General features: G+C 60.7%; 48 protein-coding genes and 1 pseudogene (1 of these 49 running past the window's edge). 24 read left to right on the forward strand and 25 right to left on the reverse strand.

Annotated features, from left to right (window positions below; all coding sequences use genetic code 11):
- The 4 genes and pseudogenes from HBN79_RS22000 to HBN79_RS22015 all read left to right on the forward strand — a co-directional run.
- Window positions 1-109: IS3 family transposase (locus HBN79_RS22000; protein ID WP_138762977.1), on the forward strand; the 109-nt coding region annotated here is incomplete at its 5' end.
- Window positions 110-545: 436 nt separating this feature from the next.
- A pseudogene (locus tag HBN79_RS22005) lies at window positions 546-1,922 on the forward strand (arylsulfatase); the annotation flags it as partial.
- A gap of 144 nt (window positions 1,923-2,066) precedes the next feature.
- Entirely contained in the window at window positions 2,067-4,553 is a 2,487-nt protein-coding gene (locus HBN79_RS22010) for a fused MFS/spermidine synthase (RefSeq protein ID WP_169917192.1), read from the forward strand.
- A gap of 24 nt (window positions 4,554-4,577) precedes the next feature.
- Window positions 4,578-6,911 carry a tetratricopeptide repeat protein gene (locus HBN79_RS22015; protein ID WP_169917193.1) on the forward strand — a complete coding sequence of 778 codons (2,334 nt, stop codon included), beginning with the start codon at window positions 4,578-4,580 and terminating at the stop codon, window positions 6,909-6,911.
- Window positions 6,912-6,917: 6 nt separating this feature from the next.
- Here the strand turns inward: HBN79_RS22015 and HBN79_RS22020 are convergent, their stop codons facing one another.
- A complete protein-coding gene (locus tag HBN79_RS22020; protein WP_095031659.1) occupies window positions 6,918-7,628 on the reverse strand; it encodes a FadR/GntR family transcriptional regulator in 711 nt (236 codons plus the stop codon).
- A gap of 321 nt (window positions 7,629-7,949) precedes the next feature.
- Here HBN79_RS22020 and HBN79_RS22025 point away from each other — a divergent pair, with 321 nt between their 5' ends.
- Complete coding sequence (locus HBN79_RS22025) at window positions 7,950-9,290, forward strand: MFS transporter (protein ID WP_169917194.1); 1,341 nt, start codon at window positions 7,950-7,952, stop codon at window positions 9,288-9,290.
- 13 nt (window positions 9,291-9,303) lie between these two features.
- On the forward strand, window positions 9,304-10,653 hold the full coding sequence (gene gudD / locus HBN79_RS22030; RefSeq protein WP_169917195.1) for a glucarate dehydratase: 1,350 nt from the start codon (window positions 9,304-9,306) through the stop codon (window positions 10,651-10,653).
- 557 nt (window positions 10,654-11,210) lie between these two features.
- Here the strand turns inward: gudD and HBN79_RS22035 are convergent.
- From HBN79_RS22035 to HBN79_RS22065, 7 genes are all read right to left on the reverse strand, one after another.
- Window positions 11,211-11,621, reverse strand: coding sequence for an SRPBCC family protein (locus HBN79_RS22035; protein ID WP_095000501.1), 411 nt, complete (start codon window positions 11,619-11,621; stop codon window positions 11,211-11,213).
- A 29-nt stretch (window positions 11,622-11,650) separates the two neighbouring features.
- Window positions 11,651-11,956 (reverse strand): NIPSNAP family protein, encoded by a 306-nt coding sequence (locus tag HBN79_RS22040; protein ID WP_095000502.1) that lies wholly within the window; start codon window positions 11,954-11,956, stop codon window positions 11,651-11,653.
- Window positions 11,957-12,021: 65 nt separating this feature from the next.
- Window positions 12,022-12,981, reverse strand: coding sequence for an isoaspartyl peptidase/L-asparaginase (locus HBN79_RS22045; protein WP_095023527.1), 960 nt, complete (start codon window positions 12,979-12,981; stop codon window positions 12,022-12,024).
- Entirely contained in the window at window positions 12,978-13,754 is a 777-nt protein-coding gene (locus HBN79_RS22050) for an amino acid ABC transporter ATP-binding protein (RefSeq protein WP_095023526.1), read from the reverse strand. Before HBN79_RS22050 ends, HBN79_RS22045 begins: the two co-directional genes overlap by 4 nt.
- The gene (locus HBN79_RS22055) at window positions 13,751-14,848 is read right to left on the reverse strand and encodes an amino acid ABC transporter permease (RefSeq protein ID WP_095023525.1); all 1,098 of its coding nucleotides are present in this window, start codon (window positions 14,846-14,848) and stop codon (window positions 13,751-13,753) included. Before HBN79_RS22055 ends, HBN79_RS22050 begins: the two co-directional genes overlap by 4 nt.
- Window positions 14,849-14,850: 2 nt before the next feature.
- The gene (locus tag HBN79_RS22060; RefSeq protein WP_095020982.1) at window positions 14,851-16,005 is read right to left on the reverse strand and encodes an ABC transporter permease subunit; all 1,155 of its coding nucleotides are present in this window, start codon (window positions 16,003-16,005) and stop codon (window positions 14,851-14,853) included.
- A 13-nt stretch (window positions 16,006-16,018) separates the two neighbouring features.
- A complete protein-coding gene (locus tag HBN79_RS22065; protein WP_095000507.1) occupies window positions 16,019-17,056 on the reverse strand; it encodes an amino acid ABC transporter substrate-binding protein in 1,038 nt (345 codons plus the stop codon).
- Window positions 17,057-17,210: 154 nt separating this feature from the next.
- Between HBN79_RS22065 and HBN79_RS22070 the strand changes: the two genes are divergently transcribed.
- The 4 genes from HBN79_RS22070 to HBN79_RS22085 all read left to right on the forward strand — a co-directional run bounded on the left by HBN79_RS22070 (window position 17,211) and on the right by HBN79_RS22085 (window position 23,529).
- Window positions 17,211-18,080 carry a LysR family transcriptional regulator gene (locus HBN79_RS22070; protein WP_095000508.1) on the forward strand — a complete coding sequence of 290 codons (870 nt, stop codon included), beginning with the start codon at window positions 17,211-17,213 and terminating at the stop codon, window positions 18,078-18,080.
- A gap of 215 nt (window positions 18,081-18,295) precedes the next feature.
- Window positions 18,296-19,999 carry an amidase gene (locus HBN79_RS22075; RefSeq protein WP_169917196.1) on the forward strand — a complete coding sequence of 568 codons (1,704 nt, stop codon included), beginning with the start codon at window positions 18,296-18,298 and terminating at the stop codon, window positions 19,997-19,999.
- A 560-nt stretch (window positions 20,000-20,559) separates the two neighbouring features.
- The gene (locus tag HBN79_RS22080) at window positions 20,560-21,918 is read left to right on the forward strand and encodes an 8-oxoguanine deaminase (RefSeq protein ID WP_095023523.1); all 1,359 of its coding nucleotides are present in this window, start codon (window positions 20,560-20,562) and stop codon (window positions 21,916-21,918) included.
- 96 nt (window positions 21,919-22,014) lie between these two features.
- Window positions 22,015-23,529 carry a nucleobase:cation symporter-2 family protein gene (locus tag HBN79_RS22085; protein ID WP_169917197.1) on the forward strand — a complete coding sequence of 505 codons (1,515 nt, stop codon included), beginning with the start codon at window positions 22,015-22,017 and terminating at the stop codon, window positions 23,527-23,529.
- 319 nt (window positions 23,530-23,848) lie between these two features.
- Here HBN79_RS22085 and HBN79_RS24105 read toward each other — a convergent pair whose 3' ends face one another.
- Window positions 23,849-24,073 (reverse strand): hypothetical protein, encoded by a 225-nt coding sequence (locus tag HBN79_RS24105; protein ID WP_169917198.1) that lies wholly within the window; start codon window positions 24,071-24,073, stop codon window positions 23,849-23,851.
- 56 nt (window positions 24,074-24,129) lie between these two features.
- On the reverse strand, window positions 24,130-25,341 hold the full coding sequence (locus HBN79_RS22095) for a YeeE/YedE family protein (protein WP_095023522.1): 1,212 nt from the start codon (window positions 25,339-25,341) through the stop codon (window positions 24,130-24,132).
- Between the two features lie 112 nt (window positions 25,342-25,453).
- Here HBN79_RS22095 and HBN79_RS22100 point away from each other — a divergent pair, with 112 nt between their 5' ends.
- Complete coding sequence (locus HBN79_RS22100; RefSeq protein WP_095023521.1) at window positions 25,454-25,966, forward strand: MarR family transcriptional regulator; 513 nt, start codon at window positions 25,454-25,456, stop codon at window positions 25,964-25,966.
- 108 nt (window positions 25,967-26,074) lie between these two features.
- Window positions 26,075-26,452, forward strand: a complete 378-nt coding sequence (locus tag HBN79_RS22105; RefSeq protein ID WP_169917199.1) for a redoxin domain-containing protein — start codon at window positions 26,075-26,077, stop codon at window positions 26,450-26,452.
- A gap of 533 nt (window positions 26,453-26,985) precedes the next feature.
- Here HBN79_RS22105 and dctM read toward each other — a convergent pair.
- The 9 genes from dctM to HBN79_RS22150 form a co-directional block, all read right to left on the reverse strand.
- The gene (dctM, locus tag HBN79_RS22110) at window positions 26,986-28,266 is read right to left on the reverse strand and encodes a C4-dicarboxylate TRAP transporter large permease protein DctM (protein WP_095023520.1); all 1,281 of its coding nucleotides are present in this window, start codon (window positions 28,264-28,266) and stop codon (window positions 26,986-26,988) included.
- Window positions 28,263-28,901, reverse strand: coding sequence for a TRAP transporter small permease (locus HBN79_RS22115; RefSeq protein ID WP_095023519.1), 639 nt, complete (start codon window positions 28,899-28,901; stop codon window positions 28,263-28,265). Before HBN79_RS22115 ends, dctM begins: the two co-directional genes overlap by 4 nt.
- Window positions 28,902-29,000: 99 nt before the next feature.
- On the reverse strand, window positions 29,001-29,993 hold the full coding sequence (locus HBN79_RS22120) for a TRAP transporter substrate-binding protein (protein ID WP_095000527.1): 993 nt from the start codon (window positions 29,991-29,993) through the stop codon (window positions 29,001-29,003).
- 76 nt (window positions 29,994-30,069) lie between these two features.
- A complete protein-coding gene (locus tag HBN79_RS22125) occupies window positions 30,070-30,897 on the reverse strand; it encodes a CoA ester lyase (protein WP_095023518.1) in 828 nt (275 codons plus the stop codon).
- 16 nt (window positions 30,898-30,913) lie between these two features.
- Window positions 30,914-32,119 carry a CaiB/BaiF CoA-transferase family protein gene (locus tag HBN79_RS22130; protein ID WP_095023517.1) on the reverse strand — a complete coding sequence of 402 codons (1,206 nt, stop codon included), beginning with the start codon at window positions 32,117-32,119 and terminating at the stop codon, window positions 30,914-30,916.
- The gene (locus HBN79_RS22135) at window positions 32,116-33,486 is read right to left on the reverse strand and encodes an MmgE/PrpD family protein (RefSeq protein ID WP_095023516.1); all 1,371 of its coding nucleotides are present in this window, start codon (window positions 33,484-33,486) and stop codon (window positions 32,116-32,118) included. The genes HBN79_RS22130 and HBN79_RS22135 overlap by 4 nt, the downstream gene beginning before the upstream one ends.
- Window positions 33,483-33,875: a VOC family protein gene (locus HBN79_RS22140; protein ID WP_095018112.1), complete on the reverse strand. Its 393-nt coding sequence runs from the start codon at window positions 33,873-33,875 to the stop codon at window positions 33,483-33,485. The genes HBN79_RS22135 and HBN79_RS22140 overlap by 4 nt, the downstream gene beginning before the upstream one ends.
- A 16-nt stretch (window positions 33,876-33,891) precedes the next feature.
- Window positions 33,892-35,055: an acyl-CoA dehydrogenase family protein gene (locus HBN79_RS22145; protein WP_095000532.1), complete on the reverse strand. Its 1,164-nt coding sequence runs from the start codon at window positions 35,053-35,055 to the stop codon at window positions 33,892-33,894.
- 21 nt (window positions 35,056-35,076) lie between these two features.
- Window positions 35,077-35,904: a transposase gene (locus HBN79_RS22150; protein WP_169917200.1), complete on the reverse strand. Its 828-nt coding sequence runs from the start codon at window positions 35,902-35,904 to the stop codon at window positions 35,077-35,079.
- A gap of 124 nt (window positions 35,905-36,028) precedes the next feature.
- Here HBN79_RS22150 and HBN79_RS22155 point away from each other — a divergent pair, with 124 nt between their 5' ends.
- Window positions 36,029-36,937, forward strand: coding sequence for a LysR family transcriptional regulator (locus HBN79_RS22155; protein ID WP_095000534.1), 909 nt, complete (start codon window positions 36,029-36,031; stop codon window positions 36,935-36,937).
- Between the two features lie 56 nt (window positions 36,938-36,993).
- Here HBN79_RS22155 and HBN79_RS24035 read toward each other — a convergent pair whose 3' ends face one another.
- Window positions 36,994-37,299 (reverse strand): helix-turn-helix domain-containing protein, encoded by a 306-nt coding sequence (locus HBN79_RS24035; protein ID WP_346010150.1) that lies wholly within the window; start codon window positions 37,297-37,299, stop codon window positions 36,994-36,996.
- Window positions 37,300-38,064, reverse strand: coding sequence for an AraC family transcriptional regulator (locus HBN79_RS22160; protein WP_254925298.1), 765 nt, complete (start codon window positions 38,062-38,064; stop codon window positions 37,300-37,302).
- A gap of 82 nt (window positions 38,065-38,146) precedes the next feature.
- Between HBN79_RS22160 and HBN79_RS22165 the strand changes: the two genes are divergently transcribed.
- On the forward strand, window positions 38,147-39,268 hold the full coding sequence (locus tag HBN79_RS22165) for an aryl-sulfate sulfotransferase (RefSeq protein WP_095023514.1): 1,122 nt from the start codon (window positions 38,147-38,149) through the stop codon (window positions 39,266-39,268).
- Between the two features lie 95 nt (window positions 39,269-39,363).
- On the opposite strand, the gene rssC is transcribed toward HBN79_RS22165, so the two are convergent.
- The 3 genes from rssC to HBN79_RS22180 all read right to left on the reverse strand — a co-directional run bounded on the left by rssC (window position 39,364) and on the right by HBN79_RS22180 (window position 42,060).
- Window positions 39,364-39,846 (reverse strand): anti-sigma factor antagonist RssC, encoded by a 483-nt coding sequence (gene rssC, locus HBN79_RS22170; protein WP_095000537.1) that lies wholly within the window; start codon window positions 39,844-39,846, stop codon window positions 39,364-39,366.
- Window positions 39,843-41,027 (reverse strand): two-component system response regulator RssB, encoded by a 1,185-nt coding sequence (rssB, locus tag HBN79_RS22175; protein WP_153328591.1) that lies wholly within the window; start codon window positions 41,025-41,027, stop codon window positions 39,843-39,845. Before rssB ends, rssC begins: the two co-directional genes overlap by 4 nt.
- Window positions 41,028-41,370: 343 nt before the next feature.
- Window positions 41,371-42,060, reverse strand: coding sequence for a VacJ family lipoprotein (locus HBN79_RS22180; protein ID WP_095000539.1), 690 nt, complete (start codon window positions 42,058-42,060; stop codon window positions 41,371-41,373).
- Window positions 42,061-42,357: 297 nt separating this feature from the next.
- Between HBN79_RS22180 and HBN79_RS22185 the strand changes: the two genes are divergently transcribed.
- Complete coding sequence (locus HBN79_RS22185) at window positions 42,358-42,621, forward strand: DUF4404 family protein (RefSeq protein WP_095000540.1); 264 nt, start codon at window positions 42,358-42,360, stop codon at window positions 42,619-42,621.
- Between the two features lie 77 nt (window positions 42,622-42,698).
- Here HBN79_RS22185 and HBN79_RS22190 read toward each other — a convergent pair whose 3' ends face one another.
- Window positions 42,699-47,555 (reverse strand): NAD-glutamate dehydrogenase, encoded by a 4,857-nt coding sequence (locus HBN79_RS22190; protein ID WP_095023512.1) that lies wholly within the window; start codon window positions 47,553-47,555, stop codon window positions 42,699-42,701.
- Between the two features lie 433 nt (window positions 47,556-47,988).
- On the opposite strand from HBN79_RS22190, the gene HBN79_RS22195 reads away from it, so the two are divergent.
- The 9 genes from HBN79_RS22195 to HBN79_RS22235 form a co-directional block, all read left to right on the forward strand.
- Complete coding sequence (locus HBN79_RS22195; protein WP_095000542.1) at window positions 47,989-48,345, forward strand: hypothetical protein; 357 nt, start codon at window positions 47,989-47,991, stop codon at window positions 48,343-48,345.
- 150 nt (window positions 48,346-48,495) lie between these two features.
- Window positions 48,496-49,242 (forward strand): amidohydrolase family protein, encoded by a 747-nt coding sequence (locus tag HBN79_RS22200; RefSeq protein WP_095023511.1) that lies wholly within the window; start codon window positions 48,496-48,498, stop codon window positions 49,240-49,242.
- Between the two features lie 320 nt (window positions 49,243-49,562).
- Window positions 49,563-50,522 (forward strand): MoxR family ATPase, encoded by a 960-nt coding sequence (locus HBN79_RS22205; protein WP_095023510.1) that lies wholly within the window; start codon window positions 49,563-49,565, stop codon window positions 50,520-50,522.
- Between the two features lie 3 nt (window positions 50,523-50,525).
- Window positions 50,526-51,470 carry a DUF58 domain-containing protein gene (locus HBN79_RS22210; protein ID WP_095023509.1) on the forward strand — a complete coding sequence of 315 codons (945 nt, stop codon included), beginning with the start codon at window positions 50,526-50,528 and terminating at the stop codon, window positions 51,468-51,470.
- Window positions 51,467-51,961 (forward strand): DUF4381 domain-containing protein, encoded by a 495-nt coding sequence (locus HBN79_RS22215; RefSeq protein WP_095023508.1) that lies wholly within the window; start codon window positions 51,467-51,469, stop codon window positions 51,959-51,961. Before HBN79_RS22210 ends, HBN79_RS22215 begins: the two co-directional genes overlap by 4 nt.
- Complete coding sequence (locus tag HBN79_RS22220; protein ID WP_095023507.1) at window positions 51,954-53,030, forward strand: VWA domain-containing protein; 1,077 nt, start codon at window positions 51,954-51,956, stop codon at window positions 53,028-53,030. Before HBN79_RS22215 ends, HBN79_RS22220 begins: the two co-directional genes overlap by 8 nt.
- Entirely contained in the window at window positions 53,027-54,760 is a 1,734-nt protein-coding gene (locus tag HBN79_RS22225) for a VWA domain-containing protein (protein ID WP_169917201.1), read from the forward strand. Before HBN79_RS22220 ends, HBN79_RS22225 begins: the two co-directional genes overlap by 4 nt.
- A complete protein-coding gene (locus tag HBN79_RS22230) occupies window positions 54,757-56,391 on the forward strand; it encodes a BatD family protein (protein ID WP_095023505.1) in 1,635 nt (544 codons plus the stop codon). The genes HBN79_RS22225 and HBN79_RS22230 overlap by 4 nt, the downstream gene beginning before the upstream one ends.
- Before the next feature lie 66 nt (window positions 56,392-56,457).
- A protein-coding gene (locus tag HBN79_RS22235) for an exonuclease SbcCD subunit D C-terminal domain-containing protein (RefSeq protein WP_169917202.1) crosses the window boundary here: on the forward strand, window positions 56,458-57,671 show its 5' portion. Its footprint extends 28 nt past the window's final position; only the first 1,214 of its 1,242 coding nucleotides appear in the window; the start codon lies at window positions 56,458-56,460; its stop codon lies beyond the right edge, outside the window.

The following is a 57,671-nucleotide window of genomic DNA, read 5'->3' on the forward strand; positions in this document are numbered from 1 at the left end:
CGATTACATCGAGATGTTTTACAACCCAAAACGACGCCACAGTTTCAACAATCAGCTGTCACCGGTAGAGTTTGAAAAGCGTTACGCAGCGAGCCTGGAGAGTGTCTAGGAAACCCGGGGCGATTCACCTCTCGGAGGTGCTGACAAGCATAACGGCAATGGACAATGACGCAGTACTGGTCTCAATGGCCTTCCCTTAGGGCACTCCTGTGTGAATTCTCGCGGGCAATCACCCTGCTCAGTTCTCAGAATCAACACAGCAGCGCCTTACAGGAACCTCAAAGCGGACAAAAGGCACCCCTTTGGGAATCTGGGAGAAAAATGTGAGTGACCACCTTTAATGCTTTGCGGGCACGTTTACCCCCGTAGACCCTCAGGCGCACACAGGCGCGGTAGGGACCCTCGCGAGCGCACGGAAAGGCTCAGGCACGGGCGCACGATAAGGACCCCAAGAGCGGCACATAGAGTGTGACAAGGCAGTATCAAATGGTGATGCCACATGCTACGGTGCCCACCCCATCTGGTCTCCAAGCCACCTCAGTGAGTTCACTGACTACTACGCAGAGAACAGCTGCACCGCCGGGCGCTCGTCGTTTATCACCGGGCAGACGCCGCTGCGCACAGGCCTGTCCAAAGTCGGCATACCGGGGGCACCGGTAGGCCTGCAAAAGCGCGATATCACCATCGCCCAGGCGCTCAAATCCCAGGGCTACGCCACTGCACAATTCGGTAAAAACCACCTGGGCGACCGCGACGAGTACTTGCCGACCAATCATGGTTTTGACGAGTTTTTCGGCAACCTCTACCACCTCAATGCCGAAGAAGAACCCGAACGCCCGTACTGGCCCAAGGATGACCCGGCTTTCGTCAAGGCCACCTCGCCCCGTGGCGTGATCCACAGTTTTGCCGACGGCAAGATTGAAGACACCGGGGCCCTGACCGCCAAGCGCATGGAAACCATCGACGACGAAACCACCGCGGCCGCGCAGGAGTTCATCGAAAAGCAGGCCAAGGCCGACAAGCCTTTTTTTGTGTGGATGAACACCACGCGCATGCACGTCTTTACCCACGTGCGCGACTCGATGAAGGGCCAGAGTGGTATGCCCGGCAACGAGTACGCCGATGGCATGCTTGAGCATGACGGCGACGTCGGCAAACTGCTGAAAACCCTCGATGACCTGAAAATCGCCGACAACACCATCGTGGTCTACACCACCGACAACGGGCCGAACCAGTTCTCCTGGCCGGACGCGGCCACCACGCCGTTCCGGAACGAGAAGAACTCCAACTGGGAAGGTGCCTTCCGTGTCCCGGCGATCGTGCGCTGGCCGGGGAAAATCAAGGCTGGCGAAGTGAGTAACGAGATGTTCTCGGGGCTGGACTGGTTCCCGACCCTGCTCGCGGTGGCTGGCGATGCCGATGTCAAAGACAAGTTGCTCAAGGGCTGGGCCCCGGTGGCAGGTGGCAACAACTTCAAGGTACACCTGGACGGTTTCAACCAGCTGCCGTACCTGACCGGCGAACAACCCAAGGGCAACCGCAACGAGTTCTACTACTTCAACGATGACGGCATGCTGGTATCGATGCGTTTCGACAACTGGAAAGTGGTGTTCTGCGAGCAACGCGAACCGGGCGGTTTCAAGGTCTGGAGCGAACCTTTCGTATGCCTGCGGGTGCCGAAAATCTTCAACCTGCGCATGGACCCGTTCGAACGGGCTGACGTGGTCTCCGATCAGTATTACGACTGGAGCACGAAAAACGTCTACTTGAACGAACTGGCAATCATGAAGGCGGCCAACTTCCTGGAAACCTTCGTCGATTACCCGCCAAGCCAGAAGCCGCCAAGCTTCAGTATCGATCAGGTACGGGCAGCGGTAGACGCCAAGATTGCGGAAAAAATGAAAAATCAGCCAGCGCAGTAAACCTGCCCTGTGGGAGCGGGCTTGCCCGCGATTGTCTCGACGCACTGCATCTGTCAGATCGCGCCGCCTCCATCGCGAGCAAGCCCGCTCCCACACGGGGTAACGACTCCTTCCCGAATTCCTTCTGCACAAGGCTCCCGCGCAATGCCGTCACCCTTACCGCCCAGCCGTACTGCATTGTCTGCCACTGCCTTGCTGCTATTTATTTCCGGTACTGCCGCCCTGATCTATCAGGTGCTGTGGATCAAACAACTGTCGCTGGTGATCGGTGTCGAGGTGTACGCCATCACCACCGGCATCAGCGCCTTCTTTGCCGGGCTGGCCCTTGGCGGGCTGCTGTTTGGCCGCTGCGCCGACCGCCTAGGCAAACCCTTGCTATTATATGCGGGCCTTGAAGTGGGTGTGGCCGTGCTCGGCATCGGCGCCACGCTGGGGCTGGGTATGGCCGCGGCGCCATTCGCCTGGCTCGAACAACTGATCGGCCTGCCCGCCTGGTTGCTGCCATTGCTGCTCGTGGGTCTGCCCGCTCTCTTGATGGGCGGCACGCTGCCAGTGCTGATACGCGCACTGGCATCCGAGCCGCAACATCTGGGCCAGGCCGGTGGCCGCCTGTATGCCGCCAATACCGGCGGGGCGATTGTCGGCACTCTGCTGACCGCCTTTCTCCTGATTGCCAGCCTCGGTGTTTTCGCCAGTGCCGTTGTAGCCGCCGCACTCAACCTGATTGCCGCCGCGGGCGCCCTGTGGCTGCAACGCGGGCAGCACACCATTGTCGCCGATCCGGTGGCGACCGGCGCGGTACAAAAACCGGCCCGGCTGGCCATGGCCCTGTATGCCATCGCGGGCGGTGTGGCACTGGGCTACGAAGTGGTCTGGTCGCAATCGATCGTTCAGTTCATGAGCACCCGTACCTACGCCTTTGCCGTGGTGCTGGCCACTTACCTGACCGGACTGTTTATCGGCAGCAGCCTGATGGCGCGCCGGGTTGATCGGCTACGCGATCCCTGGGGTGTGTTTGCCTTGCTGATTGCCGGGGCCGGACTGGTTGCCCTGCTGGAAGTTGCCCTGCTCGGACGCTGGCTGATCCTGCTGCAAACCCAGGCAGAGACTGCGGCACTGGCCTTGGGTGGCAGTGTGTTGCTGGGCATGAGCGCCCGCTTCGCAGTGGCTGCACTGAGCATTGTGTTTATCCCTACGTTGCTGTTGGGCGCAGCGTTCCCGATAGCCCTGCGCCTGTGCGTCGGCCCCGGCCGGGTCGGGCGGGATGTCGGTGCAGTCGTGGCGTTCAACACGCTGGGCGGGATCGTCGGCGTTGCCCTCTGCGGTTTTGTCCTGATCCCCTGGCTGGGGCTGGTACATACGCTCGGCATGCTGGCAGTCATCGCCGCTGCAGTAGGTTTGATCGCGGTACAGCAGGGGCACCGGGTCAAGAAAGGCCATCGCCAGGCAGTCGTTGCGTTCAGCCTGGCAGCGCTGCTGGTAGCCGTCTTAACGCCGGTTGAGCGCCTCGCCGAACTGCTGCCCGGAGCCCGTAACGGTGAGCTGGTGTTTTACCAGGAAGGTCGCGGCGGCACCGTCGCCGTCGTGGCCCAGGGCAAGGGTGAACGCCGCTTCCATCGCCTGTATATCCAGGGCGTGTCCAACACCGGTGATGCCATGCCTTCACTGCGCTACATGCGTATCCAGGCCCTGTTGCCGCTGTTGATCCACAACGGCGAACCACGCTCGGCGCTGGTGATCGGCTTTGGCACCGGGATCACTGCCGGGGCCCTGTTGAGTTACCCGGGACTGCAACAACGGGTGGTGGCCGAGTTATTGCCCTCGGTGGTCAAGGCTTCAACCCTGTTCAAAGGCAACTTCGCTGCGGCTTCCAACCCCGGCTTGCAGGTGCGTTTGCGCGACGGTCGCCAGGAACTTCTGCGCAGCGAACAGCGCTATGACCTGATCACCCTCGAACCACCACCGCCCTCCGCCGCCGGCGTAGTCAATCTGTACTCGCGGGACTTCTATCAACTGGCTGCACAGCGCCTGCACCCGCAAGGGATAGTTGCGCAATGGCTGCCGTTGCCGACGCAGAATATCGACGACTCGCGTTCGCTGGTGCGCAGTTTTCTCGACGTATTCCCTTACGCCACGCTATGGACCAGCGAGTTTCACGAAATGCTGCTGGTGGGTTCATTGCAGCCCATTGAACTGGATGCCGCGCGCATCAGCGCCCGTTTCGGGCAACCGGGTGTACGCAACGCCCTGCAGGATGTGGGCGTCGCTTCGCCAGCGGCACTGCTGGCAACCTGGGTGACCGACCGTGAAGGGCTGGTGCGCTTTGCTGCAGATGCGCCGGCCGTCACGGACGACCAACCGCGTATCGAGTACGCTCCGTGGGTGCGCAGCAAAGAAATCAGCCGGGTGCTGCCGGCGCTGCTCGATCTGCGCCAACCGATACCGTTGCTCAACGCCGCCCCGGAGTTTGTCGAGCGCATGCACAGCCAACAGCAACGCCTGATGCAGTTTTACCGTTCCAGCCTGCATGCCTATGATGGCGACCGCGAGGCATGGAGCCGGGATATCCGTGAAGTAATGCGTGGCGATGGCGCCAACCCCTATTACCGCTGGTTTGTCGGTGAACGCTAGAGCCTTTTGGATACGGAAGTCGCAATGCCCAAAACTAAAACTATAAAAGCTGCAAACCCACCTGATTCGCGCCCCACCCTGATGAGCCGTTACCTGTTACCCGTAAGCGCTGCCGTGTTGCTGGTGGTGCTGGGCGGGTTATGGTTTTATCTCAGCCGCCCGGCGCCGGTGTATGAGCCCAAGGTGCTGGCCAAGGCTGCGGTGGCCGAGCCCGTCGCCCCGGCGCAGATGGTCGACGAGCAACAGTGCCAGGGTTGTCACGACGCCCAGGTCAAGGACTGGCAAGGCTCTCATCATCAACTGGCCATGCAGGTGGCCGCGCCGCAGACCGTACTGGCCGACTTCAGCAATGCCACGTTCAAGGGCGAAGGCGAAAACAGCCGGTTTTTTCGCCAGGGCGACGAGTTCTGGGTCAATACGCCGGGGCTGGATGGCAAACCCGCCGACTTCAAGGTCGCTTACACCTTCGGCATTGCGCCGTTGCAGCAGTATTTGATCGAAGTTGGCGACGGCAGGCTGCAAGCCCTGGGGGTGGCCTGGGATACCGAAAAACACCGCTGGTTCCATCTGTACCCAGGCCAGGGGGTGAGCTTCAAGAACCCGCTGCATTGGAGCAAACCGAACCAGAACGCCAACTTTATGTGCGTCGAATGTCACACCACCGGCTACAAACGTAACTTTGATGCCGCCAGCAACAGCTTCAACAGTCAATGGAACAGTCTCGGCGTCGGTTGCCAGGCCTGTCACGGCCCGGCGTCCAGCCATCTGCGCGCTGTCACGGAAAACAACCCGTTGCCCCACAGCGGCTTTGACGTCGACCTTAAAAGCAAGGACGCCACGGTAGAACTCGAAACCTGCGCCCGCTGCCATGCCCGCCGCGCCCCGCTGGGCGATGGCTTTACCGTGGGCAAGCGGCTGATGGACGACTACCTGCCCAGCGTACTGACCCGCGAGCTGTACGCACTGGACGGCAAGATCAAGGACGAGGTGTTCGAACACGGCTCGTTCCTGCAAAGCAAGATGTTCGACAAGGGCGTGCGTTGCAGCAACTGCCACAACCCTCACAGCACCGAACTCAAGGCAGCGGGCAATGCACTGTGCCTGCAATGCCACAACACGGCCGGCAAAGCAGCCATTGCCGGGATTGATGGCAAGGGCCTGCAAGCGAAGAACTATGACGCCATCGACCACCATCGCCATGCCGAAGGCCAACCGGGCTCGCAATGTGTGGATTGCCATATGCCCGGCAAGTTCTACATGGGCAACGACTATCGCCATGACCACAGCTTCAGCATCCCCAACCCGGTGCGGGCCAAAGCCCTGGGCACAACGGATGCCTGCCTGGGCTGCCATCAGGGCAAGGCCGGTGACAGGGTGACGGAGCAGTTCAAGCTCTGGACCGCCCACGATGCACCGCAAGCAGCCCGGTACGATGAAAGCCTGTGGCTGATCCGCGGCGGCCGGCCGGGTGCTGCGCAGGCGCTCTACGAGCAATTGCGGCGCAGCAACCTGCCAGCGATTCAACGCGCCACGTTGTTGGCTGAACTGGCCAACTACCCCAGCGAATCCGCACTGCAACTGGCCAGCAAGGACCTCAACCACCCTGCCCCGCAAGTGCGTGAAAGCGCGGTGCGGGCAGTGAGCGCTTTCTTGCCTCCGGCAGAGCGGGTCGCGTTGCTCAGCCCATTGTTGAGTGACAGCGTGCGTGCAGTGCGCATCATCGCCGCGCGCAACTTGCAGGGCGCTGCGCGCAATGGCCTGGGCACGAATCAAGTGGCGTGGGACAAGGCCATCGGTGAATACGAAAGCGTGCAGCTGAGCCTGGCCGAACGGGCCGAGTCCAACCTCAACCTGGCCATGCTGTATCAGGCCAGCGGGCGCAATGCCGAGGTCGAGGCCAGACTGCGCGCCGCCCTGCTGCGCGACCCGGACTTCTACCCGGCGCTGGTCACTCTGGCCCAATGGCTGGAAGCCAGTGGGCGCAGTGCCGAGGCCTCGACCCTGCTCAACGACGCGATCAAGGCACAACCGCAGGCAGCGTTGTTGCAACACAGCCTGGGGCTGGCATTGATTCGCGGTGGCCAGCCCGAACAAGCGATGAAAGCTTTGCAGCAGGCTGTAAAACTGGAACCGGACAACAGCCAGTACCGCTATGTGCTGGCGGTGGCCCTGCACCAGAGCGGCCAGCTCGAACAGGCCTGCGCGCAAATGGAAAAACTGCTCAAGCGCCAGCCGGCGTTTCGCGATGCCCGATTGGCGTTGATCCAGTTCTACCTCGACAGCGGCCAGGAGCCCAAAGCGCAGGTGGTGCTGCAAGCCTGGAAACAGATCAATCCTGAGGATATGGCGTTGAAGTGACAGCCCTCACCCCCCCGCCATGCGCTCCAGGCTGTTGCTCAAATGCAGCAGCATGGCAGCGCGGGCGGCGTCGGGGTCCTGACGGCGGATCGCGCGCAAGATCGCCTCATGTTCCAGCACAGCCATTTGCCCCAACTGCTTGAGATCGGCATCACCGCGCTCTTCACTATTGATCCGGGTACGCGGAATCACCGAACGCCCCAACTGGGCAATGATATCGGTGAAATAAGCGTTGCCCGTGGCCTGAGCGATCAACTGGTGGAAACGCAGGTCCGGCTCGACGCTGCTGTCGTTGTTGGCCAGTGAGCGTTGATGGTCATCCAGCGCCTGGCGCATCTGCAGCAGTTGCTCCTCCGTGCGCCGCCTCGCGGCCAGCGCCGCAGCCTGGGTCTCTAGGCCCAGGCGCAATTCGACGATACCGCGCACGCTGGCTGCGGTATCACGGCTCAGGTGGATACCCTGGCGCGGATCGCGCTCAAGCACGAAGGTACCAATGCCGTGACGGGTTTCGACCAGCCCGGATGCCTGCAATTTTGAAATCGCTTCACGCACCACCGTGCGGCTAACACCGTGTTCGCGCACGATGGCCGACTCGGAAGGCAGCTTCTCGCCGGGCGCCAGTTGGCCCAGCAAAATTCGCTGGGTCAGCTCGGCCACGATGTCGTGGGCAAGGCCCGGTGAACGCTTGCGCAGCGGCGCACTCTGGGGGTCATGCATGGGGCAAATCCATTCGTACAAGACCGCTTGATACTAGCACCCCAACATGTATGACAAGTTATATAAATCTCAGAAAACCTTGGGTTTTGAACGAACTCAGCCCCCCAGACAGATACGTTTCCGAACCTGACATCAGGCTTTAAAACGCTTTAAACAGCGATAAAACCTCATAAAAGGTATCTAAAGCTGCATCTTTTATAACTTTTTCGTTTTTTTCATGGCATTGCTAGGGAAAAAACCAACTCGTATGATGTCTGGCAACTGCAGGGCCATCTGCAGCACACACAACCCGCATAAAAATAATCAGTGGGGCTTTGAATTGTGAACACTTCCAGCAATCCGTCTGCTGCGTACGCCAACGACCCCGTCCTGGCGCGTGCGATCCAAAAAGTGAAGAGGCATGTACTGCCACTTTTCGTCATCATGTTTATCGTCAACTACATCGACCGGGTAAACATCGGCTTCGTACGCAGCCACATGGAGCACGATCTGGGCATTGGTGCCGCCGCCTATGGTTTCGGTGCCGGGCTGTTTTTCATCGGCTACGCACTGTTTGAAGTGCCGTCCAATATGCTGCTGCAAAAAGTTGGCGCCCGCATCTGGCTCACCCGAATCATGTTCACCTGGGGTATCACCGCCACCCTGATGGCCTTTATCCAGAACGAAACCCACTTCTATATCCTGCGTTTTCTGCTTGGCGTCGCCGAAGCGGGCTTCTTCCCGGGCGTGATCTATTACTTCACCCGCTGGCTGCCGGGCGCCGAACGCGGCAAGGCGATTGCCATCTTCCTCAGCGGCTCGGCACTGGCCTCGCTGATCTCGGGACCACTGAGCGGCCTGCTGCTGCAAATCACCGGCATGGGACTGCACGGCTGGCAGTGGATGTACATCATCGAAGGTATGGCCTCGGTGGTGCTATGCGTGTTTGTGTGGTTCTGGCTGGACTCAAAACCCCATGACGCCAAATGGCTCAGCCTTGCAGAGCAAGATGCGCTGGTTAACGAAATTGACCGCGAACAGCGTGAACGCGATGCCGCCAACACCGTCAAGCCGACCCTGGGCATGCTGCTCAAGGACCGCCAGATCATGCTGTTCTGCGCGATTTACTTCTGTATCCAGCTGACCATTTACGCGGCCACGTTCTGGCTACCGAGCATCATCAAAAAAATGGGTGACCTGAGCGATATCCAGGTGGGCTTCTACAACTCGATCCCGTGGCTGATTTCAATCATTGCCATGTATGCCTTTGCCTCGCTGGCCAGCAAATTCAGGTTCCAGCAGGCCTGGGTGGCGGCCGCCCTGGTGATTGCCGCCATCGGCATGTTTATGTCCACCACCGGCGGGCCGATCTTTGCGTTTATCGCCATCTGCTTTGCCGCCATCGGCTTCAAGTCGGCCTCGGCGCTGTTCTGGCCCATTCCCCAAGGCTACCTGGATGCACGTATCGCGGCGGCAGTCATTGCCTTGATCAATTCCATCGGCAACCTCGGCGGCTTCGTCGCCCCCACCACCTTCGGGTTTCTGGAACAAACCACAGGCTCGATCCAGGGCGGGCTCTATGGCCTGGCCGGCACGTCGATCATTGCGGCACTCATTGTGTTCTTTGCCAAAACCAAACCCACACCCACGGCCGTGAACCCCATCGCCCTGCAAACTGCCTGACAAGGACCAGACCATGAATGCCGACCATCAACACCACGCCAGCCAAGCTCCGATCGTGACCAGCCTGCAGGTGATCCCGGTGGCGGGCCATGACAGCATGCTGCTCAACCTGAGTGGCGCCCACGGCCCCTTCTTTACCCGCAATATCGTTATCCTCAAGGACAGCAGCGGCAATACCGGCGTGGGTGAAGTGCCCGGTGGCGAGCGCATCCGCGAAACCCTGGAAGACGCCCGTAGCCTGGTGATTGGCCAGCCCATCGGCAATTACCAGGCTGTCCTCAACGCCATGCGCAGCACCTTCGCCGCACGGGATTCGGCGGGGCGCGGCCTGCAAACCTTCGACCTGCGCATCACCATCCACGCCGTGACGGCAATGGAAGCCGCCCTGCTCGACTTGCTCGGTCAATTTCTGCACGTGCCGGTAGCCGCCTTGCTCGGTGAAGGCCAGCAACGGGATGCCGTGAAGATGCTCGGCTATCTGTTCTATATTGGCGACCGTCAACACACCGATCTGGCCTACCGCAGTGAAGCGGATGGCGATGACTGGACACGCCTGCGCCATGAACAAGCCCTTACCCCACAGGCCATCGTGCGCCTGGCGGAAGCGGCACAAGCCCGTTACGGCTTCAACGACTTCAAGCTCAAGGGCGGCGTGCTGCGCGGCGGCGAAGAAATCGAAGCGGTCACTGCACTGGCCGAGCGTTTCCCCGATGCCCGCATCACTCTGGACCCTAATGGAGCCTGGTCTCTCAAGGAAGCCATCGCCCTGTGTCGCGACCAGCACCGGGTACTGGCCTATGCCGAAGACCCTTGCGGCGCCGAAAACGGCTATTCGGGGCGTGAAGTCATGGCCGAGTTCCGCCGCGCCACGGGCCTGCGCACCGCCACCAACATGATTGCCACCGACTGGCGCGAAATGGGCCATGCGATTCAATCGCAGGCCGTGGACATCCCATTGGCCGACCCGCACTTCTGGACCCTGCAGGGCTCGGTACGCGTTGCGCAGATGTGCCACGAATGGGGCCTGACCTGGGGCTCGCATTCCAATAACCACTTCGACATTTCCCTGGCCATGTTCACCCAGGTTGCGGCTGCAGCGCCGGGGGATATTACCGCCATTGATACCCACTGGATCTGGCAGGACGGCCAGCGCCTGACCCGTGAACCGCTGAAAGTTGTCGACGGCCATATCAAGGTTCCGACAAAGCCTGGCTTGGGCGTGGACATCGACATGGACGCCGTGGCCAAGGCTCACGAATTGTACAAAGGCATGGGCCTGGGTGCCCGGGATGACAGCGTGGCCATGCAGTACATGATTCCCGGCTGGAAATACGACAACAAAAAACCCTGCCTGGTGCGCTGAGTCGCTTATTAGAGCGTGGCAACTGCCACAAGGCGCCAGCGATTGGCGCCTTTTTATTGCCCGAAAACTGGATCCAATATCAAATTTCAGGCAAAAAAAAGCCCAAGTAGCTGATGGAAACTTGGGGCTTAAAAATGCATAAACCGTGGTAGGTGAACGCAGGGCGATCTTACCCTATCGTAACAATCAGTAACAAGTGATTCTGCACATTTTATTTCAAGGCAATACTGACCTAAGTCATTAAATAGCCACACTTTTTAAGATTTAGTTGATTTGAAATGGCCATCACGGCACGGATAACGGGTATTTTCAACCCACTTTTGCGCTTGCATTTAATGTGGGAACTGGGCTCGAGCGATTCAGGCGACGCGGTTCAGTTGGTAGACCGCCTCGATACCTTCGCGAGCAGGCTCGCTCCCACAATAATGATCAGGCAAACCTCATTTATGTGAGCACAACATGCCCTGTGGGAGCTGGCTTGCCTGCGATTCAGGCGCTGCGGTGTGCCCGTCGAACCGCGTCGATACCATCGCGGGCAAGCCCGCTCCCACAACAAATCAGCCTGCGAAATTGCCGCTCAGCGCCGCCAGCCCACCCTGATAGACCCCGGTAAACAGCTCTTCGGCAGCTTCAGTGCTTACACCTGCCGGGGTGAACTGCCCCGACCAGGTCACACGGGCGCCGTCGCCCAGCGCTTCAACGCGCAAGGTCGCCAGGTAGTCGGTCACCGGAAACGGCGCCTCGACAATGGAGTAGCTGTAGGTCTTGCCGGCATTGTCGAATGTTTGCAGGCGCTCAACGATCACCGTGCCATCCACGGTCTGCAGATGGCGCAAGCGCCCGCCTTCGCCAGCTTCGCTGACGGCAACCAGGGGCAACCAGTCCGGCAGCGAGTTGAAACCACCGATCAATTGCCAGACCTGATCGGGTGAAGCGGGAATATCAATAAATGCGGATGCAGTTGCCATAGGGGCATGCCTCTTTGAAGAAGTGGGGGTTAGTCGAAAACCGGCCTGAAAAAGCTGCGCTCGTAACTCAGGATACAGCGATTATCTTCAGCCAGTTTGAACGCGGCAATGCATTCGGCATCCGTTTTTGAGCGTTCGCGGTAGTCTTCATAGGCTGCGAGGCTGGGGAAGGTAAACATGGCCAGAGCAATGTTATTGGCACCTTCCGAGGGCAGGAAGTAACCGTGATGCTGGCCGCCAAATTTGGCTACCAGCGGGATCCAGACTTTGGCATAGGCCTCGAATTCGGCCAGTTGGTAAGGGTCAATCACGTAACGCAGGTAGCAGGTGATCATCGATGCATTCCACGGGGCGAAAGGAGATCGAGACTAATCTCCAGCCGCCCCGCGGGTCAATTCACTCAAAGTCGATGCAGGCAGTCGTCCTCGGCATAAATGGCGGTGTGCAGGCCGCCGTCAGTATTCAGCCAGGCGCGGTACATGCCCGGCGTATTAAAGCTCAGCACGGTCTCGCCGCCCGGTGTCACGGCGACCACGCCGCCGTTACCACCCAGCTCCTTGAGCTCGCCCTGCACAACTTGCTCGCAGGCGTCTGCCAGGCTCGAGCCCACCAGGCGAATACGCGATGCAATATTGTGGGCCACCACGGTGCGCATAAAGAACTCGCCGTGGCCAGTCGCCGAAATCGCCGCGCTGCGGTCATCCGCCCAGGTGCCGGAGCCAATCAGTGGCGAGTCACCCACCCGGCCGTAGCGTTTGTTGGTGATGCCCCCGGTGGAGGTGGCTGCTGCTACATGGCCGTGACGGTCCAGGGCGACAGCCCCCACAGTGCCGAATTTTTTCTCCACACCTCCCGGCTCCAGCAACACCGTCTCCGGTTGCTGCTGTTGCGCAGCCCACTGGCGACGACGCAAAGGCGTGTCGTACCAGTCATTGCTGACATGTTCGAGACCCGCCTGTTCGGACAGGAACAAGTCCGCCCCGGCACCGGCCAGCAGCACATGCTCGCTATGCTCCAGCACCGCCCGCGCACCGCATATCGGGTTGCGCACATGATGCACGCCGGCTACGGCTCCGGCTTCCAGGTTGGCCCCGTTCATGATCGCGGCGTCCAGTTCGTGGTCACCGCTGTGGGTAAACACCGCGCCTTTGCCGGCGTTGAACCAGGGGCACTCTTCAAGCTCAACCACACTGGCTTGTACCGCATCCAGACTGCTGCCGCCCTTTTCCAGGACATCGACACCCGCCTTGAGCGCCTGCAGCAGTGCTGCGTGGATCGCCTGTTCGTCTTCGCGGGTCAAAACACCGGGCATCAGCACACCGGCACCGCCATGCAAGGCCATCGCAATGGATTGGGTCATTGGGCATGCACTCCGTGATTGATGATCTGGCTCAAAAAACGTTGGGTTCGAGGTGATTCAGGGGCTGAGAAAAACCGCTCCGGGGGGGCCTCTTCAATGATTTCACCCTGATCCATAAAGACAATGCGGTCGGCTACCTTGCGTGCAAAACCCATTTCGTGGGTCACGCAGATCATGGTCATGCCTTCCTGGGCCAGGCCGGTCATGACGTCCAGCACTTCCGCGATCATTTCCGGGTCCAGGGCCGAGGTCGGCTCGTCAAACAGCATGACCTTGGGTTGCATGCACAGCGCCCGGGCTATGGCGACTCGTTGCTGCTGACCACCGGATAACTGCGACGGAAACTTGTTGGCGTGGTCGCGCATCTTGACCTTGTCCAGCAAACCCAGCGCTCGTTCAATGGCCTCAGCCTCGGGCACGCCCAGGTTGGAAGTCTGCGGTAACGTGCAGTTTTTCAGCACCGTGAGGTGCGGGAACAGGTTGAAGTGCTGGAAGCACATGCCCACCTGGCGGCGGATGCGCTCAAGCCCCTTGAGGTTGCCGTCAAGTTCCTCGCCCAGCACGACAACCAGGCCCTGCTGGTGTTGTTCCAGCTGGTTGATGCAGCGGATCAGAGTTGACTTGCCGGAGCCCGAAGGCCCGCAGATCACTACTTTTTCCCCGGCATGGACATTCAGCGAGATGTTTTTCAGCACATGGGCATTGCCGAACCACTTGTTCAATTGTTCGATGCGTACCATTGCGGCGGCATCAGCCTTGGGTTTGCTGATCATGAGCGGCTTTGCTCCATACGTTGTTCAAGGTGTCGGGCATAGCGCGACAGTGCAAAACAGATGACGAAGAAGTAGATCGCCAGGAAGACGTAGATTTCGTGGCCGTACTCAACCCATTCCGGGGCGACGGCGGTGCTCATGGCGATACCGACGATGTCCAGTACGCCGACGATCATCACCAGCGTGGTCTCTTTGAACAGGCCGATAAACTGCGTGAGCAAGGGCGCAATGGATTGCTTGAGCACTTGCGGCAAAATGATCTGGCCCATGGTTTTCCAGTAACCAAAACCCAGCGCCATGGCCGCCTCGTATTGGCCCTTGGGCAGGTTCTGCAAACCCCCGCGCAGGGTTTCAGCCATATAGGCGGCGGTAAACAGGATCAGCACCAGTTGCACCCGCAAGAGGATGTCGAAGGCCGAATCCGGCGGCAGGAACAGCTGAATCATCAGCGAAGCCATAAACAGCAGCGAAATCACCGGCATCGAGCGCACCAGCTCGATATAGAGCACGCAAAGCATGCGCACCACCGGCAGTTTCGAACGTCGGCCCAGCGCCAGCAAAATCCCCAGCGGCAGCGCGAAAATCATCCCGGCGGTGCCCAGAAATACTGTCACCAGCATCCCGGCGAACTTGGTCGAAGACACCTCGGGCAAACCGGCACCGCCCTTGAGCAGCCACCACATCACGATCGGCAGCAACGCCAGATACGCCAGCAGCAGGCGACGGTCCAGGCGCTTGAAAAACAGCAAGACAAACGCCGCCCCTGCCAGCACCAGTGCCAGGCTTACCCGCCACTGTTCGGCTTGCGGATAGAAGCCGTACACAAACAGGTTCCAGCGTTGGGTAATCGGCAACCAGCAGGCGCCGCCGGGGTTGCAGTCTTTGGCACTGCTGCCGATGAAGGTGGCATCGAATACCAGCCAGTTCAGCGCAGCAGGAATGCACCAGCACAGCAGCGCCAGCACGCCCAGGGTCAGCAGGCTGTGGCCCACGCTGGGGAACAACTGGCTGCGGCTCCAGGCTGCGGCGCGCTGTACCCAGGGCAAGCGCGGCGGTGCCAGCGGGACTGCCAGTGCCTGATTCATTGCGGTCATGTTCAGTGCCCCCTCTGGCCGATACGGTGGTTGTAGATGTTCATCCCCAGGGAGATCACCAGGCTGATCAGGCAGTAAGTGCCCATCACCAGCGCGATGCATTCAATGGCCTGGCCGGTCTGGTTCAGGGTTGTTCCGCCGGTGGACGACACCAGTTCCATAAAACCGATGACCACCCCCAGTGAAGAGTTCTTGACGATATTCAGGTACGTGTTGGTGATCTGCGGGATCATCGGGTAGATGGCCTGGGGTACGATCAACTGGCGCATTGTGGAACCGGATTTGAAGCCGAGTGCCCTGGCCGCTTCGTACTGGCCGCGGTGTACCGACTCAATCGCGCCACGCACAATCTCGGCGATATAACTGGCGCTGTAGAACGACAAGGCCAGGCATAACGCAAGCATCTCCGGCACCAGGGTGATTCCGCCCTTGAAACCGAAACCGCGCTGCACCGGTACTTCCCATTGCACATGGGCATCACTCAAGGCATACACCAGCACGGGCAGCAGCACCGCCCCGGCCAGCAGCGCGGGCCAGCGCCTGGAAGCAAAACCGCGCCACGGCCCGCGGGCTTCCTTCAAGCGACAAAACACATAAGCCAGCAACGTGCCCAGCAGCATGAGGAAAAGCCCCCAGCCGACCACACTGCCCTGTTCGAGCCAGGGCAGAGTGAGGCCGTTGTTGTTCAGAAACACCACGCCAAACAGCGAGGCCGAGTGCTTGACCCCGGGCAGCGCCAGTACCAGGCCGTACCACCAGACCAGATGCACCACCAGCGGCACATTGCGCAAAAATTCGATGCAGGTGCCGCTCAGGCGCTTGATCAGCCAGTTGTCCGAGACGCGCGCCATGCCCAGCGCACCTCCCAGCAGGGTCGCCAGCACAATGCTCAGCACCGACACCAGCAGCGTGTTGAGCAAGCCCACCAGATAGGCGCGGGCATAGGTCGCATCCGGGGTGTAATCAATCAGCGAGAAGCTGATGTCATAGCCTGCGCGCTGAGACAGAAAACCGAATCCCGAGGCGATATTGAGGTTCTTCAAGTTCAGCGCGGCGTTGCTGGAGAGCAGATAAAACACCGCGGCAACCAGAGCCAGTACCAGCCCCTGCTGCAGCACGCTCGACAGGCGCAGATTGGGCGAACGATGGGTCGACATCACAGAAATCCCCTCAGCGAATCGGCGGCGCGTACATCAGGCCATGGTCTTTCCAGCTGCGGTTGAGGCCGCGCGGGATGTTCAATGCCGTCTGCTGGCCGAGGTTACGGTCGTAGATTTGCGCGTAGTTGCCGACTTGCTTGAGGGCGCGATAGGCCCAGTCACTGTCCAGGCCAAAGGACTTGCCGATGGTGCCTTCGGTGCCCAGCAAACGGGCGATATCGGTGGATGCGCTCTTGTTGCCACGCAACTCGTCGACGTTATCCGAGGTCACGCCCAGTTCTTCGCCGGTCATCAGGGCATAGGCGGTCCAGGTCACAATATTGCGCCAGACCGTATCACCCTGTGCGACAAAGGCCCCCAACGGCTCCTTGGAAATCACCTCGGGCAGCAGCGCATAGTCCTTGGGGTTGTTCATCAGCGCCAAACGCGCCGCCAGCCCCGAAGAGTCATTGGAAATGGCGTTACAGCGCCCGCGCTGGAAGGCAGCGTAGAGTTCGGGGCTTTTTTCGATGACCACGGTTTTGTAAGTCAGGCCACGGCGGCCAAAATAGTCCTCCAGGTTTTGCTCGGAGGTGGTGCCCGGTGACAGGCAGAAAGTGGCACCGTCCAGGTCGGTGAGTTTCTCGATGCCGTCGGCAGCGTGGGTCATAAAGCCCTGGCCGTCGTAGAACCAGACCGTGGTGAAGTCCACGCCCAGGTTGGCTATGCGTTCAGCGGTCCAGGAAGCGGCACGGGACAGAATGTCGATCTCCCCGGAAGCCAGGGCGGTAAAGCGGTTTTTGGCGGTGGTGGTCAGGTACTCGACCTTGTCTGCATCCCCCAGCACCGCAGCGGCCACAGCGCGGCACAGGTCTACGTCCATACCGGTCCAGCGGCCCTTGTCATCGATCAGCGAAAACCCCGGCTTGTCACCTGCTACCCCGCAGCGCACGCTGCCATGGGCTTTGACCTTGTCCAGCACACCTGCCTGGGCAGCCTGGGCACCGGTCAACAGCAGGGCCAACAGCGGAGCCCCCAGCAAAAGCTTGGCCCTATTCAATTTGTGCATATCATTGCCCTTTTAAAATTCTTCTTGTTATGCATGTCAACCACAATCCAACGGCAGGTGGCGGTTTAGGTGCACAATAAAGACGGCGGCATGGCGCGGATAGCGGCAATTGATCCACTATGCTGGACGGGCTATCGAATATTGGAATAAGTCTATGAACATTGACTGGTACGAAGATTTTCTCGCCCTGGCCGATACCGGCAAGTTCACGGCCGCGGCCAGCATGCGCAACTCATCGCAATCGGCGCTGAGCCGACGCATTCAATTGCTGGAAGCCCACCTGGGCGCGACCCTGATCGACCGCGAGCGCAACCCGGTGCGCCTGACCGCTGCTGGCGAAGCGCTGCTGCCCAATGCCGTTGAGCTGGTACGCATGGCCCGCGACTGCGAGCAAAGCGTCAAGGTGCTCAACCGGCCGCTGACCTTTGCCTCGCTGCATACCCTGGCGTGCAACTTTTTCCCGGGCTGGATCAGCCAGTTGAACAGCCCGCAGGCGCCGCTGTTCACCCGTATCGACACGGGCTATCGCAGCACCGACGACTACTACATGGCGCTGATGTCCGGGCGCTGCGACTTCATCCTGTTCTATCGCGACACCAAGACCGCACCCTACTCGCGCCAGAGCGAGTTCGAGGTCAAGTCCCTGGGTCATGACGAGCTGTACTGGGTGGCCACTCCGCAACTGGCGGCGCATTGCACCCAGACCGACGAACCGATCCCGCTGCTCAGCTATTCGCGCAGTGCGCAATTGCATGAACTGTCGCGTACCCAGATCAACCGTCACCCCCAGCCTCAGCGTTTGCTGCAGGTATTCGAGGCCACGGTGTCCGAGGCACTCAAACCGATGGTCGCCAGTGGCCAGGGGGTGGCGTGCATGCCCCACAGCATGGTGGCGCCGCTGATTGAGCGCGGTGAACTGGTGCGCGTGTACCCGGACATGGAGTCCGACCATCTGGAAGTGATCCTGGTGCGCTGGCGGGACAACCGCAACCCCCAGGCAGAAGCGCTCTGGCAGCGGTTGTAAAATCCACCTGATGCGCAAGCCCCTTGTGGGAGCGGGCTTGCTCGCGAAGCCAGCGCCTCGGTATTGCGGATACACCGCGCCGACCCAATCGCGAGCAAGCCCGCTCCCACAAGGCACGGTACATATTTACGACATCAAATATCACATGGGCTGGCTGTGCAGGCAGGAGTTTCGCTAAGCTCTGCGGTTTCCCATTGTCCTCAAGCGGTAAGCCCATGATTGAAGTCACCGAGGTGTCCATAGCCCAACTGCGCGCCGCGCTCGAATCCGGCCAGACCACGGCGGTAGAACTGGTACAGGCTTATCTGGCGCGGATCGACGCCTACGACACAGCTGACACCCCCACCGCCCTCAATGCCGTGGTGGTGCGCAACCCCCTGGCAATGACCGAGGCGCAGGCCTCCGACGACCGCCGGGCCAAGGGCCAGACCCTCGGCCCGCTGGACGGCATCCCCTATACCGCCAAGGACAGTTACCTGGTCAAGGGCCTGACCGCCGCGTCGGGCAGCCCCGCCTTCAAGGACCTGGTGGCGTACCGCGATGCATTCACCATCGAGCGCCTGCGCGGTGCCGGTGCCATCTGCCTGGGCAAGACCAATATGCCGCCCATGGCCAACGGCGGTATGCAGCGCGGGGTCTATGGCCGCGCTGAAAGCCCGTACAACGCCCACTACCTGACGGCACCTTTTGCCTCCGGCTCGTCCAACGGTGCGGGTACGGCCACGGCGGCCAGCTTCTCGGCCTTCGGCCTGGCGGAAGAAACCTGGTCGAGCGGGCGCGGCCCGGCGTCCAACAACGGTCTGTGCGCCTACACCCCTTCACGGGGCGTGATTTCGGTACGTGGCAACTGGCCGCTGACGCCGACCATGGACGTGGTGGTGCCCTTTGCCCGCACCATGGCCGACTTGCTCGAAGTCCTCGATGTGGTCGTGGCTGAAGATACTGATACCCGTGGAGACCTGTGGCGCCTGCAGCCCTGGGTACCGATTCCGAGTGTGGCTTCGGTGCGTCCGGCCTCCTATGCACAACTCAATGCCAGCAGCGAAGCACTGGCCGGCAAACGCTTTGGCGTACCGCGCATGTATATCAATGCCGACCCCGAGGCCGGCACATCCGAAGCACCGGGCATCGGCGGCCCCACCGGGCAACGCATCATCACCCGTGCCTCGGTGATCGACCTGTGGCAAGCCGCGCGCAAGGCCATCGAGGCCCAGGGCGGAGAAGTGATTGAAGTGGACTTCCCGCTGGTCTCCAACTGCGAAGGCGATCGCCCCGGCGCGCCAACCGTGTTCACCCGCGGGCTGGTGTCCAAAGAGTTTATGCATGACGAGCTTTGGGAGTTGTCCGCGTGGGCGTTCGATGATTTCCTGCGCGCCAACGGTGACCCTAAACTCAACCGGTTGGCCGACGTTGATGGGCCGCTGATTTTCCCTCACGACCCGGGCACCCTGCCCAACCGTGAAGACGAACTGGCGGCAGGCATGGATGAATACGTGCGCATGGCCCAGCGCGGGATTACCCCGTGGGATCAGATCAGTAGCGTGCCAGACGGTCTGCGGGGCCTTGAAAAAACCCGGCGCATCGACCTGGAAGACTGGATGGACCGCCTGGGACTGGATGCCGTGCTGTTCCCGACCGTGGCCGATGTGGCCCCGGCAGATGCGGATGTGAACTCGGCGTCGGCGGATATCGCCTGGAGCAACGGCGTCTGGGTGGCCAACGGCAACCTGGCCATCCGCCATCTGGGCGTACCGACCGTGACCGTGCCCATGGGCGTGATGGCCGATATCGGCATGCCGGTGGGGCTGACGTTTGCCGGTCGCGCCTATGACGATTCGACATTGCTGCGCTTTGCTTCGGCATTTGAGGCAACCGGCAGCAAACGCATGATCCCGCCGCGTACACCGCCGTTGACGTGATGGCATGGGCGGGATCTGTGAGCAGCGCCGCTCATAGGTCCCGCCCTCACACCGGGTGGTAAAAACACCCCGCAATTCCTGTGGGAGCGAGCCCGCTCGCGAAGACATCCCTGCGGTTTACCCGAAAGACCGCGTCGCCTGCATCGCGAGCAGGCTCGCTCCCACATTACCCGCCCCCGCACCCGCTCCTGATCGACTCTCCAGACTCCAGCAAATCTTTTCCCCTGCCAGCCCCCGGTCACAATCGACAACATCACTGAATTTTTAGTTGTATACAATAATAACCAATTCTGGTTACATCATTGCACGCCTACGACTCCGGCAATCGCCGCTGCGTATTGCGATGGTCAAACACCATGCAGCTTGCACAGCCGCTTCAATTCAACGCGCCTTACCGGCGCATGTCATCGCGTATTCACTGCGCCCATGGGTGTGCCAGTGAACCGACCGCCCCTGCCCAGCCATGCTGCATCCGGCTGCCAGGGCTTGGCTCAAGCCGAAAACCGATGCCTGCAACCGCATCACGTTGAAAGCAAACTCCAAACGGAAGAGGAATACCCATGGCAAAGACTTTACTGGTCAAGAACGCAGAACTGCTGGTCACAATGGATGGTGAACGCAGGGAAATCCGGCGCGGCGGCCTATTTATCGAAGACAACCTGATCAAGCAGGTCGGCCCCAGCGAATCCCTGCCGCAACAGGCCGACGTGATTCTGGACATGACCGGCAAGGTGGTTATCCCGGGGCTGGTCAACACCCACCACCATATGTACCAGAGCCTGACCCGCGTTGTACCGGCAGCCCAGGACGGCGAGCTGTTCAATTGGCTCAACAACTTGTATCCAATCTGGGCGCGACTCACGCCGGAAATGATCGCGGTTTCGACCCAGACGGCGATGGCCGAGCTGATTCTCTCTGGCTGCACCACTTCCAGTGACCATCTGTATATCTACCCCAACGGCTGCAAGCTGGACGACAGCATCCATGCCGCTGCAGAGATCGGCATGCGCTTTCACGCCGCACGCGGGAGCATGAGCGTGGGCCGTAGCCAGGGCGGCTTGCCGCCCGACTCGGTGGTTGAGAAAGAAAGCCATATTCTCAAAGAGTCCCAGCGTCTGATCGAGGACTACCACGACCCCCGCCATGGCTCGATGCTGCGCATGGTCGTGGCGCCCTGCTCGCCCTTCTCGGTCAGCCGCGACCTGATGCGCGAGGCCGCAGTACTCGCCCGCCAGTACGGGGTCTCGCTGCACACCCACCTTGCCGAGAACGTCAGTGACATCGCCTACAGCCGCGAGAAGTTCGGCATGACCCCTGCCGAGTACGCCGAAGACCTGGGCTGGGTCGGCCACGACGTCTGGCACGCCCATTGCGTACAACTCGACCAGCACGGCATCGAGCTGTTCGCCCGCACCGGTACTGGGGTCGCCCACTGCCCGTGCTCGAACATGCGCCTGGCTTCGGGGATCGCGCCGATTCGCAAGATGCGCGACCACGGCGTGCCGGTGGGGTTGGGGGTTGACGGTTCTGCGTCCAACGATGGCGCCAGCATGATTGGTGAAGTACGTCAGGCCCTGCTGTTGCAGCGGGTGGGTTTTGGCCCCGATGCGATGTCCGCCCGCGAGGCGCTGGAAATTGCCACATTGGGGGGCGCCAAGGTGCTTAACCGGAATGATATTGGTGCACTGGCACCGGGCATGGTGGCGGATTTTGTCGCTTTCGATCTGGGCCATCTGGCCTACGCCGGAGCCCATCACGACCCGCTGGCAGCGTTGGTGTTCTGTACCCCAACCCAGGTCCATACCAGCGTGATCAATGGTCGCGTGGTGGTCAGGGATGGCCACCTCACCACCGTCGACCTGCCGCGGGTGCTGGAACGCCACAACCAGTTGGCCCACCAGTTGGTCAGCGGTGAATAACCCCTTCAGGCCGTTGAGTTCCTGACAGGGCTCAACGGATGCAACTGAGAACGTGCTGTTAGACGCATCTAAAATAACAAAAGCGAGCTACTCACCATGACTTCTACCGCTTCCCCTCGTCCAGAAGACGAAAACCTCGGTACTGGCGCCAACCTGGCCTACGGCCTGCAGCACGTCCTGACAATGTATGGGGGCATCATTGCGGTGCCCCTGATCATTGGCCAGGCAGCCGGCCTTTCATCGGCCGACGTTGGCCTGCTGATCGCCGCTTCGCTGTTCGCCGGTGGCCTGGCCACACTGTTGCAGACACTGGGTATCCCTTTCTTTGGCTGTCGCCTGCCGCTGGTGCAGGGGGTGTCCTTCGCCGGTGTCTCCACCATGGTCGCCATCATTGGCGGTGACGGCGCAGGAGGCCTGCCGGTGGTGTTCGGGGCGGTGATCGTGGCTTCCGTGATCGGCTTGCTGATCACACCGCTGTTTTCCAGCATCACCAAGTACTTTCCGCCCCTGGTGACGGGCATCGTCATCACCACCATCGGTCTGACCCTGATGCCGGTCACGGCGCGCTGGGCCATGGGCGGCAACAGTCAGTCACCTGACTTCGGCAGCATGGCCAACATCGGCCTGGCGGCAATAACCCTGGTGCTCGTGCTGCTGCTCAGCAAGCTGGGCAGCGCCAGTATTTCACGCCTGTCGATTCTGCTGGCTATCGTTATCGGCACACTGGTTGCCACGGCCGTGGGCATGACCGACTTCTCCCGGGTGCTGGAAGGCCCGCTGGTCGCATTGCCCGAGGTGCTGCACTTCGGCATGCCCGAGTTCCGCCTCGCAGCCATCCTGTCGATGCTGATCGTGATTATCGTGACCATGGTCGAGACCTCCGCCGATATCCTGGCAGTGGGCGAAATCATCGACACCAAGGTCGACGCCAAACGCCTTGGCAACGGCCTGCGCGCAGACATGATTTCCAGTGCCCTGGCGCCGCTGTTCGGCTCCTTTACCCAGAGCGCCTTTGCACAGAACGTTGGCCTGGTCGTCGTGACCGGTATCAAGAGCCGTTATGTGGTGGCCACCGGCGGCCTGATCCTGGTGACACTGGGGCTGCTGCCGGTGATGGGTCGCCTGGTCGCCGCCGTGCCCACTGCCGTGCTTGGCGGTGCTGGTCTGGTCCTGTTTGGTACCGTCGCCGCCAGCGGCATCCGCACCCTGGCGCAGGTGGACTATCGCAACAACATGAACCTGATCATCGTCGCCACATCGATCGGTTTCGGCATGATCCCCATTGCAGCGCCCAACTTCTACCAGCACTTCCCGACCTGGTTCGAGACCATCTTCCACTCCGGTATCAGCTCGGCCGCAATCATGGCCATCCTGCTCAACCTGCTGTTCAACCATCTGCGGGCCGGCAACTCCGACCAGCAGTCGGTATTCGTCGCCGCCAGCGACCGTATCCTGCGCTCCCGGGATATCAGCTGCCTCAACGATGGCGATGTATTTCGCGATGGCAAGCTGTTCGACTGCAATGGCAAGGAAGTACCCGTGGTGGAGTCGGACGAGCACTACGAACAGTCCCCGCCCTTGCGTAAAAAGAGCTTCGAGCAAGAACACTAACCTGCCTTAAACCCGGCACAACGGCGCTCAGGCGCCGTTTTGCATACTGCGCCGATTTACACAAGCAGCCAGCTTGCGAACTTTTCCCTGTTTATCTGTCTATGTGAGTACGCGTATCTGCGCGACAAGCGCGAGCTCCAGGCGTCAGTCAGCAGATGGCGACACATTCGAATGATATTCAGAGGTTATCTTCGCTCATGAAATTCCACGCCCCACGGATGGTGCTTTTGAGCCTGTTCGCGTTTGCGGCAATGGGCTCGGCATCAGCTACACCGACAAAGACCCCGCCCGCGGTTTTTGCTACTGAACCTGGAGCCGTTCAGACGACGGCTGCCAATCCCTGGCAAGGCTGGCCGGTGAACAGACAGCACCCCTGCTTGCCCGTGACGACCACCACCGGTATGACAACCGCTGGCAAGCTCGCAGAGACGATCGCCGCAGAGAAAACTGGCGTCGCGATCAATGGCGTCGGGAGCAAGCCCGCCGCGAAGCCGAGCGCCGCCGTCATGACCGGGCCATGCACCAGCGTTACGACAACCATCACCGCGACTATCGTCGCTGAAAAAAACGGCTGCCGAGAAAGCAGCCCCTGTACCTTTTTTAGCAGCCGCTCAACGCCGCCTGTGGCCGCTCGCCGGTAAAGAACAATGGTCGCAGGCGCACGCCCACCGTGTTGCCGATAAACGCTGCCACCAGCCATACCCAGCCATGCAGGCTGCCCGAGGCGATGCCGCTGAAGTACGCGCCAATATTGCAGCCGTAGGCCAGACGCGAGCCATACCCGAGCAGCAGGCCACCAATCACTGCCGCCAGCAGCGAGCGCGGCGGGATTTTCAGGCTGGGAGCAAAACGACCGGCCAGGCCGGCGGCCAACAACGCACCGAGAACGATGCCAATATCCATTACGCTGGTGATGTCTTCCCACACCGGTGCGGCCAGTGCCTTGGCATTGCCCGGCATCTGCCAGAACCCCCAACTGCCAACATCAACCCCCAGTGCGCTTGCCGCCTTGGCGCCCCACAGCGCGAACGCAGAAGTAATACCCCACGGCCGCCCGGCCAGTGCCAGCGTGGCATAGTTCAGCAGCGCAAGACCTATCGCGCCCCAGACCAGAGGCCACGGCCCACGCAAAAAGCGGCGCAGGCCCTGATGTTCACTGGTCACCCCTGCTTCAAGGCTGGCGTGACGGGATTTCTCCAGGCGTACAGTCACTGCGGCGATGATCGCGAACACGGCCAGGCTCAGCAGCAAGGCGGGAGCCACCCCGAAGCTTTTAACGATAGAGGTCGCCGGAAACGCAGGCAGGGCAAACCACCAGTCAACATGCTGAGTGGCGATTAATGATCCACAAATAAAGAACAACAGGGTCACCAGCATGCGCGCATTGCCGCCGCCGACACTGAACAGGGTGCCGGACGCACACCCGCCGCCCAACTGCATGCCGATGCCGAAAATAAACGCACCGAACACCACCGACACACCGATCGGCGCCACCAGCCCGACGACCGGCTGGCCAAACAGGGTGCCCGCCCCCAGCGCGGGGAAAAACAGCACCACAGCCACGGCCAGCATCACCATTTGCGCGCGCAGGCCTGCACCACGGCGATCATTGATAAAGACTCGCCAGGCCGAGGTAAAACCGAATGCAGCGTGATAAAGGGTCAAGCCCAGCGCCGCGCCGACGATCAGCAACAGCACCTGGCGCGTACCGACATTGTTTTGCAGGAAAACAGCGCCCTGCAGCAACAAGATAAAGGCCAACAGCGGCGCAAGCGGTTTGCGCCCAGGGGTTATGGAAAGAGAACGACTCATGGAAATCCCGATACGTATGATTTGGCTGAATTGCGTGGCGGCAAAGTATACCCCAGGCGGGGCTTCGGCCTAACCGTTTGACTTAGTAAGGCGCCAAGATAAACTGCGCCTTATGAATATTTTAGAGAACAAGCACCACATCATGCTGTGTGAACTAGAGAGCGCAGCGCCTGAGGTCAGGGACAGCGTAAAGCTGTGTTTCGAGTTGCTCTCGGCGGCAGCGGCGATCAATCGCGCCTGCGCAACACGGCTGGCCCGCTACAACCTGTCGGAGGGCCGTTTTGTCATCATGCTGACCCTCAAAAACGCGGGAGGCAAGCTCTCCCCTCTGGAACTGGCGACCCGATTGTCGATTACCACGGGAACGGTCACCGGGCTGCTCGATGGTTTGCAGCGCGCCGCGTTGATCAAGCGCAAAACCGACCCGACGGACCGGCGCAAATTGATTATTACGCTGACCGCGCAAGGCAAGCGCGTGGTCGATGACGTTTTTGTCGAGCACACCGCCTGGATCAGCGGAATGATCCAGGACTTGCCTCCCGGGCAACGCCAGGCCCTGGCCGAGTCGATCTATTGCCTCTCGGCCAGCCAAGCGCTCGACCTCGCTACAAAAGCTGGTCGATAGCCATTTGAGTAGCAAGGCGTTGCAAGCTAACGACAAGGCGCCGCTGGCGATACTCAAGGACGAGAACGGGCAGAACGTCGATCTGCGCGATTTTCTCGACATGGGGCCGTGAGTGCATACCAGCAGATGGTAAGTGATCTAACGGCCGCGGGGGCGACGCTGGTTGCCGTCTCGGCGCAGACGCCGCAGTTCACGGGTAAAACCCGTGAAGCGCTGGGGATCACTTACCTGCTGCTCAGTGATATCGACAACCACCTTGCCCGTCAGTACGGCATTGTTTTCGAGCTTGAGGACGAACTGGACCAAATCTACCGTTCCCTGGGTGCGGACCTCAAGAGCGTCAACGGGTCTGACTCGCTGACACTGCCACTGGCCAGTGCATTTGTAATCGACCAGGATGCGGTAATACGCGAAGCGTTCGTCAACCTGGACTACGCGCAACGGGTGGAGCCTGAGGAATTGATTGCGGCAGTCGGCCGCGTTTGACCCAAGTAGCGTGCATGCAGGCATCAGCTCATGTGTGCGCCACAAAACCTGTGGGAGCGCGGCTTGCCCGCGATGGCATCCATACGGTGAGCCTGCCAGACCGCGCCGCCTGCATCGCGATGCAAGCCCGCTCCCACAACGGATCCTGCAAACCGCAGCTCTTAAGTACGCCACAAAACCTGTGGGAGCGCGGCTTGCCCGCGATGGCATCCATACGGTGAGCCTGCCAGACCGCGCCGCCTGCATCGCGAGCAAGCCCGCTCCCACATGGATCCTGCAAACCGCAGCTCTTAAGTAAGCCACAAAACCTGTGGGAGCGTGGCTTGCCCGCGATGGCATCCATACGATGAGCCTGCCAGACCGCGCCGCCTGCATCGCGAGCAAGCCCGCTCCCACAATGAATCCTGCAAACCGCAGCTCTTAAGTAAGCCACAAAACCTGTGGGAGCGTGGCTTGCCCGCGATGGCATCCATACCCGCGTCGCCTGCATCGCGATGCAAGCCCGCTCCCACACTATTCCCTGCGCCCGCCCGCTACATCCCCAGCCAATTCGGCAACGCCAGCGACACAAACGGCACATAGGTCACCAGCACCAGGAACGCCAGCATCACCAGTAACCACGGCGATACCGCACGTACCACTCGAGTGAGCGGCATGTCCGTGACCGCCGAGGTGACAAACAGGTTTAGCCCGGTGGGTGGGGTGATCAGGCCGATTTCCATATTCACCACCATGATGATGCCTAGGTGGATCGGATCAATGCCCAGTTGCATGGCAATCGGGAACAGGATCGGCGCCAGAATCAGGATGATTGCCGAAGGCTCCATAAAAGTCCCTGCAACCAACAGCACAATATTGACCACCAACAGGAACTCAATCGGGGTAAAGCCCTGCGCCACCACCCAGGCGGTAATCGACTGCGGGATCTGCTCGGTGGTCAGCACATGGGCAAAAAGCATGGCGTTGGCAATGATAAACATCAGCACCACGCTCAGCTTGCCCGCCTCGACAATCACCTTCGGGCATTCGCGGACGGTCATGTCCTTGTAGATAAAGATCGCCACGAACGCTGCATACACCGCTGCCACAGCAGCCGCTTCGGTAGGGGTGAACATGCCCGAGTAAATACCGCCGAGAATGATCACGATCAACATCAGGCCCCAGCCGGCACGGCGCCCGGCGGTGACGATTTCCTTGAACGAGGCCCGGGGCAGCGATGGCATGTCCTTGACCCGCGCCAGGATGTAGATGGTCACCATCAATACCAGCCCCAGCAACAGACCCGGCACAACACCGGCCATAAACAGCTTGCCCACCGAGGTTTCGGTGGCGGTAGCGTAAACCACCATGACGATCGACGGCGGAATCAGGATGCCCAGGGTCCCGGCGTTACAGACGATACCGGCAGCAAAATCCTGCTTGTAGCCAGAACGGACCATGCCGGCGATAACGATCGAGCCCACCGCCGCCACCGTGGCCGGAGAAGAGCCACTCAGCGCCGCAAACAGCATGCAGGCCAGGATTGCGGCAATGGCCAGGCCACCCTTGATATGCCCGACGCAGGCGTTGGCGAAATCGATCAGGCGCCGGGCCACGCCGCCGCTGGTCATGAATGCACCCGATAGCAGGAAAAACGGGATCGCCAGCAATGTGTAGTGCTCGCTGGTTTCAAACAGCTTGATCGCCAGCGAACGCACCGAGTCGTTACTGAAGAACAGAATGGTCATGGCCCCGGACAAGCCCAGGGAAATCGCCACCGGAATACCGACAAACATCAGCACGAACAGGGCGACAAAAAGGAAGGCAATAGTCATTTTGGAGTCCCCTGCTGGTCGTTTTCCGCCAGTTTGACGGCGTCGTCCACTTCACTGTGCAAGCCCAGGCCTTGCTGCTTGCCCTGAATGATGCGGATAAAAACCTGCAGAAAACGTACAAACATCAAGGCAAAACCGATCGGCACGATCATCACGATTTGCCATTGCCTGATACCGAAGCGGTCCAGGTCTTCGGCACTGGTGCCAACGGCATACAACGTTGCCACCCACTGCTCGCTGGAGTACGCCATCAGCACGCAATAGCCCAGGCAAATGGCCACTGCCAGCAAGGCCACCCGCCGCTGATTGGCAGGCTTGAACTGGCGCACCAACAAGTCGACGCCAATATGCGCGCCAATGCGCACGCCCCAGGCCAGGCCGACAAAAATCAGCCAGCCGAACATGGCCTTGGTCAGGGCCACACTCCAGGTCATCTCCTGGGCGATGTAGAGAATACTGTCGCCGATGCCGAGCAGGGTCTCGTTGGCGAACGGCAGCGAGTCCCCCAGGGAATAGAAAACACCATAGAGGTTGTTGAATACGACATACGCGAAGGTGACCAGGGTCATACCTGCAAGCAGGAATGCCACCAGCATTTCTTCCGCGTGATTCCAGACACGAACGGCTGCGTGCATGGGTAATCTCCCTTGAAAGAACGGTCGAGAAACGACCAAGCAAAGGTTGCCGTGGCGATCCCCTGCGGGACCACCGACGGCAATCAGCGCTGGCGACTATTAACTGCTTTGGTTGGCCTGCTCGGCGGCCGCGATCACATCAGGGCCGATGTCGCTCTCGAACTTCTTCCATACCGGGCGCATGGCTTCACGCCACAACTCGCGCTGTTCCGGGGTAAGGATAATGATTTCGCTGTTGCCGGAATCGGCAATGCGCTGGCGGGAAGCCTGGTTAAGCGCCTCGGCCTGCTTGTTCACCTCCACGGTGACCTCGGCCATGACCGCATCCAGGGTGTTGCGCACCTCTTCAGGCAGGCCATTCCAGAACTTGGTATTGGTGATCACCATGTAATCGATGGCGCCATGGTTGGACTCGGTGAAGAACTTCTGCACCTCATAGACGTTCTGGCTTTCGTAGTTGGACCAGGTATTCTCGGTGCCATTCACCACACCGGTCTGCAAGCCCTGATAAACCTCGGCAAAACTCATCTTGCGTGGCGCCGCGCGCAGGGCCTTGAACTGCTCATCCAGCACGGCGGAAGCCTGTACGCGGAACTTCAGGCCGCGGGCGTCCTTGGGCTCATAGAGCGCCTTGTTGGCGGACAGTTGCTTCATCCCGTTATGCCAGTAACCAAGCCCGGTAATGCCCTTGCCTTCCATCGACTTGAGCAGAGCCTGACCTTGCGGGCTTTGCTGGAAACGGTCGAGGGCCTGGATATCAGTGAACAGAAAGGGCAAATCGAAAATCTGGATCGGCTTGGAGTAATGCTCGAACTTGGCCAGCGACGGCGCCAGCAGTTGCACGTCACCCAGCAGCAGCGCTTCCATTTCCTTGCCGTCGCCAAACAGCGAGGAGTTCGGATAGACCTCGACCTTGACCTGCCCGGGCAGGCGTTCCTCGGCCAGTTTCTTGAACAACAGCGCGCCCTGCCCCTTGGGTGTGTGCTCGGCGACAACGTGGGCGAATTTGATGCTGATGGGGTCGGCAGCGCCCGCAAAACCTGCGAATAATGGCAATGCGCAGGCCAGAGCCTTGAGAGTGTGCTTGAACATGGGACATACCTCTTGTTGTTATAGATTTGGTAGTGCCTGGTGTTGCCTGTGGTGCGTTTAACCGCTTCGCCTGGCCTCAGTTACAAGGCAGACCGGCCCGGCGCAATACCCGCCGGGCAAGGCCGATGACCGGGGCATCGACCATTTGCCCGTCGAGCACAAACACCCCGCCTGTGGATGCAACCGCATCCAGAACCCGCCGCGCCCAGTCCAGCTCGTCCTGACGCGGCATAAAAGCGGCGTGAATCACTGCCACCTGACCAGGATGAATGCACAGCAGGCCGCCAAAGCCCATATCCCTGGCATCGGCGGCCATGCGGGCCATGCCGGCGCTGTTGTTGATGTCCGCAAATACACTGTCCAGCGGCGGCGCCAGTTGCGCCAGGACGCTGTGCAGCAAAATGGCGTAGCGGGCCTGATCGAGAATGCGCTGCGCGCCAGCCGTATCGCTGGCCAGGCCCAGGTCCAGGCCCAGGTCCAGCGCACCGAAACTCAGGCGCTCCACCCCGCGAGCCTGGGCAATGGCCGGCAATTCAAGCAAGCCCCTGGCGCTTTCGATAATCGGCCACACCGGCTTGCCACACGCCGCAGCTTGTTCGACCTGTGCAGCGCTTTCGGCCTTGGGCAGCAATACCGCCACCACGCCGGGCTGGCGACGGCACAACTCGATATCGGCTGCCTGCTGCTGATGCTGCGGCGCATTGATCCGCACCAGCACCCTGGCCTGCGGATTGTCATTAAGGAAAGCATCCAGACTGGCGCGGGCCTGGGCCTTGAGGTCCTCGGCCACAGCGTCTTCCAGATCGACGATCACCTGATCGGCGCCGCTTTGCAGCGCCTTGGGTATCCGCTCGGGGCGAGTAGCCGGGACGAACAGCGCTGAACGTATGCTGGTGTTATCCATCACGATGCTCCATGCCTTATACCGCTCCTAGTTGATGCAGACGCTGGATCTCGTCCGCGCCATAACCCAGTTCACCCAGCAGACTGTCGGTGTGCTGGCCCAGACCGGGAACCGCCTCCATACGTGGCTCGAAAGCGGTGTTGCACCCCGGTGGCAGCAGCGCCGGCAACTTGCCCGCCGGGCTGTCCACTTCGCACCAGCGTTTACGGGCGGCCAGTTGCGGATGAGCCCACACACCGGCCATATCGTTGACATGGGCATTGGCAATCGATGCCCCGTCGAGCCGGGCAATCACTTCATCGGTACCCATGCCGGCAAAGGTTTCGACAATGATGGCGCGCAACTCGCTGCGATTCTCTGAGCGCCGCGCATTGGCATTAAAGCGCGGGTTGCTCGCCAGGTCTGGCTGTAGCAACACCCTGTCGCAAAATTGCTGCCATTCGCGTTCATTCTGCAGGCCAAGCATCACTGTGCCACCGTCGCCGGCAGGGAACGGGCCGTAGGGGTAGATGGTGGCATGCGCGGCCCCCGCCCGCGGCGGGGGCGCGGCACCGTCGTAGGCGTAATACAGCGGGTAGTTCATCCACTCCACCAGGCTTTCGAGCATCGACACATCGATGCGGCTGCCCTCCCCGGTCTTGTCCCGCAGCAGCAGCGCCGAAAGCACTCCGGTGTAGGCATACATGCCTGCAGCGATATCGGCAATCGAGCAACCGGCCTTGGCCATGTCATGTTCATCCGGCCCGCCGGTCACCGACAAAAACCCGCCTTCACTCTGGATCAGCAGGTCGTAAGCCTTTTTCTGCTCGTAGGGTCCGCCTTCGCCGTAACCGGAAATATCGCAGACGATCAACCGCGGGAAACGCTCATGCAGGGTTGCAAACGACAACCCCATACGTTCTGCCGCCCCCGGCGCCAGGTTCTGTACCAGCACATCGGCCGTGGCCAGCAGCTTGTCGAGCACGTCGGCAGCTTGCTGCTGCTTGACGTTGAGGGTCAGGCTTTCCTTGGAGCGGTTGGTCCAGACAAAGTGCGAGGCCAGACCGTTGACCCGCCCGTCATAGTCGCGGGCAAAGTCGCCGGAGCCGGGGCGCTCGATCTTGATCACCCGTGCACCGAGGTCAGCCAGCTGGCGGGTGCAAAACGGCGCGGCGATAGCGTGCTCCAGGCTGATCACGGTAATGCCGTCCAGCGGCCGGGGTTTGTGCGCGGTGGCGGTCATGATGGTCTCCCGATGCAGCTCAGTACACTCAAGTCGTCAAGATGGCGCAGGTGCCAGACCTGCTCGAGCAGCCCGCTGGCCTGTTCGTCGCTACGCGCTCCCGAGAAGGCCAGCAGGCGGCGAAACTTGTCTTCCAGTTCGGCGCGGCTCAACGTATTGCCCGGGTCGCCCCTGGGCTCATCGATGCTGCCCTGCAGGCTGCGCCCCTGCACCGTGGTCACCAGCACCCGGCCCAGCCAGCGTTGTGGATACGCATCGTCAACGTCGTTATCGAGGACCATACGCACCTTGTCGCGAAACGCGCCAACGCGCGCATCGCTCAGCGCATGCTGATGAAACTCGGGCAAGCCGGCCTTGCCATAGACGGCAATCAGGCCCAGCACCGTGCCCATGGAAAACTTGGCCTGGTGCACGCTCTGCGGCACCTCTACGCGGCCCAATACATCGATGGCGGCTTGATGGACGCGGGTGGTGACACTGGCGATGTCCTCTGCTCCAAGCCCCTCCCGCTGCATCAACGCCAGCAGCGCATCGGCCGCCGGGTGGGTGTGGCGGCACGAGGCGTGAAACTTGAACGAAGTCTCCGTCAGCGCCCAGCGGCTGCCCAGGCGATCGGACAGGCACGCCGGGTTGGCGTCGCTGGACATGCCGGCAGCCATGCCCTGCTCACCCTCAAGAATATTTTGCGCACCGCTCAGACCCTCGCCCGTCAGGTAAGCAGCCAGCAAACCATCAGCGGCGGCCTTGGCGGTATGCAGCTGCTTGGAGTCCGCGGCATCGCGCAGAAACTCCCACAGGCCCGCGGCCTGGGTCCCGGCAGTGCCCAGCAGGTGGGTGAACTGCTGCGGGTTGAACCCCATCAGCTTGCCGACCCCCACCGCTGCCGCCAGGGTGCCGACTGTAGCCGTGGTGTGAAAGATGCGGTAATGCGAACGACCAAGAAACTCACCGATGCGAATGCCCGCTTCATAACCGGCGACGGCGGCGACAATCAGATCGCGACCCGATTTTCCCAGGTCCTGTGCCGCCGCCAGCACCGCAGGAAACACCACGGTCGCCGGGTGCAGCACGGAGCTGTTATGCAGGTCGTCCTGCTCCACCAAATGGGAGCTGGCGCCATTGACCAGCGCGGCAAAATACGCCGAGGTGGTCTGGCCGTTGACCAGAATACCGGCAGGGCCGGTGCCCGGGCCCATCTTCGCCGCGTAGCGTTCAAACAACGGGATCGGGTGCGCGCCCTGACTGGCCAGGGCCGATCCCAGCCAGTCGAGAAACAGCTCTTCAGTACGGCTGATAACGGCTTCGGGTAATTGCTGGTAATCCAGGCTGGCCAAAAAACGGGTGAGCGCTTGCGTGTGCTGACTCATGCCGCGCTCTCCACTCGATTGGACAACTCGATCAGGTTCAGATCCGGGTCACGCAGGTAAATCGAGCGAATCGGCCCCTGGGCACCGGTGCGCATGACCGGCCCCTCGAGGATGGCAACACCCAGGCCGTGCAGCTGCTCGATCACAGCATCCAACGGGGTCGCGACGATAAAACACAGGTCTGCCGAACCCGGCAGTGGCTGGCTGGCCTTGGGCTCGAACTCGGCACCGGCCTGGTGCAGGTTGATCTTTTGCTGGCCGAACCCAAGGGCATGGCGGCCCTGACCGAACACCACGGGCTGCATGCCCAGCACCCGGCTGTAAAAATCCAGACTTGTGGGGATATCCCGTACTGTCAGGACCAGATGGTCCAGATGACTGATCTGCATGTTCTGTCTCCGTTAATTAAAAGGAACGCGGCAACTCGAGCAGATGCTCGGCCACATAGGACAGGATCAGGTTGGTGGAGATGGGCGCCACCTGGTACAGACGGGTCTCGCGAAACTTGCGCTCGACGTCATACTCATTGGCAAAACCGAAACCGCCGTGGGTTTGCAGGCAGGCATTGGCCGCTTCCCAGCTGGCCTTGGCTGCCAGGTACTTGGCCATATTGGCCGCCGCCCCGGCTTTACCCCCACTGTCGTATTCTTCGCAGGCGCGCCAGCGCATCAGGTCGGCGGCTTCCAGCTCGATATGGGCTTCGGCAATCGGGAACTGTACGCCCTGGTTCTGCCCGATCGGACGACCGAATACCACACGATCGCGGGCGTACTGTGCAGACTTCTCATTGAACCAGCGGCCATCACCGATGCATTCAGCGGCGATCAGCGTACGCTCGGCATTGAGCCCGTCGAGGATATAACGAAAGCCCTTGCCCTCTTCGCCGATCAGGCTGCTGGCGGGGATTACCAGGTTGTCGAAAAACAGCTCGTTGGTCTCGTGATTGACCATATTGGCAATCGGCTGCACGGTCAGGCCGTTGCCGATGGCTTCGCGCAGATCGACCAGAAAGATCGACATGCCGTCGGCTTTTTTCTGCACGTCGGCCAACGGCGTGGTGCGGGCCAGCAGGATCATCAGGTCGGAATGCTGAACCCGTGAAATCCACACCTTCTGGCCATTGATCACATACGTGTCGCCCTGGCGCACAGCAGTGGTCTTGATCTTCGTGGTGTCGGTGCCCGTGGTTGGCTCGGTCACTGCCATCGACTGCAAACGCAGCTCGCCACTGGCCAGCCGGGGCAGGTAATAACTTTTTTGCGCCTCGCTGCCGTGACGCAGCAAGGTAAACATATTGTACATCTGGCCATGTACGGTGCCGGAGTTGCCGCCACAGTGGTTCACTTCCTCAAGAATCACCGAGGCCTCAGCCAGCCCCAGGCCCGAACCGCCGTAGTGCTCGGGGATCATCGCCGACAACCAGCCGGCTTCGGTCATGGCGGCGACAAAGGCTTCAGGAAAGCCCTTGTCTTCGTCAATCTTGCGCCAGTACTCGGCTGGAAACTCCGCACACAGGGCGCGGACACCCTCGCGAATGGCGTTATAGTCTTCGTTCAGATACGGATTCATTAGCGCTCCTTGTTGTCGTTATTAGTCGAAGCTCACTTCGCCCTGCTGGGCGATACCCTCTGCGTTGCCCACCCACAACTCGGCTTTGCCCGCCGCCACGACACGCCCCCGCAGCACAAAGGGCTGAGGTGCAATCAACGGCCGCACGCCGCGATAGGCAAAGCGCCGCACTTGGGCCTGGGGATTGGCGCGGCAAAAAGCGCGCAGGCTGAGGGTGGCCATCAGCGGCCCGTGTACCACCAGCCCCGGGTAGCCTTCCGTTGCGGTCGCATAAGGCCAGTCGTAATGGATGCGATGGCCATTGAAGGTGACCGCCGAGTAGCGGAACAGCAAGGTGGGGCTCGGCGTGATCGACTCCTGCCAGATGCCCGCAGGCAAGGGCTCGCCCTCTGCCAGCTTGGGCGGGGTTGGTTCGCGGTAGACAATGTCCTGTTCTTCGCGAATGGCCAGTTGGCCGTCCTGCAGATAGTCATGCTGGACAGTGACAAACAGCAGCGAGCCGGTTTTACCGAGTTTTTCCCGAACATCGAGAATGGTGGAAAAACGCGTCGCCCTGGCAGCCACCCTGAGTGGAGTAAAGAACTCGACACGCCCGCCCGTCCACATGCGGTTGCGGTTGTGGGCCGGAGGTAAAAAGCCGCCCCGGGCCGGGTGACCATCATCACCCAGCCCCTGTTCCTCTACCGTGGGCTGAAAGAAACACCACTGCCACAACGCCGGCAGAGGCTCCCCGGCCTGCGGCACCTTCTCACCGAAGGTAGCGGCGATACGGGTGACCAGGTTCAGGCTAAGAACGTCATGGATTTCTTCAGTACGACCGATCCAGTCGGCCAGTGCGTTATCGCTCATCGGTGATTGCCCCGTGGCTTGTTATTTTGGCCATGATTGCCAAAAGCCGGGCGATCTGTGAATCTGCGTTTCGGTAAGGGGGCGTTCGGTTTTACTTAACGCTCAAGCCCAACGGAAATCAGCCATGCATTTTGATCTTGTCGACCTGCGCCTGTTTATTCACATCGCCGAATCCCCCAGCCTCACCCAGGGTGCGCGCAAGGCGTTTATCTCGCCGCCAGCCGCCAGTGCACGGATCAAGAGCCTGGAAGAGAACCTGGCCAGCCGCCTGTTGTACCGCGACAGCCGCGGGGTTGAACTGACCCCCGCCGGTGAACTGTTCTTGCACCATGCGCGGATGATCATGCGCCAGGTGGACTATATGAAAAGCGAGTTCACCGAGTACGACACCGACGCGTCGGGGCATATCAGGATCTTTGCCAACACCACGGCAGCCACGGAATTCTTGCCCGGTATCCTGGCCGGTTTTCTTGCCGAACGCCCAGGTGTGACAGTGGACCTGCAAGAGCGCCTGAGCCGCGATATCGTCCGCGGGGTCATGGATGGCTCAACCGATATGGGCATCATCGCCGGTCCGGTCGAGGCTGACAGCCTGCAGGTCATCCACTTCAGCACCGACCAATTGATCCTGGTCACCTCACTGGATCACCCCCTGGCCCACTCCAGGTCGATCAAGCTGGCCGAAACCCTGGCCTATCCGCATATCGGCCTGCACGAAGGCACTACCCTGCTGCGATTTTTAAATGAGCAGGTCGCCCTGCACGGCAATACCCTGAACATGCGCATCAAGGTCTACAGCTTCGAAGCGATGTGCCGGATGGTCGAAGCCGGGGTGGGTATCGCCATCCTGCCGGAGTCTTCGGCCCGTCGTCACCAGCAGACCATGGGCCTGTCGGTGATCGAACTGGACGAGCCCTGGCGGGTGCGCGAACGCAGCATTCTGGTGCGCGACCTGCAGGCACTGCCCAAGGTGACCCGGGCCTTGATCAACAGGGTGCTGGAGCATCACAAGAGCGTTGAGCCAGGCAATTAGTCCTGCACCGATATCCTTGGCCAGCGATCAGACCCGGCATGCGATAAGCCGTCAGATCAGCCTTGCGGTGCAGCGCATCGACTCTGGTTGCGGTAATGCTGCGGGCCGATGCCCAAGTGCTTGTGAAACCCTCGCCGCATACGCTCTTCCCGACCAAAACCTGCGGTTTCGGCTATCCGCTTGATCGGCTCGCTGGTGGTTTTCAGCAACTGGCATGCAGCTTCAATACGTAAGAGCTCTACCGCATGTGCAGGTGTATGGCCAGTAGTGGCCACGTAGGCACGGGCAAAGTGGCGCGCACTCATGCCAAATTGCTCCGCCAGTATTTCCACACGCAGGTCGCTTTGCAGGTTGGCTGCAATCTAGGCATGCAGACGCACCAGGCGCACGTCAGGGGCGGTACGCAAGGCCAGGGACTGGGCATTGAGCGAAGCGCTGAGCTGGGGTTGAGCCGCCGAGCGCCATACGAAAACGGTGAAATAGCGCGCCAGCTCCAATGCAGCATGGGCGCCGAGATCCTGCTCCACCAGCCCCAGCGCCAGGTCGATACCGGCAGCAGCTCCCGCGCACGTCCACAGATTCGCGTCATGCAGGTACAACCCTTCAGTCTGGCACTGGAGCGTCGGGTAGCGGGCTTGCAGTTCTTCGGCAAACTTCCAGTGGGTCACCACCTTGCGCCCCTCAAGCAGACCGGCAGCGGCCAAGGCGAATGTACCAGTACCTATGGAACACAGCCTGCGTACGGCCGTGGCGCGGCGGCGCAACCAGCTGCACACAGGTACGCTGGCTTCAAGTGCTGCCACACCCGGCCCCCCTGCCACGATCAGGGTGTCGATAACGTCTGCTTGCTGGTCGATCTGTTCCAGGGACAGTGTATTGACGCTGATCCCGGAAACCGAGGTTATCTGGCCTCCCATGGGCGATACGAGCAACAGCCGATAAGGTGGATCGCTGGCAAAAGTGCCGCCCAACAGCCGCGGTATGGCGGCGAAGACCTCAAGTGGCCCCGCGGCGTTGAGCAACAACAGCTCATCGAATGCCAGCACCACCACCGTACGCGGCGTGGCGTCCGGCATGGCAGCAAAAGAGGGGTGTTTGGCATGGAGCGCCACGGTTTGCCTCGACATACTCGATTCCACGCACACAGGGGAGACCGACAATGCTCCCCTGCCGCGCACAATACCAGTGGAACCTAGTGGGAGTGGCACCATGTCAAAACTGCACAACACCACCCTGAAGCGCCACAAGACCGGTCTGGTCGGCGTCGACCACGCCCGTAGCGCCGGTGGCTACACACTGTTCGCCCCGCAAACGGCAGATGGCAATGTGTTCCTGATCGATCTGGAAGGCGAAATCGTACACCGCTGGAAGCTGCCCTGGCGCCCCGGCCGCGACGCCGTAATACTGCGCAACGGCAACCTGGGATACAACGGCAACCACCCCGACTCGCCAGAGTTGTTTACGGGCTGGTCAGTCTGGCACGGCGGCGCCTTCAGCGAAGTCACTGCCGAGGGAGAAGTGGTCTGGGAACACACTGACCTGATGCACCATCACGATGCCCAATGGCTGGACAACGGTCATCTGCTCTACACCACCGTTGAACCGCTGAGCCCGCAGCTGGCCGCGCGCGTGGTGGGCGGCATTCCTGGCAGCGAAGCACCCGGCGGGGTGATCTATGCCGATGTGGTCAAAGAAGTCGACCGCCAGGGCCATGTGGTGTGGGAGTGGCGCAGCTGGGAGCACCTGCGCCCTGAAGACTATCCGCTGCATGATGCGTTTGAGCGCTACCACTGGCCGATGACCAACACCGTCTCGCCGGGCCGCGATGGCAAAATCATTCTCAGCCTGCGCAGCGTCTCTGCGGTGATTGCCATTTCGCGCAGCAGCAGTGAGGTGCTGTGGCGTCTGGGCCATGATCTGGTTACGCAACAGCACTGCCCGAGCGAGCTGGAAAACGGCAACGTGCTGGTATTCGACAACGGCATCTTTCGGCCACATACCAGCATGCCGCACTCACGAATACTGGAAATAGAGCCACTGAGCCAACAGATCGTGTGGCAGTACGCCGATACCCCGGGCTATGCCTTTTTCACCCCGTTCATGGGCGGCGCGCAACGCCTGCACAACGGCAATACGCTGGTGACCGAGGCCAATTTTGGTCGACTGTTTGAAATCACGCCGACGGGAGAAGTGGTCTGGGAATATATCAATCCCTTCTTTGCCCCGTACCCGGATGCAGCCTCCAGAGCCTATCTGCCGGGTGAAAACAACGCGATCTTCCGCGCGCACCGTTATCAGCGCCGGGAAATACCATGGTTGGTTGTAACATAAAAAGCTAAAAGCCCCTCACCACGCCTCTCCCGGAGGGAGAGGGTTGGTGAGAGGCTTTTGATCTTTGACAACCTGCGGGATGAGGCGACCGGAAATCAATTCCGCTCGAGTGCATTCACCAGATCATGGAAAGCTTCACGGTTGGAGTCGTTGAGCCCCATCAGAATCTTGTGCGCTTCCAGCACTTTTACCCGCACCACTTCTTCTGTCTGATCCTGCGAAGGCAGGTCGGTCAGGCAATCCGGGCAAGGGATCGGCTTGCCGATGATGTTGAACACCTGATCGAAGCCCATCGACTCCAGCAGCCGGGTGATGTCTTCGTGGGTGGTGACAACAGTCGGCAACAGGCCTGTTTTTTGGCGCGACAATATCGACAGTTTCGCCAGCAAGCCCAAGGTGGTGCTGTCGATACTGCGGGTTTCGGTGAGGTCAATCACGATGGCATTGAAATTCAACGCCGTGAAAATCCTCTCGATCGTCGCATCCAGTGCCGAACACAACGTCAGACGCACTTCACCCACAAACTTCAGGACAAAAGTGCCGTCCTGTTCGGCGAACTGAATTCTACCGGTACTCATTTAAGATTCCTGCTCAACACCAACAAGGCGATATCATCCGGCATCTCCCCTAGCGTAGCTAATCCAAACACTTTGCGCAGACCATCCAGGCTGCCGCCTGCTGCTTTCACCCGTTGCGGTAAAGCAGCTTCTTTTTCTTTGAGCGTCTGCTCGGTCAAAAGATCCAGGATGCCGTCCGACATCAGTGTCAGGCTGAAAGCTTCAGGCAATTTCATGACCTGGTCTTCATAGGTGGCTTCGTTGAACAGGCCAACGGGCAAACCCCGCCCTTCCAGATAACGGACACTGTCTGGAGTGTAGAGCACCGGCAGCGGCAAGTGCCCGCCAATGCTGTAGGTCAGTTCGCCGCTTTCTTCATTGATCACACCGCCCACCATGGTCACGTGCTTGCCCAGCTTGCAGTTGATCAGACCACGGTTGATATGCCCAAGCACTTCGGAGGGCTTGAACTCCGGCAAGGTGCCATTGCGCTTGGACTCGAACAGCAGGCGCGTGGTCATGAACTTGAGCAGCACCGTGACAAAGGCCGAAGAGGCGCCGTGCCCGGAAACATCCGCCAGATAAAAAGCGACCCGACGCTCGTCAACCCGGAAGTAGTCGACAAAATCCCCGGACAGATACAGTGACGGGATGATCTTGTGGGCAAAACTGAACTCATCAGTGGTCCAGGGGCTGACCGGCAGCATGTTCATCTGCACCTGCCGGCCGGCGTTCTGGTCTTCCTGCAGCAAATGCAGGCTGGCTTCCAGTTCCCGGTTGGCCGACTCCAGCTTCTCACGGTAGCGCTGGTTCTCAAGCTGCAACCGCGCACGATCCAGAGCTCGGTGAACCGAATGCTCCAGCACGGCAAGGTCTTCCAGCGGCTTGATCAGGTAGTCGGCAGCGCCAAGGCGCAAAGCCTCGACCACATCGCTCATCACGCCTGCGCCCGAGATGACGATCACCGGCGTTTGCGCCGACCGCTGGGCAACCTGGCGAATCACCTCCAGGCCACTCATTTGCGGCATGCGCAGGTCACAGATGATCAGATCTGGCTGCTCTTGCTCGAACATCTGAAGGCCTTGCAAGCCATTATTGGCCTGAAGGACGCTGAAGCCGCTGTCTTCCAGGTAGGCCGCCAGACTTGCGCGTACTACCTGGTCGTCATCAATGATCAGCAGCGTGGCACTGGTTTTTTGCATGTGGGCAAATGGCGCCAGAATTAGGTTGTCGTTGAAACTCGTAAACGTCGGGCTCAACAACTGAAATGGCTTGTGAACATCCCTGATTCAAATCGACTGTATTGCTCGATCCTACAAAGGTGCCCGTGTAAGGCGCAGACGGTACTCCCATCCGCGGGGTGTTTCAAGCTCAGGCCGATAGCGGCTTGAGGTGTTCGTCACGTTAAATTACTGCGGGTTATAAGAACCACGTTTACGGCAACTAAAACCTTGGTAACAAAGGCCGCAAAGCCGATTGATTCTCATCTGCACCCATACAAAAAACGGCCACAAGGGCCGTTTTTTTGCGCATCGGTCAAACGACTCAGAAGTCGTCGACAACCTGCCCGTCCTTGACCTTGAATTCACGGCTTTGCAGATACGCATTGCGGATAAAGATGTATTTATCCCCCGTGATCAATTTTTCGGCCGACAGCAGATTGGCGCGGGCATCGATGATTTTCATCCCGGCAACGGTGTTACGTGCTGAAACGTCATGCATGTAGCGGTAAGGTTCGGCATAGGAGTCCGGGTAGATGCCCAGGGCATCTCGCACCGTACTTGGGCCCAGCAGCGGCAATACAAGGTAAGGGCCGCTGCTCAGCCCCCAGTAGCCAAGGGTCTGGCCAAAGTCTTCGTCGTTGCGCTGCAGGCCCATCTTGGTGCCCACATCAAAGAAGCCGCCGACACCGATAATGGTGTTCATCAGCAAACGGGCGGTATCCACGCCCGCAGCGTGGGGTTTTACCTGCAGCACGTTGTTGGCCAGGTTGCGCACGTCACCGACGTTGCGGTACATATTGTGGATGCCATCCTCCAGAAACTGCGGAGTGATGAACTGGTAGCCCTGGGCAATCGGCTTCAGGGCATAGGTGTCGAGGGTGTCGTTAAACTTGAACACAACCCGGTTAAACCCTTCCCACGGGTCATCCTCGGTGGCGGCATTGGCAGCAAACGGCATCATGGCCACACCGGCACAGACAAACAATGGGGCGAGACGAACAGTCCAGCGCATAGCAAAACTCCCTGAAGTTACTCAACACTTGGGCGCTATGCCCTGAGTCTGAACATCAGTATAACGGCAAATGGCTTTTAGGCAGCCCCCAAGCAATCGCCTAAACAGACTTGTATAAAAGATAGACGTTCCCCCCGCTGCCGATTCTTTTAAAACCACCCGCCTGAACGACAAAAACACGCACCGGGGATTTTGATAGAGATCATGCACTTCGCCCGCGAGTGGATTAATCTAGAGGCAGACCTTTTGCTCACTTCGAAGGTCTACACCAGAGCCTATCAATAAAGGATGAATGCTATGCCTGCCCGCGATCTGCAAGAACAACTCAATACCTTGCGCGAGCAACTGGAACAGAACCCGCCGCTCACCCAGGAAGAGCGTGAACACTTGAACCAGCTCGCCACACAAATCCAGGCTCAGATCGACATCGAAAAAGCGACCAACGATTCCAGCCTTGCCGACAGTGTCAACCTCGCTGTAGAGCGCTTTGAGGTCGATCATCCCACTCTCGCCGTTACCCTGCGCAGCATCGTGCAAACCTTGGGCAATATCGGCATCTGATTTCCGGTAACCCCCAGAAACAAAAAAGCCCCGACTCATTGCACATGAGCCGGGGCTTTGTTTTGCAACTCAGGCTGTCAGAGCCCTGATTGACCGCTTAACGCCAGGTCCAGCAGCTCGCGGTTGGCCACCGCGTACATGGCATAGTCGCTGCCGGTGGCGGCACGCAGATCCACCAGCATCGAGCGCCAGCGCTCAACCATCGAGTGGTTCTGTTCAAGCCACAGCGCCAGCCGTGCCTCGATACTTTCCCCGGCCTCGGTCATCTGCAACACCGAAATGGTAATTGCCCGCTGCTGCCAGTCGATATCGTCGCGGAACGCCTCGCGGGCCAGGGCCTGCCAGTTGTTCTCCACCGGCAGGTTGCTGATCTGCTGCAAGTACCAGGTCAGGTCCAGCGCACTGCCCACGGCGAAGTACGTCTTGGCCACATCCGCAGCATTTTGCCCGGTGACATCCGAAGCCTCGATAATCGGCAACAGGGTATACAGGTGCGTGGTACCCGCTACCATGCGCGCCAGCAACTCCGGCACGCCCGCCTCGACGTAGGCCTGATAGCGGGTCTGCCAGCCTTCGCGGGTCGGTCCTTCCAGCAGTTCGTCGAGCTTGAGGCCCAATGCCGCCAGATGCGGGCCGAAATGCGCCACATCCCGTGCAGCATCCAGCTCGTTACGACGGCTGCGCAGGAACCAGCGTGTAGCGCGGCGACCCAGACGCATCAACTCATCCATCAGCGCCAGCTGGATTTCAGCCGGTACCTGATAGTCCAGCGCCTCGATCTGCCGGAACCAGTGCGGCAGGTGGAAAATATCACGCACGATGACGTAGGCGCCTGCCACGTTGGCAGCACTCATCCCCGTCGACTCTTTCAGGCGCTCGACAAAGGTGATGCCCATATGGTTGACCAGATCGTTGGCAATCTGGGTGCTGACGATTTCACGCTTCAGGCGATGGCGACGCATGGCTTCGGCAAATTTGCTCACCAGCATCGGCGGGAACGCGGTTTCCATGTCCCGGGTCAGGTAGTCGTCATCCGGCACCCGGGAGTTGAGCAGCGCCTCTTTAAGGTCGATCTTGCTGTACGAGATCAGCACCGACAGCTCGGCACGGGTCAGGCCGTGGCCCGCCGCTACGCGCTCGTTGAGCTGCTCTTCTGACGGCAGGAACTCGATGGCACGGTCCAACTTGCCACGGGCTTCCAGATCGTTCATCAGGCGCTTGTATTCGGCAATCCGCTCATAGGCCTTGCGCGCGGCCAGCGAAATGGCCTGGGTCTGCTTGTAGTTGTTGCCCAGGACCAGGCCGCCCACCTCATCGGTCATGCTGCCCAGCAGCTGGTTACGCTGCTTCTCGGTCATATCGCCGGCCTGCACCACTTCATTGAGCAGGATCTTGATATTCACTTCGTGGTCAGAGCAGTCCACACCGCCGGCATTATCGATAAAGTCGGTGTTGGAGCCGCCGCCATTGAGGTTGAACTCGACACGGCCCAGCTGGGTCATGCCCAGGTTGCCGCCCTCGCCTACCACCTTGCAGCGCAGCTCATTGCCGTTGACCCGTAATGCATCATTGGCCTTGTCGCCGACATCGGCATGGCTTTCGCTACTGGCCTTGACGTAGGTGCCGATACCGCCGTTCCACAGCAGGTCCACCGGGGCCTTGAGCAAGGCATTGAGCAGTTCGGTGGGGGGCAGCCTGTCAGCGGTAATCGCGAAGCGCTCTTTCATCTGCGCGGAGATGGCGATGCTTTTCGCGCTGCGCGAGAAGATCCCGCCGCCCGCCGACATGATGCCGGTGTCGTAGTCCGACCACGCCGAACGCGGCAGATCGAACAGGCGCTGACGCTCGGCGAAGCTGCTGGCAGGCTCCGGGTTCGGGTCGATAAAGATATGCAGGTGGTTGAACGCTGCGACCAGTTGCAACTGATCGGACATCAGCAGGCCGTTGCCGAACACGTCACCGGCCATATCGCCGATACCGACCACGCTGATGCTGTCTTTCTGAACGTTGATCCCGCGCTCTTTAAAGTGACGCTGCACGCCAACCCAGGCACCTTTGGCGGTAATGCCCATCTTTTTATGGTCATAACCGGCCGAACCGCCCGAAGCGAACGCATCGCCCAGCCAGAAGCCGTAATCGATGGCAATGCCGTTGGCGATATCGGAGAAGGTCGCGGTGCCCTTGTCGGCAGCCACCACCAGGTACGGGTCATCATCATCGTGACGGACCACGTTCAACGGCGGTACCAATGCGCCGTCTTTCAAGTTGTCGGTGATGTCCAGCAGGCCGGAAATAAAGATCCGGTAGCAGGCAATCGCCTCGGCCTGGATTTCATCACGGCCGCCGCCCAGCGGCAGGCGGCGCGGCACGAAGCCGCCTTTGGCACCCACCGGCACAATGACCGAGTTTTTCACTTGCTGGGCTTTTACCAGGCCCAGCACTTCGGTGCGGAAGTCTTCTTCACGGTCCGACCAGCGCAAGCCGCCACGGGCCACGTTGCCGAAGCGCAAGTGCACGCCTTCAACCCGCGGCGAGTAGACGAAGATTTCAAACTTCGGCACCGGCCTTGGCAGCTCGGGGATCAGGTGCGGGTTGAACTTGAAGCTGAAGTAGGAACGGTTGTGACCGTTGCCATCCGGCTGGTAGAAGTTGGTGCGCAACGTGGCTTTGATCAAGTCCAGGTAGCGACGCAGGATGCGATCTTCGTTGAGCACCTGCACATCGTCCAGGGCTGTCAGGATCGCCTGTTCCAGACGCAGCTGCTTGTCTTCGAGGTCTTCGGCCGTCAGCTTGCGCGCCAGGTAGAAGCGGGTCTTGAACAGCCGGGTCAACTCGCGGGCGATGTCGGTGTGGTTGTTCAGGGTGCTGGCGATATAACCCAGGTCAAAACCCAGGCGAATCTGCTTCAGGTAACGCGCGTACGCACGCAGCAGCGCCACGTCGCGCCATGGCAGGCCGGCAGTCAGTACCAGGCGGTTGAACGCATCGTTCTCGGCATCGCCGCGTACGATATGCACGAACGCATCCTGCAGCGTGTCGTTGAGTTGCTGGATATCCAGGTTCAAGCCTTCGCCAGCGGTAAAGGCGAAATCATGGATCCAGAACTCACGGCCATTGGCATGCCGCAAACGGTACGGGAACTCGCCCAGCACGCGCAGGCCGAGGTTCTCCAGAATCGGCAGGACATCGGACAGGGCCAGCGGTGTATCGGCGTGATACAGCTTGCAATGCAGCTCCTGACCGGCACTTTGCCCCAGCGGCTGATAGAAACTCATCACCAGCGGGTTCTTTTCGCTGAGGTTCATCAGGTGCTGCATGTCGACCACGGCCGAATGTGCAGCAAAGCGCTCGCGATAGCCTGCCGGGAAACCTTTGGGGAAATCGGCCAGCACCTTGGTGCCATTGGCCTCGCCAAAACTTTCGACCACCAGGCTGGCGTAGTCGTCCTGCCAGCTGCGGCAGGCCTGGACCACTTCTTTTTCCAGCAACAGCGGGTCGATATCGATGCGGTTTTTCGGGTCAACCCGTAGAATCAGCTGCACGCGGGCCAGCACCGACTCCGAGAAGAAGGTCCAGAACTCGCAATCCGACGCCTGCAGACGCTCCATCAGCACCTGCTGGATTTTCTGCCGCACTTCGGTGGAGTAGATATCCCGCGGTACGTAGGCCAGGCAATAGCAGAAGCGGCCGTACGGGTCCTTGCGCAGGAACACGCGAATCTTGTTGCGCTCCTGGATCTGCACGATCGACATCACGGTGTTGAACAGTTCGTCCACCGGAGTCTGGAACAGGTCGTCACGGGGCAGGACTTCCACCACCTGGGCCAGTTCCTTGCCCAGGTGAGCCTTGGCCTGGAAGCCCGAGCGGCGCTCGATTTCTGCCACCTTGCGACGAATATAAGGGATCACCCGCACGCTCTCGCCGTACACCGAAGAGGTGTACAGGCCCATAAAGCGGCACTCCTTGATGACCTTGCCGCTGGCATCGATCTGGCGAATCGACACATAGTCCGGGTACGCCGGGCGATGCACGCGGCTCGGGTGCGCGGCCTTGGCGAACGACAGCAGGGTCGGCTCGCGCAGGTAGCTGACGGCGTAGTCTTCGATACGCAGGTCTTCGGCGGTGAGCCCGGCGCGCAACAGCTTGGTCAGGCCCAGGAACGAGTCGGGGTCATATTCGATATGACCGCCATCGGCATCGTCACGCACCACAAATTCTTCATAGCCCAGGAAGGTGAAGTGGTTGCCCACCAGCCATTCCAGGAAGCTTTTGACTTCGGTTTTCTCATCGGCATCGACGGCGTACTGGCAGTTGTCGACACTGGCCAGCAGTTCCTGCACCTTGGCCTTCATCGGCTCGAAGTCAGCCACGGCAACCCGTACTTCACCCAGAACCTGCTCCAGTTCCTTGCTCAGCACATTCAATTCGGCGGCGTGTGCGCAGCGATCGATTTCCAGGTACATCAGCGACTCTTGCGAGACACCTTCCCCCGTGGTGCCCTTGGGCAGGATTTCCAGCAACTCGCCTTTGCCGCCGCGACGCACGCTCAACACCGTGGTTTGCAGGGTATGAATGCTGTAACCGCGACGGTTCAGCTCGGTACGCACCGAGTCCACCAGAAACGGCAGGTCGTGGTGCAGGACTTCAACTGCCGTGTGGGTGGACTGCCAGCCGTGGCGCTCGTAGTCGGGGTTGAACACCCGCACTTGCGGCTGGGCCGGGTCGAAACGCTCCAGCAGGCGCCACGCCGACAGCGTGCAGCCGGCGAGGTCGGACATGCGCCGCTGGGTAAGTTCATCCAGAGAAATGATGCCGAAGAATTGCTCAGCGAACAGCGCCACTTGTGGCAGTGCCTGTTCACTGATGTGCTGCGCCAGTGCCGCTTGCAGTTGATGCTGGAAGTCGGCTTTGCTGGCTGCGGTGAAGAACGCCATCTGTGGTACTCCGCTTGGGCTTGTTATTGAGAGAAGCGTCGCGTGTTGTTCCCGCGTGAGGAGGTGAAGCTGGCCGTGACCCACGGGTCACATTCACCTGCAAGGATGGTGATCTACAAAAACGACTGCCGGTTGAACAGGCTGTGTCTTTAGAGATAACAATCACCGCGCAGCTTAACGATTGCGCTGTACGGCCTGCTTACGGTGCGGCGACATATTCGGTCATCGGGACGCAACCGCCAGGGCGGTCATAGAACAACCCTAGCATCGGCAAGCGAAAAACCTTCATAAAAGCACCGTAGTTTCCGTAGCGAGCAACAGAAATGACTGACCATTTGCCCAGTTGTTCCATTCAAACCTGCACAAATCGGTTCAGGCTGGCAAAATTGGCCTCTGATCGACCTACCCGCGCCCAGAGCGCCAGGAATTACCCATGCAAATGACCACCGACCACCTGCTCGCCAACCCGTGCGACGACGAAGAAGACAATATGGCCATGCTGTGCTGCCACACCGACAGCGGCGAAATGTTTCTGATGACCCGTTACCCGGACGAAGACGAGCTGGAAATCACCCTTGAAGACGAGCCTTCGACCCTGGACGGCGTCAAGGTCACCTTGAGCCCTACCCGCCTGCTGATCGAAATCGGCGCGGGTGATGCGGACGTTCTCAAGGGCGATGACCACCTGGAAATCCTCCACAACACCCCTGCGGCAGACCTTGGCGAAGTCGAAGAGACCCTGCAGAACATCCTCAAGGGCACCGGCACCTATATCAGCGAGCTGAATTAATCCTCCATGAGGAAGGGAGTCTTGCAGGGCACATTGTGGGAGCGAGCCTGCTCGCGATGCAGGCGATGCGATCTGTCTGGCCCAGCGCACTGATACCATCGCGAGCAGGCTCGCTCCCACAGTCATACACTTCCACTGGAGCTCACCACCATGCGCCCGCTCTTCGATGCCCACTGCCATATCATTGACAGCGCCTACCCGCTGATTCCCAACAATGGCTATGTGCCCGAGTTCTTCAGTGTCGATGACTACCTGGCCCGGGCCACCCCCCTGGGTATCGTGGGCGGTGCCGTGGTATCGGGTTCCTTTCAGGGCTACGACCAGAGCTACCTGATCGCTGCACTCAAGCGTTTAGGCCCGGGGTTTGTGGGCGTGACCCAGTTGCCCGCCAGTGTCACCGATGCCGAGCTGCAGACCCTGCGCCGGCAGGGCATCCGCGCCCTGCGCTTCAACCTCAAGCGCGGAGGCTCCGAACAACTTGACCAGCTCGAATCATTGGCCATGCGCGTGCATGAACAAGTGGGCTGGCATTCCGAGCTGTACGTTGACTCACGGGAACTGTCAGGACTGGAAGACCGGTTGCGACGCCTGCCGGCGCTGAGCATCGACCACCTGGGTATAAGCCATGAGGGCCTGCCCAGCCTGCTGCGCCTGGCGGAGCACGGCGTGCGGATCAAGGCCTGCGGTTTTGGCCGGGTTGATTTTGCCGTGCCGCAAGTACTGCAACAGATCCATAGCATCAACCCCGACGCCCTGATGTTTGCTACGGACCTGCCATCAACCCGGGCGCCACGGGCCTTTGAGGACAACGATATCGCCTTGCTGGTAGAGGCCCTTGGCGAAGATGGCGCACACAAAGCCCTGTGGCATAACGCACGCAGCTTTTATGGCTTTTAATCCTGTAGCCGCTGACGAGCGTAGCGAGGCCAAGATCGAACGCAAAGCGTTCGCTAATCCGATAGACGCGGTGCAGCCGAACTATCGGATGGCCGGGATTTACGACTGCTGCGCAGCCGTTCGCAGCCTCGCTACGCTCATCAGCGGCTACAAGACCCCGTGCAGATGAGCACCAATCTCAACAAGCCCGGGCATTTCAGGTTTTTCCTGTAAAAATCCCCACCGCCATTAGTCCGCAGAGCCTCCAATGGATTAAAGTAACGCCCCCAGCCCCGGTGTAATTCTTGCGCCGCCGGTGTCCTTTTCAGGAACAGTCATCGATGGAACATCGTAAAGCGCTGCTTGCGCTGCGAACCTTTCTCTCAACGCAGATCCTCGGTCAGGAAAAGTTGATCGATCGCCTGCTGATCGCGTTGCTCGCAGACGGCCACATGCTCGTCGAAGGCGCACCGGGTCTGGCCAAGACCAAGGCCATCAAAGAACTGGCCGAGGGCATTGAAGCGCAGTTCCATCGTATCCAGTTCACCCCCGACCTGCTGCCAGCCGATATCACCGGCACCGAGATCTATCGCCCCGAAACCGGCAGCTTCGTGTTTCAACAAGGGCCGATTTTTCACAACCTGGTGCTGGCGGATGAAATCAACCGGGCGCCGGCCAAAGTGCAGTCGGCCTTGCTTGAAGCCATGGCCGAGCGCCAGGTCAGCGTCGGGCGCAGCACCTACGAGTTGTCGCCGCTGTTTCTGGTCATGGCCACGCAAAACCCCATCGAGCAGGAAGGCACTTACCCGCTGCCCGAAGCCCAGCTCGACCGCTTCCTGATGCACGTCAAAATCGGCTTTCCGGACGCTGCCGTCGAACGTCGCATCCTGCAACAGGCCCGTGGCGAAGCCCTCAACGGCGAAACCAAGCCCGAGCGCCGGGTCAGCCAACAGGCCATTTTTGCTGCGCGCAAGGAAATCCTCGGCCTGTACATGGCCGATGCGGTGGAGGAATACCTCGTACAACTGGTGATGGCGACCCGTACCCCCGGCAAGTTCGACCCCGAAATGGCGGAATGGATTGCCTACGGCGCCAGCCCCCGTGGCTCGATCGCGCTGGATCGCTGTGCTCGGGCCCACGCCTGGCTGGCCGGACGCGACTTCGTCAGCCCCGAAGACATCCAGGCCGTGCTGTTTGACGTGCTGCGCCATCGCATCATCCTGTCATTCGAAGCCGAGGCCGCCGGTATCGACCAGGACCGCGTGGTACAGCGCATCCTCGACGTCGTTGCCGTTGCCTGACCGATGAACAACCCCCTGCCCGCCGAACCCGGTATCCGCGTCACGCTCGCCGAACTGATCGAGATGCGCCATCGGGTACGCGAAGTGCAACTGTTCTCCTCCCCCAGCCAGCGCAGCCCGCTGGTGGGGTTGCATCACTCGAAATTGCGCGGACGCGGGGTCGACTTCGATCAGGTGCGGGTCTACCAGGCCGGGGACGACGTGCGCACCATCGACTGGCGCGTGACAGCACGCACCCAGGAACCGCACACCAAAATGTTCCATGAGGAACGCGAGCGGCCGATCTTTATCCTGGCCGAACAAAGCCGACGGCTGTTTTTCGGCTCGGGGCTGATGTTCAAGTCGGTGCTCGCCGCCCAGGCTGCCAGCCTGATCGGCTGGGCCGCACTGGGTCACAACGACCGCGTCGGCGGGCTGGTGTTTGGCGATCACGAACACTACGAAATCAAACCCCGGCGCAGCAAGCAAAGCCTGCTGCAATTGCTCAACCGGCTGGTGCGGGTCAATCAGTCACTGCACACCGACGTGCAATCGGACCGCGATGCCTTGGGCATGGCGCTGATCCGCGCCCGTGAAGTGCTGCGCCCCGGCAGCCTGGTGATCGTGATCTGTGATGAGCGGGGCCTCACCGACGCTGCCGAACAACAATTGAGCCTGCTATCACGCCATTGCGACCTGATCCTGCTGCCGCTGTCCGACCCGCTGGATCACGCCCTTCCCGCTGCCGGGCTGTTGCGTTTTGCCGAGCGTGGCGCCCAGCTGGAACTCGACACCCTCAATTATGATTTGCGCCAGGCCTACCGTGCCCAGGCCGAGGCCCGGATTGCCCGCTGGGAACTGCTGGCGCAAAAGCTGCGGGTTTTGCTCATGCCCCTGAGCACCCAAAGTGAAATGGTCGAACAACTGCGCGAATACCTGAACGCCAAGCGTCCCGGCAAAACCTCATGAAAGAACTCGAACAGCTGCAACCCCTGATCACGCCCCCTGCGATTGGCTTCTGGCCGCCAGCGCCGGGCTGGTGGTTGCTGCTCATCATACTGCCCGCGCTGGGCTGGGGACTGTGGTGGTTGCGCCGCTACCTGCCCGCCAAACGCCAGCCGGGCCGTACCGAGCAACCCCTGGACCCGGTGCGCCTGGCCGCCCTTGAAGAGCTGGCGCGTTTTCCAAAACCTTACGACGGCGCGCCCGCCGGTGCCTGGCTGCAACAGCTCAACGGCCTGCTCAAGCGCCTGTGCCGCAACCACTACCCCTACAGCCAAAGTCACACACTCAACGGTCGCAAGTGGCTGGCGTTCCTCGACAACCGTTGCCCGGCTGCCGGGTTGACGCGCTGGATGGTACTGGTTGAAGGCGCCTACAAGCCCGAGTGCAAGCTCGACGACAAAGCCATCGCCGGACTCAATCAAGCGGTTGAAACCTGGATTCGCAAACATGTTTGAATTTGCCTGGCCGTGGCTCTTCGCCCTGCTGCCCCTGCCCTGGCTGATGCGCCTGGTACTGCCGGCCGCCGACAGCGGTGAGGCTGCGCTGCAGATCAGCTTTCTGGGCGATCTCGAAGAACTGGCCCGGCGCAAGGCGCGAACCACCCTGCCTTCGTGGCGCCAGCAAACCCCCTATGTGCTGCTCTGGCTGTTGCTGTTGACCGCCGCCGCCCGCCCGCAATGGCTGGGTGAGCCGCTGCCCATTGCCGCCAGTGGCCGCGACCTGCTGGTTGCGGTGGATGTCTCGGGCTCGATGGACTACCCGGATATGCAATGGCAAGGCGAAGACGTCAGCCGTCTGGATCTGGTCAAAAGCCTGCTCGGCGACTTTCTGGAAAAACGTGAGGGTGATCGCGTGGGGCTGATCCTGTTCGGCAGCCAGGCCTACCTGCAAGCGCCCCTGACCTTCGACCGGCGCACCGTGCGCACCTGGCTCGACGAAGCGCGCATCGGCATCGCGGGCAAGAACACCGCCATCGGTGACGCCATTGGCCTGGCCCTCAAACGCTTGCGCCAGCGTCCTGCACAAAGCCGGGTGCTGATCCTGATCACCGACGGGGCCAACAATGGCGGGCAGATCGACCCGCTCACCGCCGCCCGCCTTGCCGCCGAGGAAGGCGTGAAAATCTACCCCATCGGGATTGGCGCCGACCCGGAAGAAAGCAGCAGCAAAGGCATGTTCACCATCAACCCCGGAGTGGACCTTGATGAACCGGCGCTTGAAGAGATCGCCAAAGTCACCGGCGGCCAATACTTCCGTGCCCGGGACGGCGGTGAACTGTCAGCCATCAAGGACACCCTCGACCAACTTGAACCCGTGGCCCAGCAACCCACCCAGGCACGCTCGGCACAGGCACTCTACAGCTGGCCATTGGCGGCAGCCCTGCTGCTGAGCGTGCTGCTGGTGATCCGCGAGCTGTGGCCCAACAACCCTGTACAACGCTGGCTGAGCAAGGAGCATTTTTTGCAGCAACATCCTGGCTGGCGCGCACGGCTCAAACGCCTGCGTCTGCGCAGGCGCCGATGAGCGCGCTCTGGCCCCACTGGTTTCGCCCCGAATGGCTGCTTGTCCTGCCGCTGCTCGGCTGGCTGCTATGGAAACGCTGGCACCGTGAAAAACGTGCAGGTCGCTGGCAAATGATCCTGCCGGTGGCGTTTCATCGCGTATTGCTCAGCGGCGGTAATGGCCGTAACAGCAAGCTGCCCTGGATTGCCCTGGGGCTCGGCTGGCTGCTGGCTGTACTGGCGTTGCTGGGGCCCAGCTGGCAAAGGGTTGAGCAGTCCACGCAAAAGCCCGCCGACCCGCTGGTCGTCATGCTGGAACTGACTCCCAGCATGCTCGCCACCGACAGTTCGCCCAACCGGCTGGAGCAGGCGCGACGCAAGATCTATGACCTGCTGCAAAACCGTACCGATGCGCAAACTGCCGTGATCGTCTACGCCGGCAGTGCCCACACGCTGGTGCCGCTGTCCGATGACCTGGCCACCAGCCGCAACCTGCTTGAAGCCCTCAAGCCGTCGATCATGCCGCAACCGGGCCATCGTGCCGATCTTGCGGTCACCAAGGCCCTTGAGCTGCTCGATCAGGGCTCGCTGGGTGAGGGTCGCCTGCTGTTGATCACCTCATCGCTCAGCGACCAGGAACGCAGCGGCATCCGCCAGGCCCTGAATGGTCATGCCCCGCAACTGCTGATACTCGGCGTGGGCAGTCGCGAAGGCGCCCCCGTGGTCGACGAAGGCGGGCAGTTTCTCAAGGACGATCAGGGCGCCATTCTCCTGCCGCGCCTGGACAGCCCAAGCCTGCGGGCATTTGCCCTGGATGTGGACGGACGCTATCGCCAGGCACGCCTGGATGACAACGACTTGCGCGGCCTGGGCCTGCTCGACGGCCCAGCGCATCTGCGCGATGACGGCCAGACCCTGCATCTGGACGCCTGGTCTGACCAGGGTTACTGGCTGCTGCTCCCGCTTCTGTTGTTGGTGGCCTGTGCCGGACGGCGTGGCTGGCTGTTCTGCCTGCCCTTGCTGTTCATGCTGGCACCCCAGCCCGGCTACGCCATGAGCTTTACCGACCTCTGGTTGCGCCCCGACCAACAAGGCATACGCCTGCTGCAGCAAAAAAAACCATTGCAGGCACTCGAGCACTTCAGCGATCCGCTCTGGCAAGGCGTGGCGCTGTACCAGGCGGGCGACTACGCCGGTGCAGCCCTGCGTTTTGCCGAGGTCAACAGCGCCAGCGCGCACTATAATCGCGGCAATGCACTGGCCATGAATGACGAGTTGGAAGCCGCCATCGATGCCTATGAACAGGCACTCGAGCTGCAACCCGAGCTTCAGGCCGCCGCGCAAAACAAAGCCCTCGTCGAGCAAATACTCGAGCAACAGCGCGCTGAGGCCCAGGCAAAGGCCGAACAGACACCCGAGCCGCCACCTGCGCCAGCCGAATCGCAAAACCCGCTGAGCACCAGTGCCCAGGGCGCGTCCAGCACCACGGGGCAAAATGAGGACAACAACTCGGCCGCCACCCCCACCACCGAAGCGCCCCCGGACGAGCCGCTCAACCCCGGCGCCGAAGCCGACGGTCAGCCCGGTGACGAGCAGACCACGCGCCCGCCGGTACCGGCCGCCAACCAGACCGGCGAAGAACAGCGCCAGGCGCTGGAACAATGGCTCAGACAGATTCCCGACAACCCCAGCGAATTGTTGCGACGCAAATTCTGGTACGAACAGCAGCAACATCAGGACACGCCTAAATGAACCGCCTCTGCGTTTTGCTTCTTTTGCTGTGTTGCTGGACCCTGCCGGCCCATGCCGGCGGCCTGGTTGCCAGCGTTGACCGGGACCAGCTCAGCTCCGGTGAAACCGTCGAGCTGACACTGGAGTCCACCGACGTCACCCAGTTTGGCAAGCCCGACCTGACACCATTGGACAACGGGTTTGAAGTGCGCGGCACGCGCCAGGTCAACCAACTGACCAGTCTCAGTGATGACAACAAAGCCACTACCCGCTGGATCATCACCCTGCAACCCAAACAAACCGGCACCGTGACGATCCCGGCACTGCAAGTCGGTGAATACCACAGCCAGCCGATCAACCTGACCGTGACCCAGAGCGTGGCCAGCGACAACGAACTGGCCCCGGTCTTTATCGAAGTCAGTCTGGACCAGCCCAGCGTCTACGTTCAGGCCCAGGCCCTGCTGACCCTGCGCGTCTACCACTCCGTGGCGCTCTACGACGACAGCAGCCTGACCCCGTTGCACATTGACGACGCCATCGTCGAGCAACTGGGCGAGTCGCGCACCTATGAAAAGTTGATCAATGGCGTGCGCCACGGCGTGATCGAGCGCCGCTACGGAATCTACCCCCAGCGCAGCGGCGAACTGCTGATTCCGGCACAAACTTTCAGTGCCACCCAGGTCGACAGCCAGCAATCCACGGCCCCCGCGCCCCTTGGGCCCAAGCCTGGAAAGCTGCTGCACGTGACCTCCACCGAGATTCCGCTGACCGTCCTGCCCAAGCCCGAGACCTATCCACCCAATGCCCCGTGGTTGCCAGCCCGAAGCCTGAGCATGAGCGAAACCTGGAACCCCGAGCCTGACCATACGCTGGTGGGTGACTCCCTGACCCGAACCCTCACCCTCAAGGCTGAAGGCCTGTCCAGCGCCCAGTTGCCGCCCCTGCCCGCCACTGACGTCAACGGCTTGCGGCGCTACCCGGACTTGCCGCAGTTGAGCAATCAAGTCACCGAAAACGGCCTGATCGGCAGCCGCGAAGAGCGTGAGGCGCTGGTGCCGACACGGGTTGGCCAGATCGAATTACCCGCCGTCGAAGTGGTCTGGTGGAACACCCACGAAGACCATCTGGAGCGGACCTACCTGCCCGCCCGCACCCTGCTGGCAGCAGCCAACCCCAACCTTGCCGTGGACACGCCTGTCAGCGGTGCCGTGGCAGCCATGAGCGAAGAATCGTCGCTGTGGATCTGGCAGCTCAGCACCCTGTTTCTGGCCTGCACCACCCTGGCGAGCCTGGGCTTGTGGTGGCGTGCCCGCTGGCAGCCTGCAATCTTGCGTGCAGCGCAAACCGGGCCCAGCCCGCGCACCCTGCTCGACGACCTTAAACGCGCCTGCCTGGCCAACGACCCCCACGCCACACGCCAGGCACTCGATGCCTGGGCGCGGCAACAACCCGAAACCCTGGCCGACATGGCCGCGCGTTTCGTGTTGCTGTCCGATGCCCTCGATGGCCTCAATGGCGCGCTGTACAGCGAGACCGGCCAGTACTGGCAAGGCGAAGAGCTGTGGAAGGCCATTCGCAGCATTCCGGCTACCGAGCGCGAGCAAGACGCCGCCAGCGAGCCAAGCAGCCTGCCGCCGCTCTACCCCAAATAAATTTCCAGGCAACCCGAGGACCGCCCGAGCGAGCGGGTTGCCAACCCCTTTAAAACGGATTCTGTTATGCGCCTGTTTCACACCTCCGACTGGCACCTGGGGCAAAACCTCCACGGCCAGGACCGCGACTTCGAACACGCCTGTTTTCTTGCCTGGCTACTGACACAGCTCAGTGAGCAGCAGCCGGACGTGCTGCTGATTGCCGGTGATATCTTTGACACCGTCAACCCGCCGGTAAAAGCCCAGGAACGGCTCTACGACTTTATCGTCAGCGCCCATGAGCAACAGCCGAAACTGACCATCGTGATGATTGCCGGCAACCACGACTCCGGCTCGCGCATCGAACTGCCCGCGCCCTTGATGCGTCGTTTACGCACCCATGCACTGGGCCGCGTGCTGTGGCTCGATGATGGCCAGCTCGACGCCGAACGCCTGCTGATCCCCTTGCCCGATGCCAACGGTGAAACCGCTGCCTGGTGCCTGGCGCTGCCCTTTCTGCGCCCCGCAGAAGTCACCGGAGCGCACCTGGGTGATGACTACCTGCGCGGCATCGGCCAGGTCCACGAGTGGCTGATTGCAGCCGCCAACGCCAAGCGCACGCCGGGTCAGGCCCTGATTGCCATCAGCCACGCCCACATGGCGGGCGGTTCGGTGTCCGAAGACTCCGAGCGCAGCCTGATTATCGGCAACGCCGAAGCCCTGCCCGCCAGCCTGTTCGGGCCGAGCATCAGCTACGTTGCCCTGGGCCATTTGCACAAGCCACAGCGGGTCAACGGCGAGGAGCGGATCCGCTACTGCGGCTCACCGATTCCGTTGTCATTCTCTGAAATCGGCTATCAACACCAGATTCTCGACGTGACGCTGGAGGGCGAAATCCTGGTCAGCGTCGAGCCGCGACTGATCCCGCGCGCTGTCAATCTGCAACGTATTGGCCCACTGCCCCTGGCTGACATCCTCACCCAACTGGCCGACCTGCCGGACACCGATCTGCTGGCCGATACCCAGCGCCAGCCGTGGCTCGAAGTGCGGGTCAAGCTCGACGAACCGCAGCCCGACTTGCGCCAGCAAATCGAAACCGCACTGCAGGGTAAATCCGTGCGCCTGGTGCGCATCTCGGCCGACTATGCCGGCAGCGGCAGCCGTGCCTCGGACGACGACGCACGCCTGATCGAACTGGACCAACTGACACCCCAGGAACTGTTCAGCCGCGCCTGGCAAGACAACTACGGCAGTGAAGCCGACGAACAAACCCTCAAGGACTTTGCCGTGCTGCTGCAAGA

Source organism: Pseudomonas sp. WS 5051 (genome assembly GCF_012985715.1).
GTDB classification, from domain to species: Bacteria; Pseudomonadota; Gammaproteobacteria; order Pseudomonadales; family Pseudomonadaceae; genus Aquipseudomonas; species Aquipseudomonas bubulae.

What these genes read in the sequence shown, in the direction of transcription:
- HBN79_RS22010 (WP_169917192.1), top strand. Translation starts at nt 2,067, where the DNA reads ATGCCGTCACCCTTACCGCCCAGCCGTACTGCATTGTCTGCCACTGCC.
- HBN79_RS22015 (WP_169917193.1), top strand. Translation starts at nt 4,578, where the DNA reads ATGCCCAAAACTAAAACTATAAAAGCTGCAAACCCACCTGATTCGCGC.
- HBN79_RS22020 (WP_095031659.1), bottom strand. Translation starts at nt 7,628, where the DNA reads ATGCATGACCCCCAGAGTGCGCCGCTGCGCAAGCGTTCACCGGGCCTT.
- gudD (WP_169917195.1), top strand. Translation starts at nt 9,304, where the DNA reads ATGAATGCCGACCATCAACACCACGCCAGCCAAGCTCCGATCGTGACC.
- HBN79_RS22035 (WP_095000501.1), bottom strand. Translation starts at nt 11,621, where the DNA reads ATGGCAACTGCATCCGCATTTATTGATATTCCCGCTTCACCCGATCAG.
- HBN79_RS22040 (WP_095000502.1), bottom strand. Translation starts at nt 11,956, where the DNA reads ATGATCACCTGCTACCTGCGTTACGTGATTGACCCTTACCAACTGGCC.
- HBN79_RS22045 (WP_095023527.1), bottom strand. Translation starts at nt 12,981, where the DNA reads ATGACCCAATCCATTGCGATGGCCTTGCATGGCGGTGCCGGTGTGCTG.
- HBN79_RS22050 (WP_095023526.1), bottom strand. Translation starts at nt 13,754, where the DNA reads ATGATCAGCAAACCCAAGGCTGATGCCGCCGCAATGGTACGCATCGAA.
- HBN79_RS22055 (WP_095023525.1), bottom strand. Translation starts at nt 14,848, where the DNA reads ATGACCGCAATGAATCAGGCACTGGCAGTCCCGCTGGCACCGCCGCGC.
- HBN79_RS22060 (WP_095020982.1), bottom strand. Translation starts at nt 16,005, where the DNA reads ATGTCGACCCATCGTTCGCCCAATCTGCGCCTGTCGAGCGTGCTGCAG.
- HBN79_RS22065 (WP_095000507.1), bottom strand. Translation starts at nt 17,056, where the DNA reads ATGCACAAATTGAATAGGGCCAAGCTTTTGCTGGGGGCTCCGCTGTTG.
- HBN79_RS22070 (WP_095000508.1), top strand. Translation starts at nt 17,211, where the DNA reads ATGAACATTGACTGGTACGAAGATTTTCTCGCCCTGGCCGATACCGGC.
- HBN79_RS22075 (WP_169917196.1), top strand. Translation starts at nt 18,296, where the DNA reads ATGATTGAAGTCACCGAGGTGTCCATAGCCCAACTGCGCGCCGCGCTC.
- HBN79_RS22080 (WP_095023523.1), top strand. Translation starts at nt 20,560, where the DNA reads ATGGCAAAGACTTTACTGGTCAAGAACGCAGAACTGCTGGTCACAATG.
- HBN79_RS22085 (WP_169917197.1), top strand. Translation starts at nt 22,015, where the DNA reads ATGACTTCTACCGCTTCCCCTCGTCCAGAAGACGAAAACCTCGGTACT.
- HBN79_RS22095 (WP_095023522.1), bottom strand. Translation starts at nt 25,341, where the DNA reads ATGAGTCGTTCTCTTTCCATAACCCCTGGGCGCAAACCGCTTGCGCCG.
- HBN79_RS22100 (WP_095023521.1), top strand. Translation starts at nt 25,454, where the DNA reads ATGAATATTTTAGAGAACAAGCACCACATCATGCTGTGTGAACTAGAG.
- dctM (WP_095023520.1), bottom strand. Translation starts at nt 28,266, where the DNA reads ATGACTATTGCCTTCCTTTTTGTCGCCCTGTTCGTGCTGATGTTTGTC.
- HBN79_RS22115 (WP_095023519.1), bottom strand. Translation starts at nt 28,901, where the DNA reads ATGCACGCAGCCGTTCGTGTCTGGAATCACGCGGAAGAAATGCTGGTG.
- HBN79_RS22120 (WP_095000527.1), bottom strand. Translation starts at nt 29,993, where the DNA reads ATGTTCAAGCACACTCTCAAGGCTCTGGCCTGCGCATTGCCATTATTC.
- HBN79_RS22125 (WP_095023518.1), bottom strand. Translation starts at nt 30,897, where the DNA reads ATGGATAACACCAGCATACGTTCAGCGCTGTTCGTCCCGGCTACTCGC.
- HBN79_RS22130 (WP_095023517.1), bottom strand. Translation starts at nt 32,119, where the DNA reads ATGACCGCCACCGCGCACAAACCCCGGCCGCTGGACGGCATTACCGTG.
- HBN79_RS22135 (WP_095023516.1), bottom strand. Translation starts at nt 33,486, where the DNA reads ATGAGTCAGCACACGCAAGCGCTCACCCGTTTTTTGGCCAGCCTGGAT.
- HBN79_RS22140 (WP_095018112.1), bottom strand. Translation starts at nt 33,875, where the DNA reads ATGCAGATCAGTCATCTGGACCATCTGGTCCTGACAGTACGGGATATC.
- HBN79_RS22145 (WP_095000532.1), bottom strand. Translation starts at nt 35,055, where the DNA reads ATGAATCCGTATCTGAACGAAGACTATAACGCCATTCGCGAGGGTGTC.
- HBN79_RS22150 (WP_169917200.1), bottom strand. Translation starts at nt 35,904, where the DNA reads ATGAGCGATAACGCACTGGCCGACTGGATCGGTCGTACTGAAGAAATC.
- HBN79_RS22155 (WP_095000534.1), top strand. Translation starts at nt 36,029, where the DNA reads ATGCATTTTGATCTTGTCGACCTGCGCCTGTTTATTCACATCGCCGAA.
- HBN79_RS22160 (WP_254925298.1), bottom strand. Translation starts at nt 38,064, where the DNA reads ATGTCGAGGCAAACCGTGGCGCTCCATGCCAAACACCCCTCTTTTGCT.
- HBN79_RS22165 (WP_095023514.1), top strand. Translation starts at nt 38,147, where the DNA reads ATGTCAAAACTGCACAACACCACCCTGAAGCGCCACAAGACCGGTCTG.
- rssC (WP_095000537.1), bottom strand. Translation starts at nt 39,846, where the DNA reads ATGAGTACCGGTAGAATTCAGTTCGCCGAACAGGACGGCACTTTTGTC.
- rssB (WP_153328591.1), bottom strand. Translation starts at nt 41,027, where the DNA reads ATGCAAAAAACCAGTGCCACGCTGCTGATCATTGATGACGACCAGGTA.
- HBN79_RS22180 (WP_095000539.1), bottom strand. Translation starts at nt 42,060, where the DNA reads ATGCGCTGGACTGTTCGTCTCGCCCCATTGTTTGTCTGTGCCGGTGTG.
- HBN79_RS22185 (WP_095000540.1), top strand. Translation starts at nt 42,358, where the DNA reads ATGCCTGCCCGCGATCTGCAAGAACAACTCAATACCTTGCGCGAGCAA.
- HBN79_RS22190 (WP_095023512.1), bottom strand. Translation starts at nt 47,555, where the DNA reads ATGGCGTTCTTCACCGCAGCCAGCAAAGCCGACTTCCAGCATCAACTG.
- HBN79_RS22195 (WP_095000542.1), top strand. Translation starts at nt 47,989, where the DNA reads ATGCAAATGACCACCGACCACCTGCTCGCCAACCCGTGCGACGACGAA.
- HBN79_RS22200 (WP_095023511.1), top strand. Translation starts at nt 48,496, where the DNA reads ATGCGCCCGCTCTTCGATGCCCACTGCCATATCATTGACAGCGCCTAC.
- HBN79_RS22205 (WP_095023510.1), top strand. Translation starts at nt 49,563, where the DNA reads ATGGAACATCGTAAAGCGCTGCTTGCGCTGCGAACCTTTCTCTCAACG.
- HBN79_RS22210 (WP_095023509.1), top strand. Translation starts at nt 50,526, where the DNA reads ATGAACAACCCCCTGCCCGCCGAACCCGGTATCCGCGTCACGCTCGCC.
- HBN79_RS22215 (WP_095023508.1), top strand. Translation starts at nt 51,467, where the DNA reads ATGAAAGAACTCGAACAGCTGCAACCCCTGATCACGCCCCCTGCGATT.
- HBN79_RS22220 (WP_095023507.1), top strand. Translation starts at nt 51,954, where the DNA reads ATGTTTGAATTTGCCTGGCCGTGGCTCTTCGCCCTGCTGCCCCTGCCC.
- HBN79_RS22225 (WP_169917201.1), top strand. Translation starts at nt 53,027, where the DNA reads ATGAGCGCGCTCTGGCCCCACTGGTTTCGCCCCGAATGGCTGCTTGTC.
- HBN79_RS22230 (WP_095023505.1), top strand. Translation starts at nt 54,757, where the DNA reads ATGAACCGCCTCTGCGTTTTGCTTCTTTTGCTGTGTTGCTGGACCCTG.